Annotated in this window: 53 protein-coding genes, 1 pseudogene and 1 other annotated feature (1 of these 55 running past the window's edge); of the genes and pseudogenes, 45 read left to right on the forward strand and 9 right to left on the reverse strand. The window is 62.9% G+C overall.

Features of this window, described 5'->3' with window-relative positions; all coding sequences use genetic code 11:
* The first annotated feature begins 59 nt into the window (after positions 1-59).
* The 4 genes from ACXYMS_RS16305 to ACXYMS_RS16320 all read left to right on the forward strand — a co-directional run bounded on the left by ACXYMS_RS16305 (position 60) and on the right by ACXYMS_RS16320 (position 2,213).
* On the forward strand, positions 60-215 hold the full coding sequence (locus ACXYMS_RS16305; RefSeq protein WP_458907878.1) for a hypothetical protein: 156 nt from the start codon (positions 60-62) through the stop codon (positions 213-215).
* A 14-nt stretch (positions 216-229) separates the two neighbouring features.
* Positions 230-841, forward strand: coding sequence for an NAD(P)H:quinone oxidoreductase (gene wrbA, locus ACXYMS_RS16310; protein ID WP_458907879.1), 612 nt, complete (start codon positions 230-232; stop codon positions 839-841).
* A gap of 125 nt (positions 842-966) precedes the next feature.
* Complete coding sequence (locus ACXYMS_RS16315; RefSeq protein WP_458907880.1) at positions 967-1,239, forward strand: glutaredoxin family protein; 273 nt, start codon at positions 967-969, stop codon at positions 1,237-1,239.
* Positions 1,236-2,213, forward strand: coding sequence for a 2Fe-2S iron-sulfur cluster-binding protein (locus ACXYMS_RS16320; protein WP_458907881.1), 978 nt, complete (start codon positions 1,236-1,238; stop codon positions 2,211-2,213). Before ACXYMS_RS16315 ends, ACXYMS_RS16320 begins: the two co-directional genes overlap by 4 nt.
* Before the next feature lie 40 nt (positions 2,214-2,253).
* Here ACXYMS_RS16320 and ACXYMS_RS16325 read toward each other — a convergent pair whose 3' ends face one another.
* Positions 2,254-3,120, reverse strand: coding sequence for a DUF305 domain-containing protein (locus ACXYMS_RS16325; RefSeq protein ID WP_458907882.1), 867 nt, complete (start codon positions 3,118-3,120; stop codon positions 2,254-2,256).
* Positions 3,121-3,348: 228 nt separating this feature from the next.
* Here ACXYMS_RS16325 and ACXYMS_RS16330 point away from each other — a divergent pair.
* From ACXYMS_RS16330 to ACXYMS_RS16355, 6 genes and pseudogenes are all read left to right on the forward strand, one after another.
* Positions 3,349-4,072: pseudogene (locus ACXYMS_RS16330) on the forward strand (MauE/DoxX family redox-associated membrane protein).
* Between the two features lie 330 nt (positions 4,073-4,402).
* Positions 4,403-4,454, forward strand: a sequence feature (sul1 is cis-regulatory element that is thought to sense ions involved in sulfur or methionine metabolism; They are found in Alphaproteobacteria).
* A gap of 218 nt (positions 4,455-4,672) precedes the next feature.
* Positions 4,673-6,160: a SulP family inorganic anion transporter gene (locus ACXYMS_RS16335; protein WP_458907883.1), complete on the forward strand. Its 1,488-nt coding sequence runs from the start codon at positions 4,673-4,675 to the stop codon at positions 6,158-6,160.
* 14 nt (positions 6,161-6,174) lie between these two features.
* Positions 6,175-7,029 (forward strand): universal stress protein, encoded by an 855-nt coding sequence (locus ACXYMS_RS16340; protein ID WP_458907884.1) that lies wholly within the window; start codon positions 6,175-6,177, stop codon positions 7,027-7,029.
* A gap of 135 nt (positions 7,030-7,164) precedes the next feature.
* Positions 7,165-7,299 carry a TraR/DksA family transcriptional regulator gene (locus ACXYMS_RS16345; protein ID WP_458908018.1) on the forward strand — a complete coding sequence of 45 codons (135 nt, stop codon included), beginning with the start codon at positions 7,165-7,167 and terminating at the stop codon, positions 7,297-7,299.
* Positions 7,300-7,404: 105 nt separating this feature from the next.
* The gene (locus tag ACXYMS_RS16350; RefSeq protein ID WP_458907885.1) at positions 7,405-8,676 is read left to right on the forward strand and encodes an MFS transporter; all 1,272 of its coding nucleotides are present in this window, start codon (positions 7,405-7,407) and stop codon (positions 8,674-8,676) included.
* Between the two features lie 208 nt (positions 8,677-8,884).
* Complete coding sequence (locus tag ACXYMS_RS16355; RefSeq protein WP_458907886.1) at positions 8,885-10,108, forward strand: cytochrome P450; 1,224 nt, start codon at positions 8,885-8,887, stop codon at positions 10,106-10,108.
* A gap of 1 nt (position 10,109) precedes the next feature.
* On the opposite strand, the gene ACXYMS_RS16360 is transcribed toward ACXYMS_RS16355, so the two are convergent.
* Positions 10,110-10,778 carry a GntR family transcriptional regulator gene (locus ACXYMS_RS16360; RefSeq protein WP_458907887.1) on the reverse strand — a complete coding sequence of 223 codons (669 nt, stop codon included), beginning with the start codon at positions 10,776-10,778 and terminating at the stop codon, positions 10,110-10,112.
* A gap of 164 nt (positions 10,779-10,942) precedes the next feature.
* Between ACXYMS_RS16360 and ACXYMS_RS16365 the strand changes: the two genes are divergently transcribed.
* From ACXYMS_RS16365 to ACXYMS_RS16395, 7 genes are all read left to right on the forward strand, one after another.
* Positions 10,943-12,514 (forward strand): ABC transporter substrate-binding protein, encoded by a 1,572-nt coding sequence (locus ACXYMS_RS16365; RefSeq protein ID WP_458907888.1) that lies wholly within the window; start codon positions 10,943-10,945, stop codon positions 12,512-12,514.
* A 66-nt stretch (positions 12,515-12,580) separates the two neighbouring features.
* The gene (locus ACXYMS_RS16370; RefSeq protein WP_458907889.1) at positions 12,581-13,507 is read left to right on the forward strand and encodes an ABC transporter permease; all 927 of its coding nucleotides are present in this window, start codon (positions 12,581-12,583) and stop codon (positions 13,505-13,507) included.
* On the forward strand, positions 13,504-14,406 hold the full coding sequence (locus ACXYMS_RS16375) for an ABC transporter permease (RefSeq protein WP_458907890.1): 903 nt from the start codon (positions 13,504-13,506) through the stop codon (positions 14,404-14,406). The genes ACXYMS_RS16370 and ACXYMS_RS16375 overlap by 4 nt, the downstream gene beginning before the upstream one ends.
* A gap of 8 nt (positions 14,407-14,414) precedes the next feature.
* Positions 14,415-15,404 (forward strand): ABC transporter ATP-binding protein, encoded by a 990-nt coding sequence (locus ACXYMS_RS16380; RefSeq protein WP_458907891.1) that lies wholly within the window; start codon positions 14,415-14,417, stop codon positions 15,402-15,404.
* Positions 15,401-16,372 carry an oligopeptide/dipeptide ABC transporter ATP-binding protein gene (locus ACXYMS_RS16385; protein ID WP_458907892.1) on the forward strand — a complete coding sequence of 324 codons (972 nt, stop codon included), beginning with the start codon at positions 15,401-15,403 and terminating at the stop codon, positions 16,370-16,372. The genes ACXYMS_RS16380 and ACXYMS_RS16385 overlap by 4 nt, the downstream gene beginning before the upstream one ends.
* On the forward strand, positions 16,369-17,487 hold the full coding sequence (locus ACXYMS_RS16390) for a CapA family protein (protein WP_458907893.1): 1,119 nt from the start codon (positions 16,369-16,371) through the stop codon (positions 17,485-17,487). Before ACXYMS_RS16385 ends, ACXYMS_RS16390 begins: the two co-directional genes overlap by 4 nt.
* The gene (locus ACXYMS_RS16395) at positions 17,484-18,821 is read left to right on the forward strand and encodes an MmgE/PrpD family protein (RefSeq protein WP_458907894.1); all 1,338 of its coding nucleotides are present in this window, start codon (positions 17,484-17,486) and stop codon (positions 18,819-18,821) included. The genes ACXYMS_RS16390 and ACXYMS_RS16395 overlap by 4 nt, the downstream gene beginning before the upstream one ends.
* On the opposite strand, the gene ACXYMS_RS16400 is transcribed toward ACXYMS_RS16395, so the two are convergent.
* Both ACXYMS_RS16400 and ACXYMS_RS16405 read right to left on the reverse strand, forming a co-directional pair.
* The gene (locus tag ACXYMS_RS16400; protein WP_458907895.1) at positions 18,816-19,991 is read right to left on the reverse strand and encodes a CaiB/BaiF CoA transferase family protein; all 1,176 of its coding nucleotides are present in this window, start codon (positions 19,989-19,991) and stop codon (positions 18,816-18,818) included. The genes ACXYMS_RS16395 and ACXYMS_RS16400 overlap by 6 nt on opposite strands.
* Positions 19,992-20,056: 65 nt before the next feature.
* Complete coding sequence (locus ACXYMS_RS16405; RefSeq protein ID WP_458907896.1) at positions 20,057-20,581, reverse strand: MarR family winged helix-turn-helix transcriptional regulator; 525 nt, start codon at positions 20,579-20,581, stop codon at positions 20,057-20,059.
* 134 nt (positions 20,582-20,715) lie between these two features.
* Here ACXYMS_RS16405 and ACXYMS_RS16410 point away from each other — a divergent pair, with 134 nt between their 5' ends.
* The 9 genes from ACXYMS_RS16410 to ACXYMS_RS16450 all read left to right on the forward strand — a co-directional run bounded on the left by ACXYMS_RS16410 (position 20,716) and on the right by ACXYMS_RS16450 (position 30,717).
* Complete coding sequence (locus tag ACXYMS_RS16410; RefSeq protein WP_458908019.1) at positions 20,716-21,837, forward strand: 2-hydroxyacyl-CoA dehydratase family protein; 1,122 nt, start codon at positions 20,716-20,718, stop codon at positions 21,835-21,837.
* On the forward strand, positions 21,834-23,105 hold the full coding sequence (locus tag ACXYMS_RS16415; protein ID WP_458907897.1) for a 2-hydroxyacyl-CoA dehydratase: 1,272 nt from the start codon (positions 21,834-21,836) through the stop codon (positions 23,103-23,105). The genes ACXYMS_RS16410 and ACXYMS_RS16415 overlap by 4 nt, the downstream gene beginning before the upstream one ends.
* Before the next feature lie 74 nt (positions 23,106-23,179).
* Positions 23,180-24,325, forward strand: a complete 1,146-nt coding sequence (locus ACXYMS_RS16420) for a CaiB/BaiF CoA transferase family protein (RefSeq protein WP_458907898.1) — start codon at positions 23,180-23,182, stop codon at positions 24,323-24,325.
* Positions 24,322-25,410, forward strand: a complete 1,089-nt coding sequence (locus ACXYMS_RS16425) for a CoA transferase (RefSeq protein WP_458907899.1) — start codon at positions 24,322-24,324, stop codon at positions 25,408-25,410. The genes ACXYMS_RS16420 and ACXYMS_RS16425 overlap by 4 nt, the downstream gene beginning before the upstream one ends.
* A complete protein-coding gene (locus ACXYMS_RS16430; RefSeq protein ID WP_458907900.1) occupies positions 25,407-26,600 on the forward strand; it encodes a CaiB/BaiF CoA transferase family protein in 1,194 nt (397 codons plus the stop codon). Before ACXYMS_RS16425 ends, ACXYMS_RS16430 begins: the two co-directional genes overlap by 4 nt.
* 11 nt (positions 26,601-26,611) lie before the next feature.
* Complete coding sequence (locus ACXYMS_RS16435) at positions 26,612-27,625, forward strand: TRAP transporter substrate-binding protein (protein ID WP_458907901.1); 1,014 nt, start codon at positions 26,612-26,614, stop codon at positions 27,623-27,625.
* A gap of 61 nt (positions 27,626-27,686) precedes the next feature.
* Positions 27,687-28,205 carry a TRAP transporter small permease gene (locus tag ACXYMS_RS16440; RefSeq protein ID WP_458907902.1) on the forward strand — a complete coding sequence of 173 codons (519 nt, stop codon included), beginning with the start codon at positions 27,687-27,689 and terminating at the stop codon, positions 28,203-28,205.
* Positions 28,202-29,494, forward strand: coding sequence for a TRAP transporter large permease (locus ACXYMS_RS16445; RefSeq protein WP_458907903.1), 1,293 nt, complete (start codon positions 28,202-28,204; stop codon positions 29,492-29,494). Before ACXYMS_RS16440 ends, ACXYMS_RS16445 begins: the two co-directional genes overlap by 4 nt.
* Positions 29,491-30,717, forward strand: a complete 1,227-nt coding sequence (locus tag ACXYMS_RS16450) for an MFS transporter (RefSeq protein ID WP_458907904.1) — start codon at positions 29,491-29,493, stop codon at positions 30,715-30,717. Before ACXYMS_RS16445 ends, ACXYMS_RS16450 begins: the two co-directional genes overlap by 4 nt.
* 14 nt (positions 30,718-30,731) lie before the next feature.
* Here ACXYMS_RS16450 and ACXYMS_RS16455 read toward each other — a convergent pair whose 3' ends face one another.
* Positions 30,732-31,751 carry a LacI family DNA-binding transcriptional regulator gene (locus ACXYMS_RS16455; protein WP_458907905.1) on the reverse strand — a complete coding sequence of 340 codons (1,020 nt, stop codon included), beginning with the start codon at positions 31,749-31,751 and terminating at the stop codon, positions 30,732-30,734.
* A gap of 161 nt (positions 31,752-31,912) precedes the next feature.
* On the opposite strand from ACXYMS_RS16455, the gene ACXYMS_RS16460 reads away from it, so the two are divergent.
* The 6 genes from ACXYMS_RS16460 (at position 31,913) to ACXYMS_RS16485 (ending at position 38,319) form a co-directional block, all read left to right on the forward strand.
* Positions 31,913-32,866, forward strand: coding sequence for a hypothetical protein (locus ACXYMS_RS16460; RefSeq protein WP_458907906.1), 954 nt, complete (start codon positions 31,913-31,915; stop codon positions 32,864-32,866).
* 2 nt (positions 32,867-32,868) lie between these two features.
* Positions 32,869-34,026 (forward strand): serine hydrolase domain-containing protein, encoded by a 1,158-nt coding sequence (locus ACXYMS_RS16465; RefSeq protein ID WP_458907907.1) that lies wholly within the window; start codon positions 32,869-32,871, stop codon positions 34,024-34,026.
* 109 nt (positions 34,027-34,135) lie between these two features.
* Complete coding sequence (locus ACXYMS_RS16470; RefSeq protein WP_458907908.1) at positions 34,136-35,440, forward strand: ABC transporter substrate-binding protein; 1,305 nt, start codon at positions 34,136-34,138, stop codon at positions 35,438-35,440.
* Positions 35,441-35,567: 127 nt separating this feature from the next.
* A complete protein-coding gene (locus tag ACXYMS_RS16475) occupies positions 35,568-36,419 on the forward strand; it encodes a carbohydrate ABC transporter permease (protein WP_458907909.1) in 852 nt (283 codons plus the stop codon).
* A complete protein-coding gene (locus ACXYMS_RS16480) occupies positions 36,416-37,240 on the forward strand; it encodes a carbohydrate ABC transporter permease (RefSeq protein WP_458907910.1) in 825 nt (274 codons plus the stop codon). The genes ACXYMS_RS16475 and ACXYMS_RS16480 overlap by 4 nt, the downstream gene beginning before the upstream one ends.
* Positions 37,241-37,254: 14 nt before the next feature.
* Complete coding sequence (locus ACXYMS_RS16485; protein WP_458907911.1) at positions 37,255-38,319, forward strand: ABC transporter ATP-binding protein; 1,065 nt, start codon at positions 37,255-37,257, stop codon at positions 38,317-38,319.
* A 182-nt stretch (positions 38,320-38,501) separates the two neighbouring features.
* Here ACXYMS_RS16485 and ACXYMS_RS16490 read toward each other — a convergent pair whose 3' ends face one another.
* The 3 genes from ACXYMS_RS16490 to ACXYMS_RS16500 form a co-directional block, all read right to left on the reverse strand.
* Positions 38,502-39,344 carry a carbohydrate ABC transporter permease gene (locus ACXYMS_RS16490; RefSeq protein WP_458907912.1) on the reverse strand — a complete coding sequence of 281 codons (843 nt, stop codon included), beginning with the start codon at positions 39,342-39,344 and terminating at the stop codon, positions 38,502-38,504.
* Positions 39,344-40,276: a carbohydrate ABC transporter permease gene (locus tag ACXYMS_RS16495; protein ID WP_458907913.1), complete on the reverse strand. Its 933-nt coding sequence runs from the start codon at positions 40,274-40,276 to the stop codon at positions 39,344-39,346. Before ACXYMS_RS16495 ends, ACXYMS_RS16490 begins: the two co-directional genes overlap by 1 nt.
* Positions 40,277-40,392: 116 nt before the next feature.
* Entirely contained in the window at positions 40,393-41,649 is a 1,257-nt protein-coding gene (locus ACXYMS_RS16500) for an extracellular solute-binding protein (protein ID WP_458907914.1), read from the reverse strand.
* A 298-nt stretch (positions 41,650-41,947) separates the two neighbouring features.
* On the opposite strand from ACXYMS_RS16500, the gene ACXYMS_RS16505 reads away from it, so the two are divergent.
* From ACXYMS_RS16505 to ACXYMS_RS16565, 13 genes are all read left to right on the forward strand, one after another.
* Positions 41,948-43,207 (forward strand): ROK family transcriptional regulator, encoded by a 1,260-nt coding sequence (locus tag ACXYMS_RS16505; RefSeq protein ID WP_458907915.1) that lies wholly within the window; start codon positions 41,948-41,950, stop codon positions 43,205-43,207.
* The gene (locus ACXYMS_RS16510) at positions 43,204-43,848 is read left to right on the forward strand and encodes a ThuA domain-containing protein (protein ID WP_458907916.1); all 645 of its coding nucleotides are present in this window, start codon (positions 43,204-43,206) and stop codon (positions 43,846-43,848) included. The genes ACXYMS_RS16505 and ACXYMS_RS16510 overlap by 4 nt, the downstream gene beginning before the upstream one ends.
* 31 nt (positions 43,849-43,879) lie before the next feature.
* Positions 43,880-44,968 (forward strand): ABC transporter ATP-binding protein, encoded by a 1,089-nt coding sequence (locus ACXYMS_RS16515; protein ID WP_458907917.1) that lies wholly within the window; start codon positions 43,880-43,882, stop codon positions 44,966-44,968.
* Between the two features lie 348 nt (positions 44,969-45,316).
* The gene (locus ACXYMS_RS16520; protein WP_458907918.1) at positions 45,317-46,555 is read left to right on the forward strand and encodes an ABC transporter substrate-binding protein; all 1,239 of its coding nucleotides are present in this window, start codon (positions 45,317-45,319) and stop codon (positions 46,553-46,555) included.
* Positions 46,556-46,717: 162 nt separating this feature from the next.
* Positions 46,718-47,749 (forward strand): carbohydrate ABC transporter permease, encoded by a 1,032-nt coding sequence (locus ACXYMS_RS16525; RefSeq protein WP_458907919.1) that lies wholly within the window; start codon positions 46,718-46,720, stop codon positions 47,747-47,749.
* Between the two features lie 2 nt (positions 47,750-47,751).
* Positions 47,752-48,636 (forward strand): carbohydrate ABC transporter permease, encoded by an 885-nt coding sequence (locus ACXYMS_RS16530; protein ID WP_458907920.1) that lies wholly within the window; start codon positions 47,752-47,754, stop codon positions 48,634-48,636.
* Positions 48,637-48,641: 5 nt separating this feature from the next.
* Positions 48,642-49,694 carry an ABC transporter ATP-binding protein gene (locus ACXYMS_RS16535; RefSeq protein ID WP_458907921.1) on the forward strand — a complete coding sequence of 351 codons (1,053 nt, stop codon included), beginning with the start codon at positions 48,642-48,644 and terminating at the stop codon, positions 49,692-49,694.
* Positions 49,695-49,697: 3 nt separating this feature from the next.
* Positions 49,698-51,218, forward strand: coding sequence for an amidase (locus tag ACXYMS_RS16540; protein ID WP_458907922.1), 1,521 nt, complete (start codon positions 49,698-49,700; stop codon positions 51,216-51,218).
* A gap of 90 nt (positions 51,219-51,308) precedes the next feature.
* Complete coding sequence (gene hisD / locus ACXYMS_RS16545) at positions 51,309-52,637, forward strand: histidinol dehydrogenase (RefSeq protein ID WP_458907923.1); 1,329 nt, start codon at positions 51,309-51,311, stop codon at positions 52,635-52,637.
* Position 52,638: 1 nt separating this feature from the next.
* Positions 52,639-53,403 carry an SDR family NAD(P)-dependent oxidoreductase gene (locus ACXYMS_RS16550; protein WP_458907924.1) on the forward strand — a complete coding sequence of 255 codons (765 nt, stop codon included), beginning with the start codon at positions 52,639-52,641 and terminating at the stop codon, positions 53,401-53,403.
* Positions 53,388-54,458 (forward strand): LacI family DNA-binding transcriptional regulator, encoded by a 1,071-nt coding sequence (locus tag ACXYMS_RS16555; protein WP_458907925.1) that lies wholly within the window; start codon positions 53,388-53,390, stop codon positions 54,456-54,458. The genes ACXYMS_RS16550 and ACXYMS_RS16555 overlap by 16 nt, the downstream gene beginning before the upstream one ends.
* Positions 54,459-54,553: 95 nt before the next feature.
* A complete protein-coding gene (locus ACXYMS_RS16560; RefSeq protein WP_458907926.1) occupies positions 54,554-55,600 on the forward strand; it encodes a cupin domain-containing protein in 1,047 nt (348 codons plus the stop codon).
* Positions 55,601-55,763: 163 nt separating this feature from the next.
* Positions 55,764-56,465: an RraA family protein gene (locus ACXYMS_RS16565; protein WP_458907927.1), complete on the forward strand. Its 702-nt coding sequence runs from the start codon at positions 55,764-55,766 to the stop codon at positions 56,463-56,465.
* Between the two features lie 53 nt (positions 56,466-56,518).
* On the opposite strand, the gene hisD (ACXYMS_RS16570) is transcribed toward ACXYMS_RS16565, so the two are convergent.
* Positions 56,519-56,628, reverse strand: the 3' end of a protein-coding gene (gene hisD, locus ACXYMS_RS16570; RefSeq protein ID WP_458907928.1) for a histidinol dehydrogenase. Its footprint extends 1,186 nt past the window's final position; only the last 110 of its 1,296 coding nucleotides appear in the window; its start codon lies off the right edge, out of view; its stop codon occupies positions 56,519-56,521.

The raw sequence follows: 56,628 nt of genomic DNA on the forward strand, positions 1-56,628 counted from the left end.
CAACTCCCCCCCCCCCCCCCCCCCCCCCCCCCCCCCCCCCCCCGCTTCGGCAGATCAGCATGTTCGAAGATTTTTCCCTCTACCTCGACCCACCACAGGCCACCGGGCGTCGGATCGGCATCCTCGCGTGGTTTCGACGCAAGGCAAAACGGCCGCCTCTCAATCCGCACCTGCTCAAGGACATCGGGCATGGCGACTTCGGTCAATCCATCTGAAAGGAATACACAAAATGACTCGCGTACTCGTTCTCTACTACTCAGCCTGGGGCCACATAGAATCCATGGCGCATGCCGTCGCTGAAGGCGCCAGCCAAGCTGGAGCATCCGTCTCCATCCGCCGAGTGCCGGACCTTGTGCCTTTGTCGGTGGCCGAAAGGGACGGCCACCTGATCGACCAGTCGGCACCGCTCGCTCACATCGATGAACTCGCAGATTTCGACGCCATTATCATCGGCACGCCGACCCGTTTCGGCTCCATGGCCGCCCCAATGCCTGCATTCCTGGAACGGGCCGGAGGTCTCTGGTCTCGCAATGCCCTGGTCGGTAAAGTGGGCGCGATCTTCACCACGTCGGGGACCCAGCATGGCGGTCAGGAGACGACAATCCTTTCTGCCATGCCAACTCTGTTCCACCTCGGCATGATCGTCGTCGGTCTACCCTATACCTTCGCGGGGCAGTCCGGCCTGGATGAGATCAAGGGCGGCAGTCCCTATGGTGCTAGAGCGATCGTCGGCAGTGACGGCGAGCGGATGCCAACTGCGACCGAACTCGAGGGCGCACGCTTTCAGGGCCATCACGTGGCCACGGTCGCCTCCCGCCTCGCTCACAAGCTCGCCGCTTGAACCTCGCCGCTTGAACCTCGTGGCGGAGATCAGCATCTCCGCCACTCTCAATTAATGCCCGCTGGTGTTGACTCGGCCAGCGTTGGAAGGCCGATGACAGACAGCACCAACCCGATAGGTGCAACATGCAGACGTCATCTTTTCCAACCATTGAACTTTATACGACTCCCACGTGCCCGGACTGTCGCCAGCTCAAGCTCTGGTTCGATCAGCTTGGCATCACCTATCAAGAGCGCGATCTCTCCCTCCCGGAAGTCGCGGATGAGGCCAAGGCACGATCCGGCGTCCGGGTCGCACCCATCACGGTCATCGGGACCAAGATCTACTACGGCACCCACGATGCCCAGTGCCACAAGTTGCGCGAGGACTGGCCGGAGCTGTTTGGAGCCGGACGATGACCACCCTTCGTCTCCCCCAGACCCAATCGCGCATCGCCGTAGCCGAGGGGCAGACTGTGCTCGACGCCGCGCTCCACGCTGGTGTCCCGTTTCCCCATAGTTGCCGGTCCGGCCGATGCGGGGCTTGCAAATCTCGCCTCCTTTCGGGCGAAGTCACGATGCTGCAGCACTCTCCCTTCGCGCTCGATGCTTCGGACAGGGCAGCCGGAAATATCCTGGCATGTCGTGCCGTTCCACTAACGGACGTTGCCGTCGCCTGGGCTAATGATCAAGTCGTGGCGGGTGCTCGGGCCCGGATCGTTGCCTTGTACTCTATGGCGCCCGAAATCTATCGGCTGGTGCTCCGGCCCGATGAGCCGATTGCCTTTTCACCCGGACAGTTCTTCGAAATCGAACTGGCGCCCGGCATCACCCGCAGCTACTCGGTAGCCAGCGAACAGGGCGCGCTTGAGCTTGAGTTTCATATCCGCGCAATCGCCGGTGGCCGCGCCTCGGGCCTCCTTGCCGAAGAACGCGAACTGGGCGACGCTGTTCGGGTGTCCGGACCGTTCGGCAGTGCCATCGGCGCCGACCAGGCGACAGGACCAATCCTTGCGATTGCCGCGTCCACCGGCCACGCTCCAGTCCAGTCGATTCTGAACTCAAACGACGGCCGACGGGTGCACCTGGTCTCCTTCGCGCGCCAGCGCGAAGGCTTCTATCTCAATGGCCTCTTTACGCGAGCGGCCGAGGCAGACACCCGTTTCACCTATCAGGCGATCATGACCGGCGCTGTTGCGCGGAACTCATCGGCATCGCCTTTGGCTGAGGCCATCAGACAGCTTGATTGCGACCTGCTGTCAGGGCAGGTCTACATCGCCGGGCCGCCGGGCTTTGTTGACGCGGCAGCGGAACTGGTGTCGGCTCGGCATTGCCTCACCGGCGTCATTCTGACCGACAGGTTCGAGTTGAGCGCCGCCGCGGCCGCCAGATAATCGGACCGATCGGCGGTGACCCACCGCTGATCCATTCCGTCTATTGGCAGCGCAGATAACCCAGATAGCCAGCCTGCAATTGGTCCCCTATTGCCAGCTCCATAATCACTTGGGGCACCTCCTGGTCCATTAACTCCGCTATCTCCTGGCCGTCCCGGCCTGCAAGGGTCAGGCTGAGGTCGCCTGCGGCAAACGCGCCCATGCTGTTCCCCTCGATCCGCACCACATCACCGGACAGCTTGACCACTGCGATGGTGCCGGTGCTGCCCGGGCCGATCGCCAGGGCAGGCTGACTGTCCTCGGTATAGAAGAATGTGCATATGGCCCCTTCAGGCAAGGCAGTGGAAACATCCTCCGAAGCGAGGAATTGCGGATCGAGGGCAGGCACATCGGCGCTGGCTAGGGCGGCTTCGACGCTGTCGACCAGCGGCGCAGGATCTTTCGGATCGGCCGGCTGTTTGCCGTCTTCGGCAATAGAGGCCAGCAGATACTTCATTTCCGAAATTTCCTTGTCTTGGGCATAGATGATCTCGTCGGCAAGCTTGCGCACCCTGCCGTCTTCGATACCCGCCCGCGACGAAGTCATGATGGCGATGGAATGGTGAGGAATCATCGCACTCATGTAGTCGCTGTCGTCGACGGTCACTTGGCTACGCACCAGCCATAACGACAGTCCAAAAACCACAGCGGCACCCGCGAAGATGGCGATGTTGAGCACCTTGTTCTTGTACATGGAGAGCATGAAGGCCAGCATGATCACGGCCATGGCTCCGCCCATCACCAGTGCCATCCAGGCCCGCGTCTCCGACCAGAAGACATGGCTGAAGAGATAGGTATTGAGATACATCAGACCGAACATCACCACGGTCGACGTGGCGATCATCAGGAAAAAGCGGCCATATTTCATCGGGTCCTCCACCGTTGTCTGATGGGGAAATGACCTTTCCACGTGGGAAGGTTGCACCATTGGCTGATTAGAACGACGTGACCGCCGTGAAATTCAAGAAAGGTGGAAGTTCTACTGCTGCTCCGCACTCTATCCATGACAGGGGACCAGTGTTCGTCGGGCGCCAACGGGGAGACACATCATGCCTCAAGAGCATACGACCCGCTCAGCGAAAACTCCCGATATCGTATGATCATGCCCTACCGCATTTTCCCCTATGGCTTGAAGTCAAAAGGTCTCTTTGAACGGGCGGGCCACACGGTGGAGGACCATCACCTCAAATCCAGGGAAGAAATTGACGCGTTCAAGCGCGAGCTCAGGTCGAAACCACACCGCAGACATTCATCAATGGTTCCAGAATTGGCGGCCATGATGAACTTCGGCGCTTTTCGGAAAGCCGGTCGCTGGCCCCGAAGCCACCAGCTACCGTCCGATCATCGTGTTGTTCGCACTCATGGCCCTCACCGCCATTGCAGCCAGCTATGCAGCGTATGGAACGCCTTGCGTGACGCGCACAGTGGAATGGTTCATCAGCTTCTCGATGGTGGCCCTTGCGCTGCTGAAGCTGCAGGATGTCGAACAATTCAGCACGATGTTTCTCAACTACGACCTTCTTGCGCGGCGATGGGTGCCCTACAGCTACATTTACCCGTATGCCGAGGCCATCGCGGGGCTCCTGATGATATCTGGGGCGTTCATGTGGCTCTCGGTTCCGATTGCGCTCTTTATCGGTACCGTGGGAGCGATGTCTGTATTCAAGGCAGTCTATATTGATCGGCGTGAGCTCAAATGCGCGTGCGTTGGGGGCTCAAGCAATGTGCCCCTAGGCTTTGCGTCGCTCACTGAAAACCTGATGATGTTTGCGATGGCCCTCTGGATGCTCGTTTCAAGAGTCATGCTTTCGGCGGCCTAACCAATGGTCCGCTATCTGGCCTCGGCTCTCCGGAACCCGACTGACCGCAAACGGCCCCAATTCGGTCATTGGCCAAGCGAGTTGGAATGTTAGGGTGGCGGCCCAAAGCTGCCGCTCATCGGTCCATAGGAAGAGAAATTTCCCAGCAATTGCAGTGCCCATCTATGTCGCAGCGGGTGCGCCAATTCTTCACATCATCTGAACGACTGCCGCCGCCCGCACGATGTAAGGCCGGCATGCGCCGGTGTGGTCGTTGGAGGCTGGCCTCGCTCCTTTGCTTGGATTTAAGTCTTGAATGCGCCGGCCATCTGGGGCATTCACGGGGCTGTCGTCGGACCCGCCTTGCGGGTGGCTTCTCCGGGCGCCTATCCCCCGGTCACCTACCAGATCGTTTGAACATCGATGCAACGGAACGCCTGAAGCGTTCGGCTGCCGGTCAGTTGTCCCGGATGCAGCCCCGATATGAGGGTGTTCCCAGGCAGGTGATCGCGTTTTGTAGGGCCCCCGAGGGGCGTTGCCGCCGCCGACCTGCTTCAGAACCGTCCTGTTCGACACCAGCCCTCAGACCCTTCTGACGGCGGCCCCCAAGATGGACCCCAGATGCAAGATTTCCTTCCCAGAATGCGCGCCGAATGGTTCGGCAATATCCGTGCGGACATCCTCGCCGGGCTCGTCGTGGCCCTGGCGCTGATCCCCGAGGCCATCGCCTTTTCCATCATTGCCGGCGTGGATCCCAAGGTGGGTCTTTACGCCTCCTTCTCGATTGCCGTGCTGATCGCTTTTGTCGGCGGTCGACCCGGCATGATCTCGGCCGCGACGGCTGCGACGGCCGTGCTCATGGTCACCCTGGTCAAGGATCATGGCCTGCAATATCTGCTCGCCGCGACGGTTCTCGCCGGGCTGTTGCAAATCGGGGCGGGGTTCCTGAGGCTCGGCTATGTCATGCGCTTCGTCTCGAAATCGGTGATGACCGGCTTCGTCAATGCGCTGGCGGTTCTCATCTTCATGGCGCAGCTCCCCGAACTCATCAATGTCACCTGGCTGACCTATGTGATGGTCGCGGGCGGGCTCGCCATCATCTATCTCTTCCCGCGCATCACCAAGGCCGTGCCCTCGCCGCTGGTCTGCATCGTGGTGCTGACGGCGCTCTCCCTGGCGCTCGGCCTTGATGTCCGCACCGTGGGCGACATGGGCGCACTGCCCGATACGCTACCGGTGTTCCTAATCCCGCAAATCCCACTGACCTTCGAGACGCTGATGATCATCCTGCCCTATTCGGCTGCGGTGGCCGTGGTCGGCCTGCTCGAATCGCTGATGACGGCGCAGATCGTGGACGAGCTGACCGACACTAAGAGCGACCGCAACCAGGAATGTATCGGCCAGGGCATTGCCAATACCGCCACCGGCTTTATCGGCGGCATGGCCGGCTGCGCCATGATCGGTCAGTCGGTCATCAATGTGAAATCGGGCGGGCGTGGCCGGCTCTCGACCTTCTGCGCCGGCACGTTCCTGTTGTTCATGATCCTGGTGCTGGGGGACCTGGTCAGCCAGATTCCCATGCCGGCCCTGGTCGCCATCATGATCATGGTTTCGATCGGCACCTTCTCCTGGAGCTCGATCAGGAACCTGGCCACCCATCCGCGCAGCTCCTCCATCGTCATGGTCGCGACAGTGGTGACGGTGATCTACACCCATAACCTGGCCATCGGAGTGCTGATCGGCGTGCTGTTGTCGGGCATCTTCTTTGCCTGGAAAATCTCGCAGATCTTCCGCGTCACCTCCGTGCTCTCCCAGGATGGCCGGGAGCGGACCTATAGGGTGGAGGGCCAGGTGTTCTTTGCCTCGGTTGAGGATTTCACCGCCGCCTTCGATTTCAAGGAGAGCCTCGAAAGAGTGACCATAGACGTCACCCACGCCCATATCTGGGACATATCGAGCGTCCAGGCGCTCGATATGATCGTGCTCAAATTCCGCCGCGAGGGCGCCGAAGTGAACCTGGTCGGGCTGAACGAAGCCAGCGAGACCATCGTCGACCAATTGGCCATTCATGATAAGCCCGGGGCGCTCGAACGCCTCATGGGACATTAGGAGGAGAACGACCAATGGCAAAGCTCATCGCCTTCATCGACGGCTCGACCTATGCCCAGAGCGTGCTCGATCACGCCGCCTGGGTGGCCACCACCATCGCTGCCAGTGTCGACGTCGTCCATGTCATCGGGCGGCGTGACCTCTCGAGCATGCCGGCGGACCTCTCTGGCAGCATCGAGCTGGGCGCCCGTACCAGCCTTCTCAACGAACTCGCCGAGCACGATGCCCAGCGCGCCAAGCTCGCCCAGCAACGTGGTCGCCTGATCGTCGATGCCGGCGTCACGCGGCTGCTCGATGCGGGTGTGACGAGCGCCATTGGTAGGCTGCGCAATGGCGACGTGGTCGAGGCGGTGCAGGAATTGGAGAACGAGGCCGACCTGATCCTGATCGGCAAGCGCGGCGAGGCGGCCGATTTTGCCAGGCTCCATCTCGGGTCCAATCTGGAACGTGTGGTGCGCACCAGCACCAGGCCGGTTCTGGTCGCCTCGCGGGCCTTCCAGCCGGTCAAGCGGTTCCTGGTCGCCTTCGATGGCGGCCCAAGTGTGATGAAGGCGATCAACCACATCGCCACCGGCAAGCTGTTCCCCGGCCTTGAGGGACATCTGGTGATGGCCGGCAAGGACAATGCGGACAATCGCGGCAAGCTCGAAGCCGCCACCAATGTGCTGCGCAGCGCCGGTTACACCATCCACACCCATATCGAGGACGGCGAGCCCGAAAAGGTCATCGCCAGCCATGCCGAGGCCGACCATATCGACCTCCTGGTGATGGGCGCCTATGGGCATTCGCGCATTCGCAGCTTCATCATCGGCAGCACCACCGCCGAAATGGTGCGCTCGGTCAAACGCCCGGTCATGCTGTTCCGCTAGAAACACCGGCCGGTCGCGCTCCGTGCAGCTCGACCAGCGAAGCGTCGGGCGTCCTTCCGCATGGATGCCATGCAGGGGCAGGCGCCGGCGCGGCCCTCGGGCCAGCGGCGCCAGGCTCGCAAGGTGGCCTTGGAAATGGCTCTTCGACGACTGGAAAGCGGCGAATTCGGTGACTGCCGGGACTGCGGTGAACCCACTGCGCTCCGGCGCCTCGAGATCGATCCGGCGGCAAGCCTTTGCATTGCCTGCGCGCAAAGGAACGCTGGGTAGGGGCAAGGCTTGGTGCTAGGCTGAACCGACCCGCCTTCGGTCCCATCTGGGGCCCGCTTTTCATCTCATCCATTGCCGCCGGCGCTCCGCCGGGAAAGTCATATCGTGTCTGTTCCTGCCCCGCAGAAGTCTCCGCCGCTGTCCGAACTGACGGGCCGCCAGCTCCAGTGGATCGCCGGTGGCGCCATGATGACGCTGGCGACCATGCCGGGGCAGACCAACTTCATTGCCCAGTTCAATACTGCCCTGCGCCGCGAGTTCGGTTTGAGCCATGGGGAATTCGGCGGCTTCTACACGCTGGCCACACTTGCCAGCGCCAGCGTGCTGGTGTTCGCCGGGGTCGTGGCCGACAAATTTCCGGCACGGCGCCTGGCCATCATCTGCATGCTCGGCCTGGCCGCCACGGCCCTGGTCATGGCCGGCGCGGGCCATGTCGCCGTGTTGGTCGCGGCGCTGGCGCTGTTGCGCTTCTTCGGCCAGGGCATGCTGAGCCATGTCGCCATGACCACCATGTCGCGCTGGTTCAACCGGTTCCGCGGCCGGGCGCTCTCCTTTGCCGGGTTGGGATTTACCATCGGCGACGCCATCCTGCCCTTTGTGCTGACAATGTCGATCCTGGCCTTTGGATGGCGCAATGTATGGGCTGGCGCGGCCACCATTCTGGTAGGGCTGGTGGTGCCGGCGATCTGGTTCCTGCTGCGCGACCCGCCCGAGGGGCGCAAGGGCCGCCCGGTCATCGCCAATCCCGATGGCATGACCTCGCTCGAGCCCACCGGCGCGCAATGGACGAGAGCGCGTGTGCTGCGCGACCCGCTCTTCTATGCCTTGCTGCCGGGAATCATGGCGCCGCCCGCCATCGGCACGCTCTATATCTTCCACCAGGCTCATCTGATCCAGGTCAAGGGTTGGGACCTGACCACTTTCACCGCCCTGTTCCCGTTCCTCTCGCTCTCGGTGGCAATCTCTTCCATCGTCGCCGGTTTTCTGGTCGACCGCTTCGGGGCCTGGCGGCTTATGCCCGTCGTGCTGCTGCCGCTAGCGCTGGCAAGCCTGATCCTGGGGAGCGTGGAGCCGATCTGGTCCATGCCGATCGTCTTTGCCTGCATCGGCCTGACCCAGGGCATGATGAACCCGGTCGTGGGCGCCCTCTGGGTGGAAATCTACGGAACGGCCCATATCGGCGCCATCCGCTCGCTGGCAACTGCCGCGTTGGTCGCCGCCTCGGCCCTGGGACCGGGGATCGCCGGATTCCTGATCGATGCCGGTGCGCCCATAACGGCACAGACCTTCGGCTATGCCGCCTATTGTGTCGCCGGCTCGCTGACCTATTTCGCGCTTTGGCGGGAAATGTCGCGGCGGGCGGCGCTCGTGGCCTGACGCCTCCGTGCGGATAACCGGGCCTCCGGCAATGGCGGCCTATGGACTGGCCTGATGGTCGCCGCATCGAACCGACCTTTTTTCCACTACCACCGGGACTGCCTTCGACGTCGCGCGGCGACTTGACCTGGCATTTAGTCGACTTTATTGTCGACAATCTTCAGATTTCCTCGCTCCGGGGGAGATTGCCAACCCGCAGCAGGTGACGATGACTTCTCCAGCCGGTCCCGCCCCTAAGGCCTTCGTGCCGCCCCGCAATGATCTGCATGAATTCGATGCCGACGTGACCGAGGGGTTCGACGACGCACATGCCATGTTCAAGCAGCTGCGCGGCAAGTGCCCCGTCGCCCATAGCGCCGATTTCGAGGGGTTCTGGGTGGTCACCAAGTATGAGGATGTGGTCAGGGTGCTGGCCGACACCGAGACTTTTTCGACCGCCAACCAGAATGTGGTGCCGCGCGTGGCGACGTCGGGCCGGCGGCCGCCGCTGCATCTCGATCCGCCCGAGCACACGCCCTATCGACGCGCCATCTCGCCGCTGTTCCGGCCGCACAAGATCAAGGCCTGGGAGCCGGTAGTGCGCCAGATCGTGGTCGATCTGCTCACGCCGGTCGTGGCGCAGGACGAGGCCGATATCTGTGTGGACTTTTCCTATCGGCTGCCGATCTTCGTACTGGCCGAGTTCTTCCACATTCCGGCCGAGCAGGCCGAGAAGATCCGCAATATCGGGGCCGATTTCAACCATGCCTTGCAGGTGAAGGACACCGCAAAGCTCGAGCAGACCAGCCTCTTCCTCTATGAGGTGGCGCGCGACATCATCGCCGAGCGCAAGCGCAATCCCCTGAGCCCCGACAGCGATCCGACCAGCGCGCTCCTTGCAGCGCGCGACGATAAGGGCGAGCCGCTGCCCGATGCAATGATCCTGGGCACGATCCGGCAATTGCTGGTGGTAGGCATCATTGCGCCCACGACATTTACCGGGTCAATGGCGGTGCACCTGGCGCGCCATCCCGAGCATTTTGCCATGCTCAAGGCCCAGCCGGAGCTGATCCCGGCGGCGCTGGAGGAATTGCTGCGGCTCTATACGCCCTATCGTGGCTTTGCGCGGACGGCCAAGACCGATGTCGAGATCGGCGGCCGGAGCATCCGCAAGGACGAGCCCATCGCCCTGGCCTTCACCTCGGCCAATCGCGACCCCGAAATCTTCGAGGACCCCGATACGTTCCGGCTCGACCGGCCTGAGGGCCGGCAGCATGTCGCCTTCGGGCTAGGGCCGCATCAATGCGCAGGCGCGCCGCTGGCCCGGCTGATGCTGCGCATATCTCTGGAGGAATTGATCGGCCGCACCAATGGGTGGGAACTGGCAGGCCCGACGCCGATGACGACCTGGCCCGAATATGGGCCCCTCTCGGTGCCGGTGCGGTTCCTCTAGCCTATTTGAAATGGTCCTCGGAGAGGCGCAGCACATGGGCATTGCCTTCGCGCACATGGCTGCGCATGGCGGCCTCGGCGGCGTCGGGATTGCCCGCAAGAATGGCGGCGGTGATCACCTGGTGGCCGCGATTGGAGGCCACCATGGAATCGGATGAAAAATTGCGCGGCAGCTGCAGCCTGTAGAGCGGCAGCCGTACCCGATGCAGGAACTCGTCCACATGCCGGTTGCCGGCTAGGGCGCAGATCGTGGCGTGATAGGCGAAATTCTCATTGTTGTAGCTGTCGATGTCATGCGCCTGTTCGGCGGCATCAAGACGCTGTTGATGGCTCACCAGCGCTGTCCGCTGCTCGGCGCTCAACTGAGTCTCGGCGGCCAGCCGGGCCGAGAGGCCTTCGAGCACCTCGCGCACCCGCCCCATTTCAAGGATTTCCGCCCGGGTGAAGCGCCGGACATAGACGCCGCGATTGGCAACGAATTCCAGATAGCCCTGACCGACAAGGGTCTTGAGCACCTCCCTTATGCGGCCGCGCCCGGCGTCGTATTCGTCGGCAAGGTCGATCTCGATCAGCCGCTGGCCCGGTGCATAGGCCCCCGAATGAATCCGTGACTTGATCCGTTCGGCGATGACGCCGGTCGTGAGCGGCACGGCCGCTGGCCGGTCATCCATTCCTTTGGCTCCGCGAGGGGTTTGAGGGTGGCGAAAGCTACCCCGGTGCACCCCTTCCGTCAAACCAGATCACGGATAGTCGACAATTTTGTTGACTTAATAGTTCTATTGCATAACCATTCACTCATCGGGCCATAGCTGATGGGAGGAAAGATATGGAACGGATGACACGCAGAACTGCCGGATTGTCGCTTGCGGTACTGATGGGCGCCACGGCGCTGCTGCCGCTGACCACGATGCCGGCGCTTGCCCAGGCGGACGATCTGATCGTGGCGCTCTCGACCTTTTCGGAAGAAACCATGACGCCCTGGGGCGGCAGCGGCCAGCGCAAGACCTATCTCGACCTGGCCTATGAATATCTGACCTATATCGACTCCGAGACCGGCGAGACTATTCCCGGCTTGGCCGAAAGCTGGGAGATGAACGCGGACGGTACGGTCTGGACGTTCAAGCTGCGCGAGGGCGTGATGTTCTCGGGCGGCCATGGCGAAATGACTTCTGCCGACGTCGCCTATTCGATCCAGCGTCTGATCGGCGAGGATTCCCGCGCCGGCCCGGCTTCGGTCATGCGCCGCGCCATCGCCTCGGTGGAAACCCCGGACGAACGGACGGTGGTCGTCACCCTCAACTATCCCGATTTCGAACTGGCCCAGGGCTATTTCGGCGCCGCCCAGCAATTGGGCATCGTCTCCAAGGCCTATTTCGAAAGCCTGGGCGGCGAAGAGGGTGCGGCCATGCCGGTGGGAACGGGCCCCTATGTGGTCGAAAGCGCCTCGGCAGGCTCGGTCATCACCATGACCCTGCGCGACGATATCGAAGGTCATTGGCGCGTACAGCCCGAATTCACCTCGGTGGTGTTCCGCGTCGTGCCCGAGGAATCGACCCGCGTTGCCATGCTGCAGACCGGCGAGGCCGATATCGCGCCGATCAGCTTTGACTCCATCCCCACCATCGAGCAGGCGGGCCTGCGGATCGTGTCGGCGGAAGCGACCTGGTCGCCGGTGGTACGCTTTGGCGGCCTGGTCCAGACCTCGGACGAGCGCTACAATCCCGACGCCCCCTGGGCCAAGCGGGAAGTGCGCCAGGCGCTGAACTATGCCGTCGACAAGCAGACCATCATCGACGAGCTCTTCCAGGGCGAAGCCACGGTTGCCGCCAGCGATACGCCGGTGCCGGCCTGGTCCGATGTCGAACCCTATCCCTATGATCCAGAGATGGCGCGGCAATTGCTGGCCGAAGCCGGTTATCCCGATGGGTTCGACATCACCCTGCGCACCTTTACCACCGCACCGGGGGCCGAACTGCCGCTGATGGCGGAAGCGGTGGCGCTCTACTGGCAGGATGTGGGCGTCAACGCCACGATCGAGCCGGTCGACTGGCCGTCGCTGCGCACCGAATGGACCGAGGGAAGGTCGCTTGATTATGTCTGGACCCATCGCGGCTTCCCCTTTGCCAGCGCCGCCAATGGGCTCGAAGCCGGGTTCATGGAATCCAGTCTCTTCGCCAGCTTCACCTCGGACGAGCTGGAAGCGATGATCGGGCAGTTCAGCCAGGAGCAGGATGCTGACACCCGCCGACAGCTCTTCACCGGTATCGGGCAATATCTGCGCGACGAGGCCGGTGCCGTGTTCATCGCCCTGGCCAACGAGCCCTATGGGGTGAGTGACAAGGTGGGCGAGTGGGACATCACCACGGCCTATGTGTGGAACTTCGACCGGGTCACCAAGGCCCAATAATATCCCCCCGGAGCCCGGCGCCACAATTTCAGAGTGGCGCCGGGATCAGCTTTTCGAAATGGCCCCATGTTCAAGACCATCGCCATACGCGTCGGGGAATCAGCAATTGCCTTGCTGCTGATGAGTCTCGTGATCTTTCTGCTCTCGCGGATCACCGGCGACCCGGTGGCGCTGATGCTGGGCGATGGGGCGACCGAAGCCGACCGGCAGGCAATGATCGTCAATCTGGGTCTCGACCGGTCCTGGCCCGAACAATATCTCTCCTTCATCGGCAATGCGCTGAGCGGCGATTTCGGTCACTCGCTGACGGCAAGCGCCGAGCCGGCCCTGCATCTGGTCTGGTCGCGGCTCCCGGCCTCGCTGAGCCTGGCTGGAGTGGCGCTGGCCTTTACTCTCATGGTCGGCGTGGCGCTGGGCGTGTTGGCCGCCGTTGCGCGCAATTCCCCCATCGACATCGCCGCCCGCCTGCTGGCTCTGATCGGCCAGTCGGTCCCGAGCTTCTGGCTGGGCATTGTGCTCATCTACATTTTCGCCGTGCAATTGCGCTGGCTGCCCACCTCGGGTCATGGGCAATGGCAGCATTTTGTGCTGCCGGCCGCGACATTGGGCTTGTTCACCCTGGCCGCAGTCACGCGGCTGGTGCGCTCCAGCATGCTGGAGGCGCTGGGCAGCGAATATATCAAGCTGGCGCGGGTCAAGGGCCTGTCCGAATTCGTGGTGGTGTGGAAGCATGCGCTGGCCAATAGCCTCATCCCGGTCATCACCTTCATGGGCACTTTCTTTGCCGTGATGATCACCGGCGCCGTGGTGGTCGAGACGGTGTTCGCCTGGCCCGGCATCGGCCGGCTGGCCTATGAATCCATCCTGGCGCGCGACTTCCCGGTGGTGCAGACCGTGGTGCTGGTGATCACGGCCCTCTTCATCATGGCCAATCTGCTGGTCGACCTCCTCTATATTCTGGTCGATCCGCGCATGCGCAGGAGCGGGCGATGAGCGTGCAGGGCCAAACAGCGGGTCGGGCGCAAAGCGTCTTGGCGCCCATTGCCGCCTTCTGGAACGAAATCGGCTGGACCGTGCGGCTGGCGCTGGTCCTGCTGGTGCTGTTCGTTCTGGTGGCCTTGTTCGGGCCGTTCATCACCCCTTATGACCCGCTGTCCGGCTCCCTGCGGGCGCGTCTCGACCCGCCGGCATGGCGGGAGGGCGGCAGTTGGGTGCATGTTTTCGGCACCGACCGGCTGGGCCGCGACATCCTCTCGCGCATCATTGCCGGGGCGCGGATTTCGCTCACGGTCTGCGTGCTGGTCATCGCCATTGGCGGCTCCATCGGCACGGCAGTAGGCACAATGTCGGGTTATTTCGGCGGCTGGACCGACCGCATCCTGATGCGTCTGGTCGATCTGGCACTGTCCTTTCCGGTGATCCTCCTGGCGCTGCTGCTGGGGGCAATCTCGGGGCCGAGCTTTACCAATATCATCATCGTCATTTCGCTGGTGCTGTGGAGCCAGTATGCCCGCATGGCGCGTGGCGAGACCATGAAGGTGCGCAGCGAGGATTTCGTCGATCTGGCGCGCACCTCGGGCCTCTCGCATTTCCAGATCATCTGGCGTCATATCCTGCCCAATATCGCCCCGTCGCTGATCGTCGTCGCCACCTTGCAGGTGGGCGTGGTGATCGTGCTCGAAGCCTCGCTGAGCTTTCTTGGCGTCGGCGTTCCACCACCCGCCCCATCCTGGGGCTCTATGATTGCCGACGGGCGCTCCTACATCACCTCGGCCTGGTGGCTCTGCATGATCCCGGGGCTCGCGATCCTTCTTACCGTCATGTCGGTTAACCTGGTGGGCGACGCCTTGGCCGACCGCATCAATCCTGCGCTGCGAGGGCGAAGCCTGTGAGCATGAAAATGTCGCCTCTATCCGACCAGCCGCTGCTCGACATGCGCAATGTCAGCGTGCGCGTGGGCCGCGATGGCCCGGCGCTGATCGACAAAGCCAGCCTCTCCATCCGCGCCGGCGAAACCCTTGGCCTCGTGGGCGAAAGCGGCTCCGGCAAGACCACGTTGGGCATGGCGCTGATGCGCCTCTTGCCGCCATTGCTGGACAAGGGGCTCACCGGAGAAATTCGCTATCAGGGGCAGGACATTGCCCGGCTCGACAAGCACGCTTTGGCGGCTTTGCGCGGCGGGGAAATCTCCATGATCCTCCAGGACCCGATGGCTTCGCTCAATCCGGTATTTTCCGTGGGCAACCAGCTCAAGGAAGGGTTGCGTCGGCACGCGACCGCAGAGGGATCGTTGCAGGAGCGGGCCATCCGCGCCCTTGAAGATGTGCGCATACCCTCGGCCGAGGCGCGCTTGGGCAGTTATCCGCACCAGATGAGCGGCGGAATGCGACAGCGTGTCGTGGGCGCCATGGCGCTGGCGCGAGCGCCAAAACTGCTGATTGCTGATGAGCCGACCACCTCGCTCGATGTCACCATCCAGTATCAGTTCCTCGACCTGCTCAAGGACCTGCAACAGCGTCTCGGCATGGCCATGCTGTTCGTCACCCATGATTTCGGTGTGGTGGCGCGCATGTGCGACCGGGTGGCGGTCATGTATGCCGGCCAGATCGTCGAAGAGGGGCAGGTGCGCGAAATCTTCGCCCGTCCAGCGCATTGGTACACCAGGGCCCTGCTCGACAGCGTGCCGACGGTGGACAAGCGGCCCGAACGGCTGCCGACCATTCCCGGTTCACCGCCCCCGGTCGGGGCGCGGCCTCAGGGCTGCCGATTTCATCCGCGTTGCGCCAATGCCCAGGCCAAATGCCTTGAACCGCCGGAAAATGTATCCGTCGGGGCGGAGCATTCGGCGCTCTGCTGGTTTCCGATTGCGGCGCAAAGGGGGGCAGCATGAGTGCCATCCTGTCTGCGCGTGGGCTGGGGCGCGTTTTCAAGGTGCGCCATCGCGGCGCCAATCGCGACCTGCATGCGGTCACCGAACTGGATCTGACGCTGGAGCCGGGGCGGACACTCGGTGTGGTTGGCGAATCGGGCTGCGGCAAGACCACGCTCAATCGCATGCTGTTGCTGCTCGATGCGCCGAGCGAGGGCGAAGTGCTGTTCAAGGGCAGGCCCGCCTCCCAGCTTAGCGCCGCAGAGCGGCGGGCATTTCGCCGTGCCGTGCAGCCGGTGTTCCAGAACCCCTTCTCCTCGCTCGATCCGCGCATGCGGGTGGGCAGGATCATCGCCGAGCCGCTCGCGACCATCGAGGGCCTCTCCCGGACTGACAGGGCCAATCGCGTCACCGAGGTGCTCGAAGCCGTGGGGCTGACGGCGGCGGATGCGCGGCGCTTTCCCAACGAGTTTTCCGGTGGCCAGCGCCAGCGCATCGCCATTGCCCGGGCCATCGCCTCGCGGCCGGAAGTGCTGATGCTGGATGAGCCGGTCTCCTCGCAGGACATTTCCATCCGAGCCCAGATCCTCAACATTTTGAAGGATTTGCAGGACGAGTATGGGCTGGGCTGCGTTTTCATCTCGCATGACCTGGCCACCGTCCGGTTCATGGCCCACGATGTGATCGTCATGTATCTGGGCCGGGTGATCGAGCGCGGGAGCGCCGAGTCCATCTGCACCATGCCCGCCCATCCCTATACCAGGGCTTTACTGGCGGCGGCCCTGCCGCCCGACCCCCATGCGCCCCGGCCCGAATTGCCGCCGAGCGGCGAAATTCCGAGCCCGCTCGATCCACCCGAGGGCTGTCCCTATCACACCCGCTGCCCGCTGAGCTTTGATGCCTGCCGCACGGTGCGTCCAGCAATGCTGCCAGCGACCCATGGCGGCGCGGCAGCTTGTCATCTCCTTGACCCGGAGATCGCGCGATGAGCCTGAAATTCGTTGCCGTGGGGGATATCGGTCCGGACCGGGATGATACGGCCAGCATTTTCGACGGCGTTCGGGCGCGCCTTCAATCTGCCGATCTGGGCTTCGGCCAGCTTGAGGTGAACCTGACGACGCGTGGCACAAGACTGCCCCAGGCTCGCCACACCATCCGCGGCAAGCCCGATGTGGCCGATGCCTTGGTGGGCACCGGGCTGGAACTGGTGTCCTTTGCTGGCAATCATTGCATGGACTGGGGTCCGGACGGGCTGACCGACACGATCGACAATCTGGAGCAAGCAGGGGCCATCCAGCTCGGCAGCGGGCGCACGATCGAAGAGGCACGTAGGCCCGCCATTGTTGAGCGCAAAGGCGTCAAGGTCGGCGTTATCGCCGTCAATTCCATCCTCCCCATGACCTATTGGGCGGAGGAGCGGCGGCCAGGCTGCGCGCCGATGCGGGCACATACCGTCTATGAGCAGATTGAGCACGACCAGCCGGGCACCCCGGCGCGCGTCCATACTTTTAGCCATCGCGACGATCTGGATGCTTTGCTGGAGGGTATTCGTGACCTGCGAAAGCAGGTCGACGTTGTGATCCTCTCCCACCATGCCGGCATTCATTTCGTGCCGGCGGTGATCCCCGACTATCAGCGCGAAGTGGCCCATGCCGCCATCGACGCAGGGGCCGACCTGGTGCTGGGGCACCATGCCCATATCCTCAAGGGCGTGGAAATCTACAAGGGCAAGACCATCGCCTATAGCCTTGCCAATTTCGCCATCGACCTGCTGATGGACGAGGCCCATGCCAAGTCGAAGGGTTTTCGGGAAATCCAGAAGCTCAATCCCGATTGGGTGCCGGACTTCACCAGCCGCTATAATTTCCCGCCGGATTCGGCCATGAGCATGATGCTGGAAGCCCGGCTCGGCAACGAGGGGGTGGAGGACGTCCGCTTCGTGCCCATCATGATAGGCAAGGACGCCCTGCCGCGCATCTTAGGGCCGGAGCACGCCGACTTCAGGCGCATCCACGCCTATCTCCAATCCATTTCCGACGCTGCCGAACTGGGATCACAGATCGTTCGGGACGGCGCCCGGCTGGCTGTCACGGCCAGGACATGACGCTGAGCCGGCAGATCGTCGATGCGTACTGGTCCGTCGACAGGCTGGACCGGCCGATCATAGAAGCCGCCCGGATCGCGCTCGCCGATGGCCTCGGCGTGATGGCGGCAGCGGTTTCTCTGGAGCCCGCCACCGCGCCGTTTCTCGATCATGCAATGGCCATGGGCGGCTCGGGGCCGGCGCGGATCATCGGGCGGGGATGCTCTGTCACCGCGCCGATGGCGGCACTGGCCAATGGGGCGCTGGCCCATGCCCTGGACTTCGAGGATACGTTCGAAGCGGGCATGATCCATCCCAATGCCTCGCTCATTCCGGCAGTGCTGTCCCTGGCACAAATGGAGGCTTCGGATGGCCCGCGTGTCCTGAAATCGCTGGCCCTCGGCTGCGACTTTGCCTGCCGCCTGTCACTGGCATTGGATGGCGATCCCGCGCAGCGCGGCTGGTATCATCCGCCCATCCTGTCGGGGTTGGGCGCCACCCTTGGCGCGGCATATCTGTTGGGGTTAACCGGGCAGCAGGCCGTCGATGCGCTGGGCCTGTTCATCGCCCAGTTCATGCTGGGGGATGAATTGAAGCGCTCGCCGCGATCACATTTGCGCGCCGTGCGCGAAAGTCTGGCGGCCCGCGCGGCGGTCGAGTCTGTGCTGTTGGCCCGAGCCGGGGTGCGGGCGGTGGAGCAGCCGCTGGAAGGGCGGAGCGGGGTCTTTGCTCAATTGACGCGCAATGGGCCGCTGGAGCAGGCGCTACTGGATAGTTTAGGCGTTCACTTTGCCGGGCCATCTGTCGCGGTCAAGCGCTGGCCCAGTTGCCGGGGTACTCATAGCGCCATTGTCGCGGCCCAGACTTTTCGGCGGAAGGGTGTGCTGGCGGGGTCAATCGCGCGGGTTGATGTCACGGCGACGCCGCCCAACGACATGCTCTTCCTGCCGCGCCAGAGCCGAATTGCCCCGGCTACTTCCATCGACGCTAAATTCTCCATTCCCTATGTGTTCGCAGCGGCGATGACCCGCGACACTGTCGATCTCGGCGCCTTTGCCGAAGCGGTACGCGGCGACGCTGCGATCCTGGATCTGGCGCGAAAGGTCGAGATGCGCGAGCTGGTGACCTCTGCAGGTTTCGAAGCGCGCTACGAGATCGCACTGCTCGATGGCACGCGGCTGGTCGAGACCGTCATCGCTGTGCCGGAGTGGCGCACCGCGGACATGCAGCTTACCGATCTCGCTCCCAAGCTCGGCAATTGCCTTGGCATTGTCGGGGTCGATGTCGGCGCATTTCTCGACGCGGTCCGCAGCATAGAGACGAATGGCGTTGCGCCGCTGATAGAGTTTTTATAGCGCCGGTTCGACGAGGCCCAGTTCGGCCAGCACTTCGGCGGTGTGTTCACCCAGGAGCGGCGGCGGCGCATCAAGGCCCGGACCATCATGGGCGAATTTGAAACCGGCATTGAGGATCGTGGTGTCGCCCACGGCGGCGTTGGGCACATGGATGGGCAATTGCAGGTCGCGGCCCTGCAATTGCGGGAGATGGAGTACATCGCGCACCGGGCGGACAGCGCCGGCAGGGACGCCGGCATCGGAGAGCACGCGTTCCCATTCCAGCGCCGTGCGCGTGCGGAAGGACTTGGCCAGTTCCCCCTGCAATTCCTTGTCGTGATCCATCCGGCTGTCGCCATCGGCAAAGCGCGGATCGGCCAGCAGGTCCGGCCGCTCCAGCGCCAGGCACAGGCGCTCATACTGGTTCTGCTGCACGGCGCCGATGGTGATCGGCTCATCCAGCGTTTCGAACGTATCGGCAGTGGGCGCGAGAGAAAAACCGCGATTTCCGGTACGCCTGGGCTCGGTGCCCGAGATGACCAGCGGATTGACCACGGAGGCCATCATCACCAGCGAAGCATCGAGCATGGACATGTCGATGAACTGACCCTGCCTTTGCGGGTCGCGCTCGCGCTGGATATAGGCGGACTGGATGGCAAAGGCGGCCAGCAGCGCCGAATATGTATCGACGATGGGGAACCCGACGCGCATGGGGCCGCTATCGGCTTCGCCCGAAAGGCTCATCAGTCCAGAGACGGACTGAATGATCTGGTCGATGGCCGGATAATCGCGCATCGGGCCCTCCTGGCCATAGCCCGAGATCGAGCAGAAGATCAGCTCCTTCTGGTCCTGGCGCAAGGTTTCATAGCCGAGGCCCAGCCGGTCGATGACCCCGGGCCGGAAGTTCTCGACCAGGATATCGCAGGTGGCGATGAGCTTGCGGGCAGCGTCCCGACCAAAATCGGATTTGAGATCGAGCACAATCGACTTCTTGCCGGCATTGGCGCCGATGAAGGGCTCGGCCATGCCGCGCAATTCGCGGCGCTGGGTGTAGTTGCGAAGGACATCGCCGCCCGGCGGCTCCACTTTGATGACTTCGGCGCCCAGCAGCCGCAGGAAATGGGTCGCGAGCGGGCCGGCAATGACATGGCTGAAATCGGCAATCCTGACGCCGGCCAGTGGTTGGGCCAATGCTCTTCTCCCCAGTTTTATAGTTCATTTAATGAACTATTGTGGGAGATGTTGTCAAGCTTGGCTCAATCGTCGGGGTCACCGGCCAGCATGCCGCGCTCGTCCTGCCTGGCGGTGCCGCGCTCGGCCATGTGGTCGAGGAGTCGATTGAGCAGGCCGAACAATTGCTGCTTCTCGTCGGCCGAGAAGGGCGCCAGGAGTGCCTCGTGCTGATCGCGCATGCGCTGGTTGATCCGCTCATATTTGGCGCGCCCGGCCTCGGTCAGGGTCAGCGCATTGTAGCGCTTGTCGGCTGCCACCTTTTCGCGCTGTACCAGGCCACGATCCTCAAGCGTCTTGATCAGCTTGGTCACCGCGGATTTCTTGAACACCAGTGTCGAGGCGACGTCGTTCTGCGAGGTGCCGGGATTGAGCCCGATCAGGCAGATGACCACGAGTTCGCCCTGCTGGGCGTCGAAATCGGAAAAGAAGCCGGCATTCTCGGCGCGGATATGGGCACGCAGCGCGCGCGTCAGGAAGGGCAGGTTCTCACGCAGATTTCCGAGTTGCACGCCCTGTCGGTCGGGGCTGGCGTCGTCGCTTTGTGTCATCCGCGGTCCCTCGTCTCGGCTGAGGTGACTATCCGGCAAAGCCGGGCAAGTCAAACCGGCCCATATCCCCGCTTGACCCGCTCAAAAACAGTTCATAAAATGAACTAATAATTGAGGAGGGATCATTGGCACCTGTGGACATTGCGCCCGGACTGGACGCCGAGCAGGCGCGAGAGGCACTCGATGCGGCCTTCGCAGCCGAAGATCGTTCGGCGCGCGACATGGCTGGTCCCTGCATCGGTATCTTCGGCAATGGCGTGCCGGAAACCCTGATTGCGGCCGCTGGCGCCACCCCGATCCACGTCAACTTCTGCCGCATGGCCAGCGCCGGCCCGATGGATGCGGTCATCGAGCCCTTCGTGGATGCCGAGGTGCGGATCTTCCTCAATCGTTTCGCTACGGGTCACTTCGATGCACTTGCCGGCATTGTCTTTGCCCGCGACGATGCGGCAGCGCTGACGGCCTATCAATACGCAACCGAATGGGTGCGCCAGGGCCGGGCGGCCAAGACGGTACCGGCGCTGTTCCTTTTCAACCTGGTGCACAAGTCAGGGACCGCTGCCGCCCGCTTCAACCAGATCCAGTGCGATAAATTGCAGGACTTTCTGGTGCGCGTGGGTTTGTCCGTGCCCGGGGCCGAAGCGCTGGCTGCAAAAGCCGAACACGCCGCGCGCCGCCAATCCGCACTGGTCGCGCTCGATGCGGTAGCGCCCGGAGCGCTGGCCTCGCGCTGGCGCAATGCTGGCCGCTTCCTGCCGGTCGCGCGCCATGCCGACCTGCTCGAAACCGCGCTCCAGTCCTCCACGCCCAAGCCCACAGGACACCCCCGGCTTGGCCTCGTCGGCTCCCCCATCGTCGCGCCGGGCTTTTTCGACATGCTCGATACAATGGGCGATCTGGCCTGCAACGCACAGGCCCTTGGCCAGGTGTGGCCCGGCCCCTGGGAGATCGAGCATCAGCGCAATGCGATGCTGGCAGCGCTGGCCGATGACCCGTTCTGCCTCCGCATCTCGCCCCCCGGGCGGCATCGTCAGGCCCTGCTGGACGCCATCACGGCTGCGAACTGTTCGCTCGTCATTTGCCAGCTGGCCCAGACCGACGACACCTTCGGCTGGGAAATACCCGGCCTCATGGCGGCGCTGGCCGAGCGTGGCATCGGCTTCGTCAATCTGGGGTTCCGCGACCCGGAACCCGATGCGGGCTGGCTCTCCCACGCGGCCGGCAGGATTGCAGCAGCATTGGAGCCGACGTCATGACCTACCAGCCGCTTGCTGCCACCGCCGCCGCTGCCGAATACCAGCGCAACTGGGTCAAGGGGCTGCGCGCCCAGATCACCTCGGGCACGCAATATGCGTTCGTCAACGCCGATACACCCCATGAGCTGTTCCACGCCATGGGCATGCCTATCGTCACCAACCAGTGGTGGTCGGCGGTCATCGCGGCCAAGCAATTGTCCGAATTCTATTTCGACTACATGCAATCCATCGGCTTTCACGAACGGCTGGCGCGCTATTCCAGCCTGCCGCTGGTTGCCGAGCTGGAAGGCAGTCCGGAGCGCCAGCCCTGGGGCGGCTTGCCTCGGCCGGCCATGCTCTGCGCCCGGCTCAGTGCCGATGACCACGCGCGCATCTTTGCGCTCTGGGCCGAAAAGACCGGCGCACACCTGACGCTGCTGTCGGCGCCCGCCGTGCCCGACCCGCAGCCGGACTGGTGGCGCGTGGCCCGCAAGGATTGGGAAACGCTTTACCACACCGATCGGCTGGACCTGATGGTCGCCGAGTTCGAGGAGCTGATCGGAGAGCTCGAAGCCCTGACCGGCCGCCCGTTCGACCGGGAAGCGTTCGCGCGCTATATGGACGCCATTGACCTCCAGGAGCAGATTTTCGAGGAGGCGAGCGACCTTGTTGCCGCGGCGCCCCGTTGTCCGATCCGCATTTCCGAGCAGATCCCCAACGTGATGATCCCCCAATGGCACCGCGGCTCGGACTGGGCATTGGCCCATGCGCGGCGCTTCCGCGACGAAGTCGCAGAACGCATCGAGGCAGGCACCGGTATCGTCGAGAATGAGCGGGTGCGCATGATGTGGATCGGCGCCGGCCTCTGGTTCGACACGAGCTTTTATGCCGCTTTCGAGGAAAGCCATGGCGCCGCCTTTGTCTGGTCCATGTACCTGCCCTTTGCCGGCGATGGTTATCGGCGTGCCAGCAATGGCGATCCGCTGCGGGCACTGGCGGCGCGAGTCTCGGCCATGAACGAGCAATTGCATCAGCCGCCCTGGGTCAATGCCTGGATGGTCGAGCAAGCGAAAAAATACCGCATCGACGTGGCACTGATGCTCATTCCCCAACATGACCGTTTCTCCGGCCATGGCTCGCTTTTCGCCAAGGCGGCGCTGGAAGAGGCGGGCATCAGGGTGGTCAAAGTCTGGTCCGACATGGTCGACCAGCGCGACTGGGATCGCGACGCGGTAATCGGCCGCATCACCCCGATCCTTGATGAGGTGGTACGCGCAAAGGGTATTTGACGTAGTTCACTTAATGAACTATTATGCATCATAACGAGATCGGCAAAGCCGACGACTGGGTAGGGAGGTGCGCTATGGGTGCGCTGGACGGCCTCAAGATCGCTGATTTCTCCTGGGTAGGTGCCGGTCCGCGCGCCACCAAGGACCTGGCGGATAATGGCGCCACGGTCATCAAGATCGAGTCGCGCAAACGCCTGGACCTGGGTCGTCTCTCTCCGCCCTTTGCCGGTGGCATCAAGGACCCCGACGGTTCGGCCTTCTTTGCCCAGACCAACACCTCCAAGCAGAGCGTCACCATCAATCTCTCGACCCCGCAGGGCGTCGAGATCGCCAAAAAGCTCGTGGCCTGGGCCGATGTCGTGGTCGAAAATTTCGGCCCCGGGTTCATGGATCGCATCGGGCTCAGCTATGAGACGCTGAAATCCATCAGGCCCGACGTGATCCTCGCCAGTGTGTCCGTTGCCGGGCGCAGCGGGCCCATGGCCGGCTTTCGCGGCTATGGCAATTCGGCGGCTGCTCACTCGGGTCATGCCGCGCTTACCGGCTGGCCTGGCCGCGATCCGCATATGCCGCCGCTGGCCTATGGCGATGTCATCGCGCCGATGTTTGCCACCGTTGCCATTCTCGCAGCGCTCGAACACAGGGCGCGGACTGGAGAGGGCCAGCATCTCGACATTTCCCAGATCGAGCCGATGATCCATGTCATCGCCGATCTCTATGCGGCCGACACCATCCCCGACAAGGCCGGCAATGACGACCGCGAATATGTCATCCACGGCGTCTATCCCTGCGCGGGAGACGACGCCTGGATCGCCATTGCCGCCCGGGACGAAGCCGAAGCGGCAAGGCTCGCTGCCGCCCTTGAACTCGCCCCCGAACATCTTGATGACCAGTCAATTGCCGAGGCCACCGCAAGGCTGAAAAAAGTCGAACTGGCCGAGACATTGCTGCAACTGGGCCTCGCCGCTGCGCCGGTGCTGGACGGAAAAGACGTGTTCGAAAGCGAGGACCTTGCAGAGGGCCGCCATTTCGTGGCGCTCGATCATCCCGTTCTCAAATCCTCGAAAATGCCGGCGCCGCCCTATGCCTTTGGCGAAACGCCCTGGACCATGACGCGGGCGCCCCTGCTCGGTGAGCACAACGCACAGGTCTTCGGCGAGATTGCGGGGCTGAGCGCCGACGAGATCGCGGCACTGCAAGCCGAAGGGGTCCTGGCATGAGCCTCTTAGCCGGCATCAGGGTTGTCGAACTTTCCGACGGGCTGGTCGATTTCGGCGGCCGCATGCTGGTCGAGCTTGGTGCGGATGTTGTCTCCGTGCAAGCGGGTGAAAAGCGCCTGCCAGAGCGCGAACTGGCCTTGCACCACGGCAAGACAAGGCTCAAGGCCGACGACCGTGACGCCATCATCGCCCTGGCCCGGAATGCCGACATCGTGCTCGATGGCCAGCGCCATGGCGACCGCTTTGACTTGACCGCCGCTCTAGACGGTTCGCCTGGTGTCATCCATGTACGGGTTAATACGTTTATGGGCGCGGCGCGCCCTGCAAATGACCTGACGCTGATGGCGCAATCGAGCCTGATGCATGTGACCGGCGATCCCGAAAGCCCGCCGTTGCGCTTTCCCGGTGAGCAGGCCTATATCCTGACCGGCATCCAGGCGGCGACCGCGGCCTTGATGGGGCTCTTCGCGCGCCGCCGTATCGGGCGCGGGCAGAGTGTCGATGTCTCGGCGCTCCAGAGCGTCACCCTCGCCAGTTACCGCGAAGCCGTGATGTATGAGTGGACCGGGCGCATTGGCCGGCGTCGCGGCAATCTCCTCGTGCGCGGCAAGTCCGGCGTGCGGCAGATCTGGCCAGCCCGCGATGGTCACGTCACCTGGTCGATGATCGACAATCCGCCCATGATGCGGGCGCTGGTTGCCGTGATGGTGGACCAGGGCGTGGCCGGTGAACTGGCCGAAATCGACTGGGACAATACCCTGGTCGCCGATACGCCGCAGGAGGTCATTGACCGCTGGCAGGAGATCGTGGGCCGCTTCTTCCTTTCGCAGGGCAAGGCGCAATTGGGGCGCTGGTCGCTCGAAAAGGGCTGGGGCCTTTCGGTCATCAATACGCCCGCCGAAGTGCGCAATAGCGAGCATCTGGCCGCCCGTGGCCTCTTTGTGCAGGTCACGGATGAAACGACAGGCAAGAAGGCGAGCCTGCCTGGCCCGCTCTTTGCCTCTTCGCTCAAGCAGACGCCGCCCGCCCGGACCCTCGCCACCCCCCGACCGGCCAGCTCATTCAAGTCATGGGGGGCCAGATGAGCGGCGCTCTTTCTGGCCTTAGGGTCCTCGACTTCTCCCGGCTGCTGCCAGGGCCCTATTGCACGTGGCTTCTGGCCGATATGGGGGTCGAGGTGCTCCGGGTGGAAAATCCCCGTGAGATCGCCAAGCAGGCCGAGGTTTTCGGCTGGGATCGCCTGTCGCCCGAAAAGCGCGCGCAATTGCGGGAGAATGATATCCTGGCCCGCAACAAGCGCTCCCTGATGATCGATATCGGTCATGCGGACGCGCTGCCTGTGTTGCAGGATCTGGCGCGATGGGCCGATATCGTGGTCGAGGATTACCGCCCCGGCGTGCTTGATGGCCTGGGGCTGGGATTCGAGGCGCTCAGCGCCATAAATGCGCGCCTTGTTTATGCCAGTCTCACCCTTTGCGGCCAGACCGGTCCCTATCGGGACAAGCCGGGCCATGATCCGGTGGCGCTATCCATCGCCGGGGTGCAGTCCCGCATCGGCGAAGATACTAATGCGCCCAGCTTCGCCGGCATTCCGGCCGCCGACGTCATCACCGGCAGCCATGCCGCCTTTGCCATACTGGCAGCAATCGAGGAGCGCCGTCGCACCGGTCAGGGGCGCCATGTCGACGTCGCCATGAGCGACTGTTCCATGAGCCTCCTGGTCAATGTACTCTCGCGCCACCCCGATCCGACGACGATCCCGCCCCGCGGCACGCGGCGGGCCGATATGGGGCTCTGGCGCACGAGAGATGACAAGTTCATCTGCACCACCGACATGGAGCCGCGCTATTGGCGTGTGTTCTGCGACACCGTCGGGCGCCCCGATTTCGCGCCCTTGCAGAACCAGGTCGAACGGCGCCCCGAAATCCGCGCCGCGCTTGAGGCCATCTTTGCCGAGCGTGACCGGGACGAGTGGCTGTCGATTCTCGAGAGCGCCGGAACCCAGTTTGCGCCGGTCCACGATGTCGGCGAGGCGCTGGCTGACCCCCATAACCGCGCACGCGGCATGGTGGTGGAAACAATTGGAGAAAGTGGCGTGACGGTCCGGCAGGTCGGTCCACCCGTGCGCTTTGACGCCCGAAATCCGGTCCGCTGGCTCGGTCATGCCCCCGGAACCGATACTGAATCCGCACTCGCCGAGATTGGAATTGGCGGAGCGGATCTTGACCAACTCAGGAGAAGCGGCGCCCTCGGCGCCGAAAACAAGGTCTCATAAGGGAGGAAATTATGAACCTGAAACTGAAGACGTGGACATTGCTTGCTGCAACTGCGCTGGTCGCCCTGTCGGGGTCTGCCCTGGCACAGGAATTCCAGCTCACCTATTCGACCACCTATTCGCCCACCCACCCCTATGGGGCGGCCGACCAGGCCTGGATGGACCGGATCAAGGAACAGACGGGCGGTCGCGTCGAAATCACCCCGTTCTGGGGTGGATCGCTGATCACCAGCCGTGAAGGCATCGATGAACTGGCCGCCGGCGTTGCCGACATCGCCTATATCGCCCCCATCTATGCCCGCTCCGGCTATGACCTGAGCCGCCTGACGCCACAGCTGTTCTACGGCTATGGGGACGCCCAGGATGTGCTGCGGGTCTATCTCGACCTGTGGGAGGAATATCCGCAGTTCGCCGAAGAACTCGACGGCGTCAAGGTGCTGGGCTTCAATGTCGGCACACCGATGCATCTGATGCTGCGCGAAGCCCCGTTCGAAAATATCGAGGACCTCCAGGGCAAGCGTATCCGTTCGGCGGTCGACTATGTCGGCGCGCTGGCCGAGTTTGGGGCAGAGGGTGTCACCATGCCCATGACCGATACCTATCCCTCGCTCCAACGCGGCGTTCTCGACGGGGTGATTGCGCCTTATGAGGCGCTGAAGTCCCTCAGCTTCGCCGAAGTGATCAAGTATTACTCCGAGCTGCCCCACAGCCGTGGCGCCTATCCGTCGCGCGCCATGAACGGCGATGTCTGGGCCACCTTGCCCGATGACATCAAGCAGGTGTTCGAGGACAATATCGAGTGGTGGACCCAGACCAATTATGAGCTGGCCCAGGGTGCGGAAGAGGAAGGCAAGGCCTATGGCGAGGAACTGGGCGTGACCTTCAATGCCGTTGATCCCGAAGTGATTGCCGAATATTCCACGGCCTTTGCCACATCCGCCAAGGCGACCGCCGAACAGCTCGACGCCAGCGGCCTGCCGGGCACGGAAATCCTTGGCAAGATCCGCGCCGCCAACGGCGAATAGGCATCCCAAAAGTGCCGCGCGCCCCGATTGGCGCGCGGCGCTCCCCACAGCCGGAGTTGCCATGACCCTTCTTGGAACCATCCTGCGGCGTCTCTGCGCGCTGGCGGCCTTTATCGGCGTCGCCGCCATTCTCGCCCTCATGCTGCTCACCGTGGTGACCGTGGTGTTCCGCGCCATCGGCATCGCCTTTCCCGGCACCTATTCGCTGTCCGAACTGCTGCTGATCCCGGCGGTGTCCTTCGCGCTGGCCTACGCGGCCATGCAGGGGGAACACACCCGCGTGACCCTCTTTGTCGATCGCATCAAGTCGGACCGGCTGCGCCTTGGCCTGCATGGAGTCATGACCTTCCTCGGTTCGTTGTTCTGGGTCGCCATTGGCTGGGCAACGATCAGGGAGGCCATCCGCCGCGGCGCGCAGAACGAGCTGTCCCCAATCATCAACGTCCCTGTCGCTCCCTTCCGCTGGGCCATGGCCACCGCGATCATCCTGCTCTGCGTGGTGTTGATCTACCAGGCCATCCAATTGTTGCGGGGCGTGCCCGTGGATGACGAGAGTCAGTCCGGAGACTATTCGAAATGACCGTCGCCATCGGCTTTGCCGGTCTCGCCATTCTCTTTGCCTTCATCACCTTCGGCATGCCCATCGGCTTTGCCATGGGGCTGGTGGGCTTTTTCGGCTTCGCTCTGATCATCAGTCTCGACGCAGCCGTGGTACGGATCGGGGTGACCGCCTATGACCTGGCCACCAACCATGCTATCGGCACCATCCCGCTGTTCCTGTTCATGGCGCATCTGCTGTTCGCCTCCGGCATCGGGCGGGACCTTTACGATTTCGCCTCCAAATGGCTGGGTCGGCGGCGCGGTGGACTGGCTATGGCCACGGTCGGTGCTTCGGCCGGCTTTGCGGCGGTCAGCGCCTCATCGCTGGCGACAACGGCCACGATGGGCCTCGTCGCCATGCCCGAAATGCGCAAGCACAATTACAATCTCTCGCTGGCCTCGGGCAGCGTCGTGGCCGGTGGCACCATCGGCTCGCTCATTCCGCCCTCGGGCATGTTCATCATCTATGGCATCTTGACCGAAACCTCGATCGGCAAAATGTTCGCCGCCGGCATCGTGCCGGGCATATTGCTGGCGCTGTTCTACATCATCACCATTGGAATCTGGTGCCGGATCAAGCCCGATGCCGGGCCGCGCGGGCCGAAATTCACCTGGCGCGAGAAGCTCACGAGCTTCACCAAGACTGGCGAAGTGATCTTTCTCTTCGCCCTGGTCATGGGCGGCATCGTCTTGGGCTGGTTCACTCCCACCGAGGCCGGCGCCATCGGTGCCTTCGGGGCCATCATCGTCTCGGTGGCGCGGCGGCGGCTCAACTGGGAATCGGCAAAAAGCGCCATCTACGCCACGCTCAAGACCACCGGCATGATTTTCGGCATCCTGTTCGGGGCCCTGGTGTTCAATTCCTTCGTCACCGCCAGCACCATCCCCCTGCATATTGTCGATTTCGTCACCCAGAGCGGCCTGCCGCCCATGGCGGTGCTGATGCTGGTGCTCCTGGTCTATTTCGTGCTCGGCATGGTGCTGGACGCCTCGGCCATGATGACGCTGACCATTCCGCTGTTCTTTCCCCTGATGATGGATCTGGGCTTTGACGCAGTGCTGTTCGGCGTCCTGGTGGTGCGCATGACCGAGATTGCGCTGATAACCCCACCCGTAGGGATGAACGTCTATATCCTCTCAGGGGTCGCCAAGGACGTGCCGCTCGACAAGATCTTCAAGGGGGCCTTCCCATTCGTGGCGGCGGACGTTCTGCATGTGGCCATGTTGATCGCCTTTCCCGTCCTTGTGCTCTGGTTGCCCAACCTGTGACTTCTAGACCCAAGGGCGGCTGGGGGCTGATCACCACAACCGGCATCCTGACCGGCTTCGGGCATGGCTTCGTCGCCTTCGCCGTATCGGCCCTGCTCAAGCCCATTGCGCTCGACCTCGACACCGGGCGCGGCGCGGTGTCCACCGCCATTGGTCTGGGGCGCCTGGCTTCGGGCGCCGTCTCGCCCCTGGTCGGGCAGGTGGTTGATCGTACCGGGGAACGCACGGTGGTGGTGGCCGGCATGGTGCTGCTGGCCTTCGGGCTGGTGGTGCTGGGCTTTGTGCAGAGCGAAGCCGCCCTTTACTTTGCCTGGTCGGTGCTGGTTTCTGTGGGCGTGGCTGCCGGCTTTACCGTGGCACTCGACAAGCTGGTGGTGACGGCCAATCGCGAGCGGCGCGGCATGGCGCTGGCCGTACGTTTTTCCGTGGCGGCAGTGGTGTCGACCCTTTTGGTGCCGCTGGTCACCGTGCTGGTCGAACTGGTGGGCTGGCGTAACACCTGCTTCATCTGGGCCGCCATCGTCCTGGCGCTGCTGCCCATACCGCTGCTGACGTTCGGCCGGACAGAGGCGCCCCGCCCCGCCGGCGATAAAGTCAAGCCTGTGGTCAGGCCGAAACTCTTCGCGTCCATCGCCGCAAGGCCAGAATTCTGGCTCATCGCCTTCGCCTTTATGGCACAGGCCGCCGTGGTCACCGGCCTCTCGGTGCATCTGCTGCCGCTAATGACCGATTCAGGTCTCGATGCGCCCCTGGCGGGCAGCATTTTCGGCGGCATGATCCTCTTGTCGATTCCCGTGCGCCTGATCGCCGGCCGCGTTGCCGACAAGGCGCCGGCAAAGGTGTTACCGCTTTTCCTGGCGGGTCTGTTCCTCTTCGAAGCCGTGGCCATTGGCAGCTACGCAATCTGGCCCGGCTTTTCCACCATGCTCGTCGTCATCGTGGCGCAGGGGATTGGTGCCGGGGCGCCGACGCTGGTCGTGCTGCTGCTCTGCGCGCATCTCTTCGGGGAGAACCAGTTCGGCGCCGTGCAGGGGTTGCTGATGTTCTTCCAGGTGCCGGGCACGGCGGTGGCGCCAATCCTGGCCGGCGTCTTCCACGACTGGTATGGCGATTATCGTGCGCCTATTGCCATCTTTGCCCTGTTGCTGCTGGCCGGTGCGCTAGCCATGGCCCTGGTGCGGGTGCCGGCAAGAGCCCATTCCCATATCGAGGTCGACGCCTGATCCGGCTGCCGCAGCTAGGGGCCGGGCGGTAGCGATCCGCGCTCGATCACCGGCATATCCATCAGCGCGCCCTCACTCCCCTTGCCCTCGAGCAGCAATTCCACGGCCCGGCGCCCCATCTGTTCGTGGGGCAGCCCGATCGTGGTGAGGCCCGGGCGCAGATAGGAGGCGATTTCGTCATTGTCGAAAGCGACAAGACACACGTCCTCGGGGATTTTGAGACCAGCCTCCGCCAACGCCTGATAGGCGCCGAAGGCCAGACGGTCGTTGAGGCAGAGCAGGGCCCGGGGGCGCTGCGATTTGAGCAGCTTGCGGGTGAGGTCATAGCCAAAGCCCGGTTCCCAGTTCCAGCAGCTCAACTCGTCCGCGAAGCCGAGCCCGGCTTCGGCCATGGCATCGCGAATACCCTGGAAGCGGCGGGCAATGGCTTCGGAGCGGAAGAGACCTTCTTCCTGCCTTGCATTGTGGCCCAGCAGCACGATGCCATCCCGGACGCCGGCGCGGGCCAGAAGCTCCACCGCCGCCCGTCCGCCGCGATATTCGTCGGGCAGGACCGAGACGGGGAAGCGGGCGCTGGTGCCGTTGAGCATCACCACCGGGATGTTGATGGCCATGTCGGGCACGAATACTTCACGGGCACGCATGGCCGCAAAGATCAGCCCATCCACCTGGCGATCCAGCGCTGCCTCGACCGCCTGGATTTCCCGCGCGGGCTCGCCGCCGGTTTCGAGCACCAGCATCACATGCTTGGCCTCCTCGGCGGCGGCCAGGGCTCCGCGGATCAGGCCGCTGGCAAAGCGGGTGGTGGCGACATAGTCGGAGATGAAGGCGATGGAGCGCGACTTGTCAGTGCGCAGGGCCCGTGCCGCCACATTGGGGCGGTAGCCAAGGCTCGCAGCGGCGTCATGCACCTTCTTGTGCGCCTCGGGCGACAGGCGCGTGTCGGGGCGCCCCGTAAGGATCATCGAGGCCGCCGTGGTCGAGAGGCCCGCCAGACGCGCTACATCTGCCAGAGTTATACGCTTCTTCGCCAAGTGCCCCGATTCCTCCCCTGCGACCGGGAGGTCGACACTGGACTGGATATCCATGCGACCCCCGCTTGACAAGCAGGCTGGAGCATAGCATGTGCTAAATGGATTTAGCAAAGCCGGTCTGAGAAGACCGGTTTGGCAAGACCTCGGAAAGGGGCTCGGGAGTGGCATTCAGTCTGCCGGATCATTTTGTGTGGGACTTCTGGCTGGCCGACGATGGCCGGCAGCATCACCTTTTCTACCTGCATGCCCCCAGATCCTTGGGCCATCCCGACCTGCGACATCGCAATGCGCGCATCGGTCATGCGACCTCGAGCGATTTGCGTAACTGGACCAATCATGGCCAGGTCTTTGACGCCGGGGTGCCGGGCAGTTTCGATGCCAGCGCCACGTGGACGGGCTGCGTATTGCGCGGCCCCGACGGCCTCTGGCGCATGTTCTATACCGGCTCGCGCTTCCTCTCCGAGGACAGCAATGCCAATATCGAAACCATCGGGCTTGCCACCTCGCCGGACCTGCATACCTGGACCAGGTCGCCGGGGCCGATCTGCTCGGCCGACAAGCAATATTATGAGACGCTGGGCACCTCGTCCTGGCCGGAAGAGGCCTGGCGCGACCCCTGGGTGTTCTGGCGCCAGTCGGACCAGCGCTGGCATATGCTGATCACCGCGCGCGGCAAGGATGGCCTGGAGCCCGACCGTGGCATCATGGGCCATGCGATTTCCAACGATCTCAAGACCTGGACCGTTGAGCCGCCTCTGGGAGCCTCGGGCTCGGGTTTCGCTCATCTGGAAGTCTTCCAACTCGTCAACATCGGTGGACGCGAGCACCTGGTCTTCTGTTGCGACAGCGCCAAGCTCTGCGGCAAGCGGGCAGGGGAGGTCGGTGGCATCTGGAGCCTGCCGGTCGGGGACCTGCCCGGACCGGTGGATTTGGGTACGGCCCGGCTCCTGGTCGACGAACGCCTCTATGCCGGCAGGATCGCCATGGACCGGCAGGGCACGCCCTGGCTGCTCGCCTTTAACAATGTGTCCGCCGAGGGCAGCTTTGTCGGTGGCATCTGCGATCCGCTGCGTGTCACCACGGGCGCGGACGGATATCTGACGGTGGAGGCGTGAGCATGGCAATCGCACTGGCCGGAACTGTCGAGCCGGGTTTCGAGCCGTTGGCCGAGGCTTTTGCCGCAGGCTTTGAAGGGCGCCCCGATATGGGCGCGGCCCTCAATATCAGGATTGGCGGCCAGAGCGTTGTCGATCTCTGGGCGGGCATTGCGGATGCGCGCAGTGAACGCACCTGGACGGCGAATACGCCTTCAGTGGTCTTTTCCTGCACCAAGGGCCTGATGTCGATCCTTGTCGCGCGCCTCGTCGAGGATGGCGTTCTGGATTATGCGGCGCCGATTGCCCGCTATTGGCCAGAATTTGCCGCTGCCGGCAAGGAGCGGGTCACTGTCGGGCAGGCCCTGGCGCACCAGGCCGGGCTCTCCGCGCCGCGCGAGACCCTCACTGAAGAAGACATTGTCGATTGGGACCGCATGGTCGCTGTGCTTGCCGCGCAAGAGCCGCTGTGGCCGCCCGGCACCGGCTATGCCTACCACGCCCTCACCCATGGCTGGCTCGCGGGGGAACTGGTCCGCCGTGTTACCGGAAAATCGCCGGGCCTCTATTTCCGCCAACTGATAGCCGAGCCGCTGGGGGCCGATGCCTGGATCGGGCTGCCGGACGCCCTGGCCGATCTCCCGGCGCATCTGCAGGTAAGCCCGCCCCTCATCGCGCTCTGGGCCGGGGAGGGCGCAAAGCCCGCGCCTAACTGGCCCTACCGCGCTATGACGCTGGGCGACGCCCTGCCGGCCGACCTGGTCAGCGAGGATGGCGGCTTCAACAAGCAGCGCATTCGCGCCGCCGAGATCCCCGGCGCCGGTGGTATTGCCACGGCGAGAGCCCTTGCCAGTATCTGGTCGACGACGGTCGTGCCCACCGATGGCCTCCGCCTCATCGGCGATGCTGTCATTGCTGAGGCCACCCGGACGCAGAGCCAGGGCGTGTCGGTCTTTGGCGGCGACCCACCTTTTTCACGCTGGGGCTATGGCTTCCAACTCGATTCCGAAGCACGGCGCTATCTTGGCGAGAACAGTTTCGGACATGACGGCGCGGGCGGGCAGGTCGGCTTTGCCGATCCCCAGCGCCAGATCGGTTTCGGCTACGTCACCAATTGGATGATGGGGCCGGAGGACCAGCGTGCAACGCAGATCATCGAGGCTTTGCGCAAACTGGTCTAGTCGCCGTGCATGGGCGCCGGAGCCATATTGACATGGCTTTGTCTCCATGCGCTAAATCCATTTAGCAGACGGAAACATCCGTTGCACATCTGACCTGGAGGAGGTTGTCGTGAGAGCCCATTCTCGCCATGCACTTCGTATTGCCCTGACATTGTCCACCACTGCCGCCATTGCCGGTACGTCGCTGGCCGCGCCCAGCTGCGGCACCGATCCGGTGGTGCTCAATTCCTATTTTGAAACCGGCTTCCCGCTGCCCACGCGGCTGGCCGAAGAGTTTTCGGAGCAATTCCCCAATGTCACCTTCGACATCAAGGAAGACCAGTTCGCCAATATGATGGAGAACTCCCCGCGCATCCTCTCCGAGGACAATGCGCCGGACCTGATCCGTCTGCCCTCCCTGACCGACCTGGTGGCCAACAATCTCCTGATGAATCTGGATGGTTACTTCACCGAATTCGGCTGGGATGCCTTCCCGGCCGGACAACTGGTGCAACTGCGCGTCGAAGAGGGCGGCCGTCCGCGGGGCACCGGTTCGCTCTACGCCATGGGCCTCAACTATTCCATGACCGGCGTCTTCTATAACAAGGAGCTGGCCGACCAGCTCGGTATGACCGAGCCGCCTCAGACCCTGGCCGAACTGGACGCCCTGATGGCCGCCGCCAAGGAAGCCGGCATTCAGCCGATCATGCAGTGGAACAAGGGCACCGCAGGCCTGGCCTTCCCCCTGCAGAACCTGATGGGGGCCTACGGCGCGCCCGAGCCGATCAATGACTGGATTTTCCAGAAGGAAGGCGCGACCATCAACACGCCCGACAATCTCGAAGCGGCGCAGCACCTCGATGCCTGGATCAAGGCAGGCTATTTCCCCTCCGACGCCAACGCCATCGAATATTTCCAGATGATGAGCCGCTATATCGGCGGCGAGGGTCTGTTCATGTTCAACGGCGACTGGGAATCGGGCAATCTCGACGCCAATGCCGCTGGCAAGTTCGGCTTCTTCATCATGCCCAGCGTTGAAGAAGGTGGCCGTCACGCCACCATGTCCGCCCCGCTGACCTTCGGCATCTCCGCCAAGGCAGCCAACCCCGATTGCGCAGCCTTCTTCCTTGATTGGGTTGCCACCAATGAGGAAGCCCGCGAGATCAACGTCGCCGTGGGCGGTTCCAATCCCGGCGGTCCGGCCGACCTGGCCATGCCCGCCGTGACCCCCGGCTCGGTGACCGAGGCCTCGCTGGCCGCCGGTGCGACCCTGGCCCAGGACAATGGCGCCATGGACTTTATCGCCAATGCGACCGGTGCCATCTTTGCCGCCGGCTGGACGCCGGAACTGCAGAAGATGGTGGGTGGCCAGCAGACGGCCGCTGGTCTTCTCGAAGCCGTCCAGGAAGAATACGAGACCCAGCTGTCCCGTTGAACCACGGGTCTCGGTAATGCCCCTGCGGGGGCCGGAATGAACCATGACTGAAACCGTTCCGTCCGTTCCGGACGCCCAGAGGCAAAGCAAGCGGCTCCCCCCTGCCCGGGGGAGCCGCAAGACCAGAATGGCAGCCTGGCTCTTCGTCGCGCCCGCCTTTCTCGCCTATGCCGCCTTCGTGCTCGTGCCGCTGTGCATGAGCATCTATTATTCGTTCCTGCGCTGGGACGGCATCGGGGAAGCGCGCTTCCATGGCCTGACCAATTACCTCACCGTGCTGACCGACAGGGATCTCCTCCAGATCATCGGCAATGCCTTCCAGCTCGTGCTCTATTTCACCCTCATTCCCGTGGGCCTAGGCCTGGCCGTGGCCTCGGCCATTCGCAGCCAGATGGCCGGACGTTTCGGCACCGTAACCCGCACCGTGCTGTTCCTGCCCCAGGTCATTCCCCTGGTCGCCGCCGGCATCGCCTGGAGCTGGATGTTCGCCTCTACGGGCCTGGTCAATCAGACGCTCAAGGCCATCGGCCTTTCGAGCTGGGCGCGGGGCTGGCTCGGCGATTTCGTCTGGGCGCTGCCGGCTGTCGGCATTATCGGCGCCTGGGTACTGCTGGGTCTTTGCACCATGCTGCTGGTCACCGGCATCACCAGGATCGACCCCAGCCTCTATGAAGCGGCCCGCCTCGACGGCGCGCGACCCTGGCATGAATTCCGCTATATTACCCTGCCGGGCCTGCGCCAGGAAATCGGCGTCTGCATCACCGTCACCGTGATCGCTGCTCTGGCCAGCTTCGACATTGTCTATATCTCCACCCAGGGCGGCCCCGGCATCACCACCACGGTCCCCGGTCTTGAAATCTATCGCCTCGCCTTTGCGCATCGCCAGGTGGGCCTCGCCTCGGCGCTGGCCATCGTGCTCATGGTGCTGGTGCTGATCTCCATTGCGCCCGTCCAGTGGCTGACGCGGGACAAGAAATGAAACCGCTGTCCGCCAATTCCCTTGTCGCCCGTGGGCTGATCATCCTGTTGATGATCATTACCATCCTGCCATTCCTCTCCATGCTGTCGGCGGCGCTGGCGCCGCAGGGCACCTATCCCAATGGCCTGCAATGGCCCGCCGATCCGCAATGGGGCAATTTCGCCCGCGCCTTCGAAGTCGCCAGGATGGACCAGCTGCTGTTTTCCAGCACGCTGATCGTGCTGGGCGTGGTCCCCATCTCGGTGCTGGTCGCGACCATGGCCGGCTATGGCCTCGCCAAGCTGACCTCGAACCGCTTCAAGTGGCTTTATCTGGTCTTCGTCTTCGGGCTGACCCTGCCTTTCGAGGCGGTCATCACCCCGCTCTATTACGAGGTACGGGCGCTGGGTCTGCTCAACACGCGCTTCGCCATCATCCTGCCGCTGATCGGCCTCTACATGCCCTTCGGCGTCTATTGGATGCGTGCCCATTTCCTCAACGTGCCGCATGACTTGAGCGAAGCCGCCCAGCTCGATGGCGCCACCCGCTGGAAGGAATTCTGGCTGGTGCAGGTGCCGCTGGCGCGGCCGGCCATCATGTCGCTGACTATCCTGCTGTTCCTCTGGACCTGGAACCAGTTCCTGCTGCCCGTGGTGCTGGTGCAGGACCCGATGCAGCGCACCATGGCCGGCGCGCTCGGCGCCTTCCAGGGCCAGTGGGGCACCGATATTCCGCTGCTCTGCGCCGGCTCGCTGCTCATCCTCACGCCAACAATCGTGCTCTTCCTCATCTTCCAGCGCCAGTTCGTCGCTGCCCTCATGCAGGGCGCGGTCAAAGGCTAATCCGGAGACTTTCCATGGCAGGGCTTACCCTCCGCTCGGTTCACAAGAATTACGGCGAAGTGCCGGTCATCAAGGGCGTCGATCTCGACATTGCCCATGGCGAGTTCGTAGTCTTTGTTGGGCCCTCGGGCTGCGGAAAATCCACGCTTCTGCGCATGATCGCCGGGCTGGAAGACATTACCGACGGCCAGATCAGCATTGGCAGCCGGGTCGTCAACGACGTGGAGCCGCGTGACCGTGGCGTCGCCATGGTGTTCCAGTCCTATGCGCTCTATCCGCATATGAGCGTGTACGACAATGTCGGCTTTGGTCTCAAACTGGCGGGCACGCCCCGGCAGGTCCGTGACGACAAGATCCGGGCCGCGGCGCGGGTCCTGCAGATGGAACACCTGCTCGATCGCAAGCCCGCCCAGCTCTCGGGCGGCCAGCGACAGCGTGTCGCCATCGGCCGCGCCATCGTGCGTGAGCCCGACGTTTTCCTCTTCGACGAGCCGCTCAGCAATCTCGACGCGGCGCTGCGCGGCGACATGCGCATGGAACTGGCGCGGCTGCACCATGACCTGGGCGCCACCATGATTTATGTCACCCATGACCAGGTCGAGGCCATGACCCTGGCCGACAAGATCGTTGTGCTCGACGCAGGGGTGGTGCAGCAGGTCGGCTCGCCCCTCGACCTCTATAATGATCCCGCCAATCTCTTCGTGGCCGGCTTTATCGGCTCACCCAAGATGAACCTGATCGCGGCAAGTGCCCAGGGCACCGCAGGCATTGTCTCGCCGGCGCTTGCCGCCCCTCTGAGGCTGCCGGCGTTGAAATCGGCTCTCGTGGATGGAGCCCCCGCCACCATCGGCATGCGCCCACATGATCTGGTTCTCGAGAGCCACGGTCCGCTGCGTGGGCAGGTTCGCCTGGTCGAGCGCTTGGGCAACGAGACCATTGTGCGCATTGCCCTGCCCGACGGCACGGAAATGACCGCTGCCCTGCCTGGGCAGGGGAGTTTCGAAATGGGCGCCACCATTGCCCTGGCGGTGAAGCCCGAAAGCATCCTCGCCTTCGACCAGCACGGCGCCCGCCTCTAGATCGGTCACTGTTAACTGCAGTCGCGGCCCCTTCGCCTCCCTCCCCCTTGAGGGGAGCGACCGAGGGAGGGGTCCGCAAGTGGGCCACAAAACCACCCCCACCAACGCTCCCCTCAAGGGGGGAGTGGGCGACAAAACGCATCAGCTTGAAGGTGAACGGCCCTATAGCGGGTCAGGAGCTCTCAGCCCTTTACCGCACCGCCGGTCAGGCCCGAGATCACGTAGCGCTGCGCAAGCAGGAAGAACGCGATCGCGGGCATGATCGACAGCGTCAGGAAGGCGAGGATTCGCGGCCAGTCCGAACCATATTGTCCCTGGAACTGCATGATGCCGAGAGGCCAGGTATACTTGGCCTCGGAATTGAGCACGATAAGGGGCAGCAGGAAACTGTTCCAGCTGCCCACGAAGTTGAACACGCCCACCGTGGCGATGATCGGCAGGCAGAGCGGCAGGGTGATGTACCAATAGATGCGGATATAGCCGCAATTATCCATGCGCGCCGCGTCGATCAGCTCCTTGGGCAGCTCCTTGAAGAAATTGTGGAACAGCAGCACCGAGAAGGACACGCTGAAGGCCACCTGCACGACGATAATGCCCCAATGGCTGTCCAGCATGCCCAGGTCGCGCATCTTGATGAACAGCGGCAGGATGCCGGTGGCCGCCGGAAACAGCAGGCCCAGCATCAGATAGCCCAGGATGAACTTGGAGCCGAAGAACTTGATATGGGCTAGGGCAAAGGCCGCCATCGATGCCACCAGCGTCGAGAGCACCACGGTGCCCCCGGCAATCAGCAGGGAATTGCCCAGCGACGAGAAATAGCGCGGTCCGCCCAGGATTTCGACAAACCGCACCGGGTCCCAGCTGGCGGGCAGGCCGAACGGATTGACGCGCAACTCGCCGATCTCTTTGAAGCCGCCCAGGGCCGTCGTGTAGAACGGCACGATGACGAAGGTGGCCACCACCAGCAGCGTGATCCACTGCACCGGCGAAATGATCGGACGGCGTTTCTTGGATGCAATTGCCATCAGTGCTGCTCCACTCTGAACAGGATGCGACGATAGGCCAGCGCGACGATCACGCAGGCAATGAACAGCAGCACGCTCACCGCGCCGCCAAAGCCGAGCTTCATGCGCAGAATGCCGAACTGGTAGAGGAAGGTGACGATGGTGTGGCTCGAATGCGAGGGGCCGCCATTGCTCAGCGGAATGATCAGGTCGAACAATTGCAATGCGCCGGTAATGGCGAAGAACACCGAGATGACGATGGCCGAGCGGATCATCGGGATCTTGATATGGCGCACAATCTGCCACTTCTTGACGCCATCGAGCCGCGCGGCCTCGATGACTTCGGCGGGGATTGATTGCAGCCCCGCGATGAAGATCATCATGTGGAAACCGAAATATTTCCAGGTAATGACCAGCATGATGGCCGGAATAACCCAGAGCTTGTCGCCCAGCACGAACGGCATATCGACCCCGATTGCCCCGCCAATGGCGGGCAGGAGGCCGTAATTGCCGTCATAGACGAACTTCCAGATCAGGCCGGCGGCCACTTCGGCCAGCATGAAGGGCAGGAAAAACAGGGTGCGCAGCACATTGATGTGCACGGAGCGCTCGGCCAGCGCGATGGCGCACCACATGGCCAGCGGCAGCTGGATGACCAGCGATACTGCAACCACAATCAGGCTGTTGCGCACGGCGGTGCCGAAGTTGCGATGGGTAATGACGTCGGCATAGTTTTCGAAGCCGACAAAATCTGTGATGGGGCCGTAACCGTTCCAGTCGAAGAACGAAAAGGTCGTCGCATCGATCATCGGCATCACGACGAAGAGCGTGAACAGGATCAGCGCGGGCGGCAGGAACAGCAGCAGCGGCAACACGCTCTTGCTTTCCACATAGCGGCGGCGGCGCGGTATCGCGACGGCCCCCGATTGCACCCCGGTAGCAACACTGCTCATTGATTATTCCCCTCGCCGTCCAACGCACTGGCGGGTCCGGCACGGCCACGTCCAGGCATTGCAATAGATTGGTCCGGCGGGCGGGGGTGTCCCGCCCGCCGGAGGTGGTTGAGTGACTACATCTCGTCGTCCACGGCTTCCTTGATGAGCTCGGCGGCTTCTTCCGCGCTCATGGCATTGGCAGCAAGCTCGGCCGAGATGTCGTTGACCACCCCACCGACATTGGGGCCCAGGGCCTGATCGAAGAACAGGGCATGCCAATGGGCATTGCCGATATTCCTGGCAATCTGCACCTTGAAGGGGTTGGTCATGACGTCGGCCGCGCCCTTGGCGATCGGGATGTAATAGGCATCCTTGGCGTATTTGGCCTGGTTCTCCATATTGTTGAAGAACTCGACCCACTTCACCGCAGCGTCGGAAGCGTTCTTGGAGAACAGCACGCCGCCCAGACCGCCGAGTGTGTCGGTCGGGTCGCCCTTGCCGCCTTCGATGGTCGGGAAGGGCAGGATGCCGAGCTGGTCATCCGGAATGCCTTCCTTACTGGCCGAATTATCCTTCATCGCGCCGTAATCCCAGTCACCCATGAGGTGCATGGCGGCCTTGCCGTCACCGAAATAGCCCGATGCGTCGCCATAACCGGCGGCGAGGAAGCCTTCCTGCCAGGGCTCTAGCGCTGCCAGCTCGAGGAAATATTCGCCGGCCTTGACGAAATCTTCGCCGGCAAAGCCGTCGCCTTCACCGGCAGCGGCAGCCTGGAAGCCCTCCTGGCCTGCCAGCCGGACGACCAGCTTGGACCACCAGAAGTGCGCCGGCCACTTGTCCTTGGCGCCAATGGCGATCGGGGTAATGCCGGCATCCTTGAAGGTTTGGACGCCTGCAAGGAAGCCATCCCAGGTTTCCATGCTGGCGGGATCAACACCGGCTTCTTCGAAGAGGGTCTTGTTGTACCACAGGACGACTTCGCCAACGTCGCGCGCTACGCCATAGAGATGGCCATCAGGCGCGGTGAAGGCGGAAACACCGGCAGTGCCCATATTTTCCTTGGCTTCGTCGCTCAGCACGTCTTCGACGGGACGCAGCACGCCGGCGGCGGCCTGCTCGTAGAACACGCCACCACCCCAGGAGTGGAACACGTCAGGCGCGTCTGCCGATTGCAGCAATGTCGTGAGCTTGGCCTTGAACGCTTCGTTCTCGAGGAACGGCAGTTCGACGATGATGTCCGGGTTCTGCGCCATGAAATCGGCGGCGATGGAATTCATCAGTTCCACCTCGGCTGGGATGGACGTGATGTGCATATGTTTGACGACAGTCTGGGCCTGTACTGGCGCAATGGCAGCCAGACCCAGCATCGCGGCAAGCGCGAAACGTTTCATGGTTTCCTCCAATCCTTGTGGCGGCCAGAAACCGGTTTTTCGGAATCCTCCCTTGGCCGCAATGACGAGACAGCGCCTGCTGAACTCCCCACTTGCTACTTTTTACGCATCCCTTATTAAAGACGCAAGAGGAACGTACCTCGAGATTGCTATGTGGAGTAGACATGGGTGGGGAAAGCACATTAAACGACTGAAATATATAGTGAACTTGAAGTCACATAAGAATTCTGATGCGTTTTTGACTTCACTGACGCGGTTGATTTTGATAGAGATTGCAAACTAAATCAACGATGCTGAAATGAACACGCGGAGCGTCCCTGTGGTCGTGAAGATCGCCGATCCGCTGCTGATGCGGGAAATCAACAAATACCATGTGCTGGAGACCATCCGGTGCCATGGCCAGATTTCTCGCGTCGAAATTTCGGAGCGCACCCTGCTCAGCGGCACGACGGTTTCAGCCATCACTGGCGCGCTGATCGACGAAGGGCTGATCCATGCAAGCCATGCCCAGCCCCAGGCCAATGGCGAGGCCCATCGCGGTCGCCCGCGCGTGCTGCTGGGGCTGGTCGCCGACGCGGCCTATGTGCTTGGGATCAAGATTTCCGAAGCCATGACCACGGTGACCTTGATCGATTTCCGGGGCGAGTTGGTGACCTCAGCGCAATTGCCGATCCGGCTGGCTCGCCAGCCGGCTGATGTCATTGCCGACCTCATCGAGGACGCCATGGATGATTGCGTCAACAAGTCCGGCGTTGATCGCAAGCGCATCCGGGGCATCGGCATTGGCGTGCCGGGCCTGGTCGATCCGCGCTCGGGCCGCAGCTATGCCAGTTCCGTCTTCGGGGAGCGCGAAGTGCCCTTGGGAGCCCTTCTGGGGGAGCGCACCGGCCTGCCGGTGAAGCTGGAAAAACCGGCCAATCTGCTCGCCCTGGCCGAAAGCTGGTTCGGCTATGCCCAGCGCGACAAGAGTTTTGCGGTGGTGGTGCTCGACCAGACGGCAAGCCTCGGGCTATGGCTTGACGCCGATGTGCACCGCGGAGCCAGCACGCTTGGCCCCACTTTTGGCCACCTCAAGGTTGGCGGCGAGGGTCTGGCCTGCGAATGCGGGCAACTCGATTGCCTCAACGCCCATGTGAGCGAGTCGGCCCTGCGTCAGCAGGCAGCCGCGGCGCTGGGCCCGGCGTTCATGGAAGCACCCCTGGCCCGGTCCAATATCATGGCGGCGCTGGCCGAAGCCTGCGATGCGGGGCGCAGCGAGGCCCGCGCCGTGATCGATCGGCATGGCGAAAAACTCGGCATCGGCGTGTCCCATATCATCAACCTGATTAACCCTGAAAAGATCATTATCGCCTTGGAATCACAGCGCTATTGCGAATTGGTCGAGCCGGTCGTCAAGGCGACGGCGGCGGTCAATAGTTTCCGAGCTCACTACGCGGCCACCCAGCTGATCCTGCATACACTGGACGATCAACTCTGGGCCCGCGGCGCCGCCGCGCTCATGCTGCGCGACATTTACAGCGCCCCATGGACATCGGCCTACCAGGAGGAAATTCAATGACTAAATCTGCCCTGATCGTATGGGGAGGATGGGACGGCCACACGCCCGAGCAAAGCGCGCGCCTGGTTGGCACGATGCTGGAAAAGCATGATTTTGCAGTCGACATCGAACCAACGACCGAGGCCTTCGCCGATGCCGGGTTGGCGCGCTATGACCTGATCGTGCCGGCCATCACCATGTCGCGCATCGAAAAGGAAGAGCTGACCAATCTTCTTGCCGCGGTTCGTGGCGGCACGGGCCTGGCCGGTTTTCACGGCCTGATGAGCGACAGTTTCCGCAACGAGCCCGACTACCAGTTCATGGTGGGTGGGCAGTGGGTGGCCCATCCTGGCAATATCATCGACTTCACCGTCAACGTGGCCCGGCCCGACGATCCGATCATGCAGGGGCTGGAGGATTTCCCCTTTCACTCTGAGCAGTACTACATGCATTTCGATCCCAGCATCGAGGTGCTGGCGACCACGACATTCTCGGGCGCGCATTTCGACGAGATCGAGGGTGTGGTCATGCCGGTCGTGTGGAAGCGACGCTTCGGCAAGGGGCGGGTGTTCCACTCCACCCTTGGCCATGTGGTGGATGAATTCCAGGTGCCGCAGATGCGTACCATTTTCGAACGCGGCGCGCTCTGGGCAGCGCGCTGACCTGACGTCAACCATCGGCAAGGAGGAGACGATGGCAGATCTACAACTTCGAGGCATCAACAAGAGCTTCGGCGCAGTCAAGGTGATCCACGATATCGATCTCGATATCGGCAATGGGGAATTCGTGGTGTTTGTCGGGCCCTCGGGCTGCGGCAAGTCCACTCTCCTGCGCACCATTTCAGGCCTGGAGGAACCGACATCGGGACAGGTGCTGATCGGCGGGGAGGATGTGACCGACTTCGATCCATCCGAGCGCGGCGTCGCCATGGTGTTCCAGTCCTATGCGCTCTATCCGCATATGAGCGTGGAACAGAACCTGGGGTTCGGCCTGCGCATGGGCGGCACGCCCAGGGACCAGGTCGCCGAGCGGGTGATGGAGGCTGCGCGCATTCTTGAACTCACCGAACTGCTGGAGCGCAAGCCGCGCCAGCTTTCCGGTGGGCAGCGCCAGCGCGTCGCCATCGGCCGCGCCATTGTGCGCCAGCCCAAGGCCTTCCTGTTCGATGAACCGCTCTCCAATCTCGATGCCGAACTGCGCGTGCAGATGCGCATCGAGATCGCCAAGCTGCATCAGCAACTGGGTGCCACCATGGTCTATGTGACCCATGACCAGGTGGAGGCCATGACGCTGGCCGACCGCATCGTCGTGCTGCGCGCCGGGCGCATCGAGCAGCAGGGCAGTCCCATCGAGCTCTACGACAACCCGGACAACCAGTTCGTCGCTGGCTTCATCGGCTCGCCGCGCATGAATTTCCTCGAGGGCAGGATCACCGCGATCGAGGGTAATGCAATGAGCGTGGCCCTCGACGCCTTCGATGCGCCGGGTCTGGTGGTCGAGCGGCGGGGGCCGGGTGGATCGGTTGGGCAGCAGATCAGCGTTGGCATTCGCCCCGAGCACTTTGCCGACGCCGCCCTGGGCGGGCCTACGCTCACCGCAAAGGCGCAGGTGGTCGAGCAGCTTGGCGGCGTATCCTTCGTCTACGCCGTCGGCAATGATGACGAGGCCAAGGTGACCATCCAGCAGAAGGGACATTCGCGCATTCCAGATGGCGCCTCGATTACAGTTGGTATCGAGCCGGGCGCTATATTGGCCTTTGACGAGCGCGGCCAGCGGATCTGACTGGACGCGAGCTACCGGCTCGCCCATTGTTAGATACCCAGCCTCCCTTGCCTTGATCGGCGAGGGAGGCTTCTACGTCTCGAGTTAGCAAAGCATGGAACTGCCGAGCGGGGTCACATGTCTTGCATCGTGCGATTGATCCGCCAGTTCTCGCCGTCATTGCACGCGCTATCCGCGCCCAGGAGCGTTGCGGGCGCCGGGGCAATATGCTTAGCTAGGTATTGCATACGAATGCAAAACATGTATGCATACGTATGCAGTCGTGGGGAACGCCGGCAGGGGATGCGTAGCCGACAAGGCCGTCGCCAAAGGAATGGGCACATAATTGCCCCAAGTCAGGAGAACGAAATGAAGCCCTATCTAACGTTAGCAGTATCAGCCCTCGCCTTGGCACTGGGAACGGGCGCCGCTTTCGCAGAGTGCGGAATCGAGTCTGGTTCCGTGCGCATTCTGAGCAATGACTTCGAGGCTCTGCGCACCATCAATGCCACTGCCGAAGAGTGCGCGACCGATGGCGTGACGGTCACCGCCAATGCCACGGCCGAGCACAAGGAAATCCAGGTGCCGGCGCTGACCATCAATCCTGCCGAATATTCGGTAGCGGTAGTCGCCAACAATTCTATCGTACCGCTGCTCAATGACGACCTGATCCGCCCACTTGACGACCTTGTTGCCGAGTTCGGCCAGGATCTGCAGCCCAGCCAGTTGGTCAAGATCGACGGCAAGATCATGGCCGTCGCCTTCATGGGCAACGGTCAGCACATGTTCTATCGCAAGGATATTCTGGAAGAGGCCGGTGTCGAGCCGCCCACCAGCTATGACGAAGTGCTCGCCGCCGCCGCCGCCATCAAGGACGCCGGGCTGATGGACTATCCGCTGGCCGCGTCGGTCAAGCCGGGTTGGGATCTGGCCGCCGAATTCGTCAACAATTATCTGGGCACGGGTGCCGACTTCTTTGCGCCGGGCAGTGCCGAACTGGCCATCGACAACGAGAATGGCCGCGAAGTGCTGCGCGTCATGCGCGAAATGATCGCCTTCATGGACCCCGATTATCTTACCTTCGACGCCAACGAAATCCAGAAGGAATACGAGGCCGGCAATATCGCCATCATGAATGAATGGGGCTCGCTCGGCGGCGCCATCCTTGATGACGAGGGTGCAGTCGATGGCGTGGTTGAAAACACCGTTCTGGCCGCTTCGCCCACCATTGGTGGTGGTTCGATCCCGGCGGCGGCACTCTGGTGGGATGGATTCACCATCGCCAAGAACATCTCCGATGAAGATGCCGAAGCCTCGTTCCGTGCCATGGTCCATGGCATCAGCCCCGAGATGATGGCCGCCAACAAGGATGTCGCCACCTGGCTGATTGCCGGCTACGAGCCCGGTCCGGCAGCCGTCGGCGTGATCGCCAATGCCAATGCCGGCGCGCGGGCCTATCCGATGCAGCCCTATATGGGCCTGCTACACACCGCGCTTTCGACCGAACTGGCCGAATTCGTCGCCGGATCGGAAGATGCAGACCAGGCGCTGGCCGACGTCAAGGCTGCCTATGAGACCGCCGCCCGCGGCGCCGGCTTCCTCCAGTAGTCGTCCCTCGGACGCTGTGCCTCCTCCCGTATGCGGGGGGAGGCAAATGCACCGGCGCCGGCAAAGGGTCGGTGAACCGACCCGTCGTGCATGAGCTTTGCGCGGGGCGCGAGGCCGCCGCATGGTAAAAACCAGAAGCGACGTGCTTTGAGGAGGCAGGCAATGCCAAACAAGACCTTCTTTGCTTTCATCCTGCCATCGCTGATCGCCATGGTGCTGTTCATCGCCCTGCCCATCGTCTCGGTGGTGGTGCAGTCGCTTTATGTGAGCCATGAGCAGGTCATGGTCGAAGTCGAGAACTGCCAGCCCTTTGGCGGCTGTTCCACCGAGTTGCGCGTCGATTCGGCTGCGACCGCGGTCCTCCGCGACGAGCAGCCACTGGGGCGCTTCAACGGCTTCGGCACCTATCTAAACCGTGCTCATCTGGCGACCAGCGAACTGGGTGCCATCCTCTCCAGCGATCTCGACCTTGGCATCAAGTGGACGCAGGTTCTCAACCTGCCCTTCTACAAGGCGTTGATCTTCACCCTCGTCTATTGTTTCGTAGTGACGCCGCTGGCCATGATCCTCGGCTTCACCATCGCGCTCGCCGTCAATGCCCTGCCCAAGATCACCAAGGGGCCGATTATCTTCTTTTCGCTCCTGCCGATGATCATCACGCCACTGATAGGTTCGTTGATCCTCTATTGGATGCTCAGTCCCAACGGCATATTGGGCGCCACCATCCAGCACATCTTCAATGATCCGACCTTGTCGCTGCGCTCGACGCCCGCGCTGACCTGGGCTGCCTTGCTGGTCTATGGCGTCTGGACCAATGCCCCGTTTTCCTTCGTGGTCTTTTATGCGGGCCTGCAGACCGTGCCGGGCGATACGCTGGAATCGGCGATGATCGATGGCGCCTCACGCTGGGAGCGCATCCGCTATGTCATCATTCCGCATCTGGCGCCGCTCGCCACTTTTGTGGCGCTGGTGCAGCTGATGGACAATTTCCGCGTCTTCGAGCCGATTGTCGGCTTCTCGGCCGAAGCTAACGCCACCTCGCTGAGCTGGCTGATCTACAACGACCTGAGCGGCGACAGCCAGCAATTCGGCTCGGCCGGTGCAACCTCGGTCCTGACCATTCTAGGCGTGATCATCCTGCTTTCCCCGGTTCTGGTGCGCACCTGGCGCGAATTCAAACACAAGGCGGTGTGACCATGTCGGACGCAATGACCCACAAGCGCCCCCCGCTCCTCAATTTCCTGATCTACGGCTTCATAGTCCTCTGGGTTATCCTGGCGGCAGTGCCGTTTCTGTGGACCGTCTGGGGGTCGTTCAAGGTCGAGGTCGACTTCTTCTCCCGCGAAAGCTGGTGGAACGCCATTCTCGGCACCAATACCGTCGCACAGACCGGAGGGCCCTTTACCGGTGCCGGCTATTATGGCGCATGGGTGCTGCGTGATTTCTGGCGCGCCGCAGGCAATACCATCATCGTGACGCTGAGCGTCACCATCATCTCGCTGACCCTGGGCACACTGGGCGGCTATGCCCTGGCCCGGTCCGGCAAGAACTATGCGTTCTGGATCCTGATTGCGGCGCTCGTATTCCGCGCCATGCCGCACATCACCCTGGTCTCGGGCTATCTGCTGCCTTTCTTCGAGCTCAATATCTGGGGCGTGCTGCCCACCTCCATTATCGTGCTCGTGGCCATCAACCAGCCCTTCACACTGTGGATGCTGCACTCTTTTTTTCTCTCAATCCCCAAGGATCTCGACGAGAGCGCCATGGTCGACGGCTGTACGCGCTTCCAGGCCTTCCGCATGGTCATCATGCCGGTGATGTGGCCGGGCCTGGTCACGACTGGCCTGTTCAGCTTTCTGCTCGGCTACAATGACTTCGCAGTCACCGCGATGCTCCTCAGCGCCGACAACCAGACTATGGTGCCCAAGATCTCAAGCTTCCTCGGCTCCATCCAGGAAACCGGCAATGTCATGTTCGCCGTAGCCGCCGTGGTCTCGGCCACCGTGCCGCTCTTCATCCTCGTGCTCTTCTTCCAACGCCAGATCGTCAGCGGCCTCACCGCCGGCGCCGTAAAGGGGTAACCAAGATGGCCCAGATCCGTCTCAAGAACGTCTCCAAGCGCTGGAACAATTTCGTCGGCGTGGACAATTTCAATCTCGATATTGCCGACCAGGAATTCCTAGTGTTGCTCGGACCATCGGGCTGCGGCAAGACCACGACCATGCGCATGATTGCGGGCCTTGAGGACATCACCGAGGGCGAAATCTGGATCGGCGACCGCATGGTCAACAAGCTCGAGCCCAAGGACCGAGACATCTCCATGGTATTCCAGAGCTATGGCCTCTATCCCAATATGACGGTGTACGAGAACATCCGCTTCCCTTTGAAGGTGCGCAAGGTGCCCAAGGAGCAGCACCATGATCGCGTCATGGCGGCGAGCAAAATGGTGGAACTCGACGATTTCCTCGAGCGCCGCCCGGCAGCCCTCTCGGGTGGACAGCGGCAGCGCGTCGCGCTGGCCCGCGCCATCGTGCGCGAGCCCAATGCTTTCCTGATGGATGAGCCACTTTCCAACCTCGACGCCAAGCTGCGCGTCTCGACGCGTGCCCAGATTAAGAATCTGCATCACACGCTCAAGCGCACCACGGTCTATGTGACCCATGATCAGGTCGAAGCCATGACCCTGGCCGACCGGGTGGTGGTCATGAACAAGGGCGTGGTGCAGCAGGTAGGCACCCCGATGGAGATTTACGATCGTCCCGCTAACACCTTTGTGGCCAGCTTTATCGGCTCCCCGGCCATGAACCTGGTCGCGGGCGAAATCGAGAAGGGCGTCTTTACCGCCGCCGGCATCCGCATCGAGGGGCTTGCTCCCGAGGGAAAAGGGCCGGTCACCCTGGGCTTCCGGGCCGAGGATGCAGGCCTGGCCGATAGTGGCGGGCAAATCGCGGCGCCCATCTACACGGTGGAACTGCTGGGTGATGCAACTATGCTCTCCATGCGCGTGGCCGGGGAACTGGTCTCGATCAAGGTCGGCAAGGACTATCGCGCCGAAATCGGCGAGGTCGCCCATATTGCCATTCCGCCTTCGGCCTGCCACCTGTTCGACCATGCCACGGGTGGACGGATCGAGGCCTGAACGATGACGCCGGACCCCGCATTCGATGCCCGCTTCCAGGCGACGCTCGAAGCCAGTGGACTGACATTGACACCCGACGAAGCCGCGAGGCTCGGGAAACTGGCCGCTTGGATGCATGATGGGCTCGCCGGGGGGCCGGCTACGCCATTGCTTCCGGTAGAGACCAGCATTCTTGAACTCTCGATCCAGGAACAGGGCGACCGCCTGCGCGATGGACGCCTGACCTCATTGGCGCTGGTCGAGGCGACCTTGGCGCGCATCGCCGAGCGCGACCCGGATTACTTGAGCTTCTATTGCGTACTGGCCGATACGGCACGGGCCGATGCCGCCCGCGCCGACCAGGAACTGGCGTCCGGTGAGGATCGTGGCGCGCTGCATGGCATTCCCGTCGGCATCAAGGACCTGATCGACGTGGCGGGCGTGCCGACCACCGCCAATGCGCCGGGTCGCGCCGAGGCCATTGCCGATCAGGACGCCGAATTGGTCACCCGCCTCCGACGGGGCGGCGCGATCATCATCGGCAAGCTCGCGACTTATGAATGGGCCACGGTCGGGCCGGACAGGCAGGGCTTGTTCCCGCCAGCCCGCAATCCCTGGAAGCTCGACCACATCACCGGCGGATCCTCCTCGGGCCCCGCCGCTGCGGTGGCGGGCGGATTGATTCGTACGACTATCGGCACCGATAGCGGCGGTTCAGTGCGGGGACCGTCCTTTTATTGCGGCACTGTTGGCCTCAAACCGACCTATGGCAGTGTAGCCGGAGAGGGCGTGCTGGAGCTTTCCTCCAGCCTCGATCATGTCGGTCCGATCAGTGCCAGCGTCGCCGAAGCCGCCCTGACTCTCGACGTACTGACCGGGCAATCCGGCCTGCGCAGTGCCACGGGCCGCCTGGGCGAACCCGTCAGCGATCTCCGCATCGGCTATGCGCGCAACTGGTTCGCGCATGATCCCCAGACCATGCCCGCCGTACTGGCGGCCGTGGACGATGCTGTGTCGAGGCTGTCCTGGCTCGGGGCCGTGGTCAAAGAGATCGACCTGCCCGATTATGCTTCCATTGAAGTCGCCGTAGCCACGATCCTGCATGCCGAAAGTTTTCGCCTGCATGCCGAAGATCTGCGCGATCACCCTGAGGGTTATGGCCGCCGGGCCTTTCTCAGCCTTGCGGCAGGGCTCGCCATATCTGAGTCAGAACTGGCCAGGGCCCGAGATATGGGCGCGCAGTTCCGGGACGCGGTCGATGCCCTTCTCGACCAGCATGACGTGCTGATCACTGCCGGAGCCCTGACTACGGCGCTGCCTGCCGCCCCCTTCGAGAAAGAGGCGGTGTGGACGCCCATGCGCACCATCGGCTTCAACGTCTCCGGCCACCCGGTGCTGGCGCTGCCGGTCGGGTTCCATGATGGCTTGCCCATCGGCATGCAGATCATCGGGCGGCACCACGCCGAAGCGCGGATCGTGCAGTTCGGCGATGCCCTCGAGAAAGCCACCGAAATCGGCCGCTCGAAGCCGCCCCGTCGGCGCTGATCGCCGAAAGTCGCGTTTTTGAATATCCCGGTCTTGCAGTGTTGCATACGTATGCAGTATCTTTGAATGAACTTTTGAGGGGAGCCTCCAATGCCAGTCTGGCTGAAGCGCGGTAAGGATGTCGAGGAACGGGCCGAAGCGGATCGCCAGGTTCGCGCCACCGTGGAGTCCGTCCTGTCCGATATCGAGAAGCGCGGCGACGCCGCCGTGCGCGAACTTTCGATCAAATTCGACAAGTGGGATCGCCACGATTTCCGCCTCGACCAAAAGGAAATCGACGCCTGCAAGGCGCAACTGACTGACCAGGACCTCATCGACATTGAGTTCGCCCAGACCCAGGTGCGCAACTTCGCCCAGAGGCAGAAGGACACCATGCTCGACCTCGAGGTCGAGACCCTGCCGGGCGTCACCCTCGGTCACCGCCATGTACCGATCAATGCCGTCGGTTGCTACGTGCCGGGCGGCAAGTATCCGTTGCTGGCCTCCGCCCATATGTCGGTGCTGACCGCCAAGGTCGCCGGTTGCCCCCGTGTCATCACCTGCGCGCCGCCTTTCAACGGGAGGCCGGCCCCGGCCATCGTCGCCGCCCAGGCTATGGCCGGCGCTGACGAAATCTATGTACTGGGCGGCATCCAGGCTATCGGCGCAATGGCCATCGGCACTCAAAGCATCGACCCTGTCGACATGCTGGTTGGCCCCGGCAATGCCTTCGTCGCCGAAGCCAAGCGTCAGCTGTATGGCCGAGTCGGCATTGACCTGTTTGCCGGCCCCACCGAAACCCTCATCATTGCCGACGACACCGTCGATGGCGAAATCTGCGCCACCGACCTGCTTGGCCAGGCTGAGCATGGCCCGACCAGTCCCGCAATTCTGCTGACCAATTCGGAAAAGCTGGCGCGAGACACCATGGCCGAGATCGAGCGCCTTCTCGCTATTCTCCCCACCGCCGACATGGCCCGCAAATCCTGGGTCGATTATGGCGAAGTGATCGTGTGTGAGGACTATGACGAAATGCTGGTCGAAGCCGACCGGATTGCCTCCGAGCATGTGCAGGTGATGACCGACAGGGACGTGTGGTTCCGGGACAATCTGACCAATTTTGGCGCCCTATTCCTAGGGCCGCGCACCAATGTGGCCTACGGCGACAAGGTGATCGGCACCAACCATACCCTGCCTACCATGAAGGCGGCGCGCTATACTGGCGGGCTCTGGGTCGGCAAGTTTCTCAAGACCTGCACCTGGCAGACCGTTACCAGTGATGCGGCCTCGGCCATGATTGGGGAATATGGGTCGCGCCTCTCCATGCTGGAGGGTTTTGTCGGCCACGCCGAACAGGCCAATATCCGGGTACGCCGCTATGGCGGACGCAACGTGCCCTATGGTACGGCTGCACCCCCGAGACCTGACGCCGGAATGTAAGATGCAACTGCCCAGGACCCCCAGTTTCCGCCTCGTTGGCAAGCGCGCCCTGGTCACGGGTGGCACACGCGGTATCGGCCTGGGCATATCGGTGGCGCTGGCCGAGGCCGGCGCTGCGGTGACGGTCGCGGCCCGCACCGCCAGCGACGTTAAGGCGGTGGTCAATGCCATGGCGGCGGACGGGCTGACCGCTGAAGGCGTTGCCATCGACATTACCGATTTCGCTGCGATGCGCAGCTTCGTGGCCGACAGCGATCCGTTCCAGGTGCTGGTCAATTCGGCCGGCACCGGTCGGCACAGCGCCTTTGGTGACATTACCGAGCCCGACTACCAGACCGTGATGCAGCTCAATCTGGGCGCGACGCTTTTTACGTCCCAGGCCGTGGCGGCAAAACTGCAGGCGGCAGGGCAGGGCGGCGCCATCATCAACATCTCCTCGCAGATGGGACATGTCGGCGGACCGAAACGCGCGGTCTATGCCGCCAGCAAACATGCTGTTGAAGGTCTGACAAAGGCCATGGCTATCGAGTTGGGGGCCAGCAATATTCGGGTCAATACGGTCTGCCCGACTTTCATCGAAACCGAATTGACGGAAAAGAACCTCAGCGATCCTGATTTCCGCGCCTGGGTTCTGTCCAAGATCAAGCTGGGACGGTTGGGCCGGGTGGAGGACATCATGGGGCCTGTAGTTTTCCTGGCCTCCGATGCCGCGGCGCTGATCACCGGCACCGCGCTACTGGTGGATGGTGGATGGACGGCGGAGTAAAAAAGACCGGAGTAACCTCATCCGAAGTGGCGCGCCGCGCAGGCGTCTCGCAGTCGGCGGTCTCCCGCACCTTTACCCCCGGCGCTTCCATCTCCCCCAAGACCCGCGCCAAGGTCGTGGCCGCCGCCCAGGAATTGGGCTACCGGCCCAATGCCATTGCCCGCTCGCTGATTACCAATCGTTCCCGCATCATCGCCGTGGTGATGGCCTATCTCGAAAACCTCTTCTATCCCGACGTGCTCGAAGAACTGGGCCGGCTGCTGGCCAAGGAAAACTACCGCCTGCTGCTATTCACCGGCCATATGGACCGCGACAGCGATCCGGTCTTCGACCAGCTCATGCAATATCGCGTCGATGGGATCATCCTGGCATCGACGACGCTGTCTTCGCACCTCTCCGAGGAATGCGCCACGGCCGGTATTCCCGTGGTCCTGTTCAACCGCACCACCGAGCGCGATGCGGTCTCCAGCGTCACTACCCGCAACCGCGAAGGTGGGCGCCGTATCGCCGAATTTCTGCTGGCAGGCGGCCACAAGCGCTTCGGCTATATTTCCGGTATCGAGTCTTCCTCAACCAATCGCGACCGCTTCGCCGGCTATCAGGAGGCATTGGCGGCCGCTGGGCACGCGGACATCGTTCTCGGTGTCGGCAATTACAACCGTGCCGAAGCCGAGGCAGCGGCGCGGAACATCTTTGCCCGGCCGGACCGCCCCGATGCGCTCTTCGTAGCCAATGACCATATGGCCGTCGCCGTCATGGATGTGGCCCGCTACGAGTTCGGCCTGTCCATCCCCGAGGACCTGTCCATTATCGGCTATGACGATGTTGGCCCGGCGCGCTGGACCTCTTATGGCATCACCTCGATGAGCCAGCCGATGAAGCGCATGGTCGAGGCTACGGTCAATATCCTGATGGACCAGATTGCCTCGGGCGAAATCGAGGCCGAGCACCGCATCCTCAATGGTGAACTGGTGGTCCGGACCTCGGCCCGACTGCCCAAGGCCGGCATCGTCGAAGTCGATGGCCGGCACATCTACAAACCCGCCAAGACCTAGAGAAATCACGCGGCAAGCACGGCTTCGCCGCAATTGCGTTCCATATTGCATACGAATGCAAAACTGCTATCCTGATGCGGAAAGAGGAGGTCACCATGACCCAGAACAAGATTTGGACCCAGGGCGAGATGGAAAAGCGCCTGGTGCGCTATGCGGACCTCAAGGGCCTGCGCAACGCCTTCATCGACGCCCGCACGCCGGGTTCGGACCGCAAGGAGAATTTCACCATTATCGGGCCGGGCGTGTCGGAAAATCCGGCGCAGGTGGTGCATATCCCAGAGGCGCATGGGTTCAATATCGGCGCCGCCCGCCAGCCCTTCGGCTGCACCAATTCTCAGCATAGCCACCTCACCGCCGAGACCTTCGTGGTCCATACCGGCAAGTGGCGTTTCGTTTTCGGCCCGGACAAGGACGAGGGCTATATCGATGTCGAGCCCGGTGACGTTGCCACCGTGCCAACCCACATGTTCCGCGGCTTCGAAAAGCTGGACGAGGGCACGGGATTCCTCTTCGTGGTCCTTGGCCATGACGATCCGGGCAAAGTGGTCTGGGCGCCCAGCGTCTTCAAGATGGCCGAGGATTTCGGTCTGAAGCTTTTGAAGGGCGGCAAATTGGTCGACACCACGCAGGGCGAGAAAGTGCCCGAAGGTGCCGAACTGGAACAGCCCCCGACCGCCGAAAAGCTCCGCGAACTGGCCACTCCGCCGCTAGCCGAACTGGCGAAATACGCCATCAAGGCCGAAGACATAAAAGGCGATCCCAATTCTCCGCTGAGTGGCGATGGCGTCGAGGAGGCCGGTGTCATCGGCGATGTCGATGGCCAGGATGGCATCAAGGCCGGCCCGATCAGCGGTCACTGGAAACATGACTTTACCCTGCGCCGCTTCAAGCTCGAAACTGGCGCAATCATCCCCACCCATGCGCGTGCCGAGCAGGAAGTGATCTTCGTGCAATCCGGCACCCTGGAATTTACCTGGGATGGTGGTTCTTTGGTCATGGGTGCCGGCGATACGCTGACTGTGCCGATCGGGCTGATGCATGGCTACCGCAATCCGGCGTCCGCCAATGCGATTGCCTTTGTTATCCGTGGTGCCGCAGCCCCTGCAGCACCGGTCTTCGCAACGGCGCGGGCGGCGGAGTAACGCCAAAGCGCATGGTTGGTGCCCCCTCTTCCCTGAGGGGAGAAGGCTGGGGTGAGGGGTTCACCCTCCCGGCAGGACCGATACTCTCAACCCCTCATCCGGCGCTGCGCGCCGACCTCTCCCCTCAGGGGAGAGGTGAAGCAATGTGCACGAGGAGAAGCGCATGCCTACCATCACCCCCGAAACCCTCGCTGCCCTGCGCAAGGCCGATACGCCCACCGTCTGCAATGCGCTTGAGCATGTCATGGGCGGGCGCACGGCCGAGGGCTTCACCAAGTTCCCGGTGGTCTGCGCCGACCCTGGCCTGCCGCCCGTGGTGGGCTTCGCGCGCACGGCCAAGATCCGCGCCTCCTCCCCGGCCCAGAAGCCGGCGGCCGAGGTGCGGGCGCTGCGCATGCTGTATTATGACTATGTCTCGGCCGGAGATGGCCCCAATGTCGTGGTCATCGAGGATAGTGACTGGCCCCATGTCGTTGGTGGCTTCTGGGGCGAAATGCAGGTGGCCCAGCACAAGGGCCTTGGCGTCGCCGGTACGCTTACCAATGGCGTGCTGCGCGACCTGGGCATGCTCGACGAGGGCTATCAGGTTATTGCGGGAGCCGTGGGCCCAAGCCATGCTTTTGTGCATGTGACCGAGCTCGATTGCCCAGTGACGGTCTTCGGCATGCATGTCAGGCCCGGCGACTTGATCCATGCCGATCGCCATGGTGGCGTGGTCATTCCCGCCGAGCATATCGAGCGCATGGCCTGGGCCATCGACGTGGTGATGCGCAGGGAAGTGCCGATACTGAGCGCGGCCCGGGCGCCGGGGTTTACCGTGGAAAAACTGCGTGCAGCCTGGGCCGAGGCCGACCAGATCAAGTGATGCAGTTCGCCCTCAACGGGAGAAGGAGAAGGCCCGCTTTCGCGGGCCTTTGCTTATGCGCTTTTCGTTGCCTGCATGCGGTCCAGCCGCAATTGTGCGGCGCGGCGATGGCCTTCGAGGCCTTCGCTGGCGGACTGGCGGGCGGCTGGCGGTGCCACCTGCT

Source organism: Devosia sp. CAU 1758 (assembly GCF_054482695.1).

Bases quoted from the DNA above. Each gene is read 5' to 3' on its own strand.
- ACXYMS_RS16305 (WP_458907878.1), top strand. From the start codon at position 60: ATGTTCGAAGATTTTTCCCTCTACCTCGACCCACCACAGGCCACCGGG.
- wrbA (WP_458907879.1), top strand. From the start codon at position 230: ATGACTCGCGTACTCGTTCTCTACTACTCAGCCTGGGGCCACATAGAA.
- ACXYMS_RS16315 (WP_458907880.1), top strand. From the start codon at position 967: ATGCAGACGTCATCTTTTCCAACCATTGAACTTTATACGACTCCCACG.
- ACXYMS_RS16320 (WP_458907881.1), top strand. From the start codon at position 1,236: ATGACCACCCTTCGTCTCCCCCAGACCCAATCGCGCATCGCCGTAGCC.
- ACXYMS_RS16325 (WP_458907882.1), bottom strand. From the start codon at position 3,120: ATGAAATATGGCCGCTTTTTCCTGATGATCGCCACGTCGACCGTGGTG.
- ACXYMS_RS16335 (WP_458907883.1), top strand. From the start codon at position 4,673: ATGCAAGATTTCCTTCCCAGAATGCGCGCCGAATGGTTCGGCAATATC.
- ACXYMS_RS16340 (WP_458907884.1), top strand. From the start codon at position 6,175: ATGGCAAAGCTCATCGCCTTCATCGACGGCTCGACCTATGCCCAGAGC.
- ACXYMS_RS16345 (WP_458908018.1), top strand. From the start codon at position 7,165: ATGGCTCTTCGACGACTGGAAAGCGGCGAATTCGGTGACTGCCGGGAC.
- ACXYMS_RS16355 (WP_458907886.1), top strand. From the start codon at position 8,885: ATGACTTCTCCAGCCGGTCCCGCCCCTAAGGCCTTCGTGCCGCCCCGC.
- ACXYMS_RS16360 (WP_458907887.1), bottom strand. From the start codon at position 10,778: ATGGATGACCGGCCAGCGGCCGTGCCGCTCACGACCGGCGTCATCGCC.
- ACXYMS_RS16365 (WP_458907888.1), top strand. From the start codon at position 10,943: ATGACACGCAGAACTGCCGGATTGTCGCTTGCGGTACTGATGGGCGCC.
- ACXYMS_RS16370 (WP_458907889.1), top strand. From the start codon at position 12,581: ATGTTCAAGACCATCGCCATACGCGTCGGGGAATCAGCAATTGCCTTG.
- ACXYMS_RS16375 (WP_458907890.1), top strand. From the start codon at position 13,504: ATGAGCGTGCAGGGCCAAACAGCGGGTCGGGCGCAAAGCGTCTTGGCG.
- ACXYMS_RS16380 (WP_458907891.1), top strand. From the start codon at position 14,415: ATGTCGCCTCTATCCGACCAGCCGCTGCTCGACATGCGCAATGTCAGC.
- ACXYMS_RS16385 (WP_458907892.1), top strand. From the start codon at position 15,401: ATGAGTGCCATCCTGTCTGCGCGTGGGCTGGGGCGCGTTTTCAAGGTG.
- ACXYMS_RS16390 (WP_458907893.1), top strand. From the start codon at position 16,369: ATGAGCCTGAAATTCGTTGCCGTGGGGGATATCGGTCCGGACCGGGAT.
- ACXYMS_RS16395 (WP_458907894.1), top strand. From the start codon at position 17,484: ATGACGCTGAGCCGGCAGATCGTCGATGCGTACTGGTCCGTCGACAGG.
- ACXYMS_RS16405 (WP_458907896.1), bottom strand. From the start codon at position 20,581: ATGACACAAAGCGACGACGCCAGCCCCGACCGACAGGGCGTGCAACTC.
- ACXYMS_RS16415 (WP_458907897.1), top strand. From the start codon at position 21,834: ATGACCTACCAGCCGCTTGCTGCCACCGCCGCCGCTGCCGAATACCAG.
- ACXYMS_RS16420 (WP_458907898.1), top strand. From the start codon at position 23,180: ATGGGTGCGCTGGACGGCCTCAAGATCGCTGATTTCTCCTGGGTAGGT.
- ACXYMS_RS16425 (WP_458907899.1), top strand. From the start codon at position 24,322: ATGAGCCTCTTAGCCGGCATCAGGGTTGTCGAACTTTCCGACGGGCTG.
- ACXYMS_RS16430 (WP_458907900.1), top strand. From the start codon at position 25,407: ATGAGCGGCGCTCTTTCTGGCCTTAGGGTCCTCGACTTCTCCCGGCTG.
- ACXYMS_RS16435 (WP_458907901.1), top strand. From the start codon at position 26,612: ATGAACCTGAAACTGAAGACGTGGACATTGCTTGCTGCAACTGCGCTG.
- ACXYMS_RS16440 (WP_458907902.1), top strand. From the start codon at position 27,687: ATGACCCTTCTTGGAACCATCCTGCGGCGTCTCTGCGCGCTGGCGGCC.
- ACXYMS_RS16445 (WP_458907903.1), top strand. From the start codon at position 28,202: ATGACCGTCGCCATCGGCTTTGCCGGTCTCGCCATTCTCTTTGCCTTC.
- ACXYMS_RS16465 (WP_458907907.1), top strand. From the start codon at position 32,869: ATGGCAATCGCACTGGCCGGAACTGTCGAGCCGGGTTTCGAGCCGTTG.
- ACXYMS_RS16475 (WP_458907909.1), top strand. From the start codon at position 35,568: ATGGCAGCCTGGCTCTTCGTCGCGCCCGCCTTTCTCGCCTATGCCGCC.
- ACXYMS_RS16480 (WP_458907910.1), top strand. From the start codon at position 36,416: ATGAAACCGCTGTCCGCCAATTCCCTTGTCGCCCGTGGGCTGATCATC.
- ACXYMS_RS16485 (WP_458907911.1), top strand. From the start codon at position 37,255: ATGGCAGGGCTTACCCTCCGCTCGGTTCACAAGAATTACGGCGAAGTG.
- ACXYMS_RS16490 (WP_458907912.1), bottom strand. From the start codon at position 39,344: ATGGCAATTGCATCCAAGAAACGCCGTCCGATCATTTCGCCGGTGCAG.
- ACXYMS_RS16495 (WP_458907913.1), bottom strand. From the start codon at position 40,276: ATGAGCAGTGTTGCTACCGGGGTGCAATCGGGGGCCGTCGCGATACCG.
- ACXYMS_RS16500 (WP_458907914.1), bottom strand. From the start codon at position 41,649: ATGAAACGTTTCGCGCTTGCCGCGATGCTGGGTCTGGCTGCCATTGCG.
- ACXYMS_RS16505 (WP_458907915.1), top strand. From the start codon at position 41,948: ATGAACACGCGGAGCGTCCCTGTGGTCGTGAAGATCGCCGATCCGCTG.
- ACXYMS_RS16510 (WP_458907916.1), top strand. From the start codon at position 43,204: ATGACTAAATCTGCCCTGATCGTATGGGGAGGATGGGACGGCCACACG.
- ACXYMS_RS16515 (WP_458907917.1), top strand. From the start codon at position 43,880: ATGGCAGATCTACAACTTCGAGGCATCAACAAGAGCTTCGGCGCAGTC.
- ACXYMS_RS16520 (WP_458907918.1), top strand. From the start codon at position 45,317: ATGAAGCCCTATCTAACGTTAGCAGTATCAGCCCTCGCCTTGGCACTG.
- ACXYMS_RS16525 (WP_458907919.1), top strand. From the start codon at position 46,718: ATGCCAAACAAGACCTTCTTTGCTTTCATCCTGCCATCGCTGATCGCC.
- ACXYMS_RS16530 (WP_458907920.1), top strand. From the start codon at position 47,752: ATGTCGGACGCAATGACCCACAAGCGCCCCCCGCTCCTCAATTTCCTG.
- ACXYMS_RS16535 (WP_458907921.1), top strand. From the start codon at position 48,642: ATGGCCCAGATCCGTCTCAAGAACGTCTCCAAGCGCTGGAACAATTTC.
- ACXYMS_RS16540 (WP_458907922.1), top strand. From the start codon at position 49,698: ATGACGCCGGACCCCGCATTCGATGCCCGCTTCCAGGCGACGCTCGAA.
- hisD (WP_458907923.1), top strand. From the start codon at position 51,309: ATGCCAGTCTGGCTGAAGCGCGGTAAGGATGTCGAGGAACGGGCCGAA.
- ACXYMS_RS16550 (WP_458907924.1), top strand. From the start codon at position 52,639: ATGCAACTGCCCAGGACCCCCAGTTTCCGCCTCGTTGGCAAGCGCGCC.
- ACXYMS_RS16555 (WP_458907925.1), top strand. From the start codon at position 53,388: ATGGACGGCGGAGTAAAAAAGACCGGAGTAACCTCATCCGAAGTGGCG.
- ACXYMS_RS16560 (WP_458907926.1), top strand. From the start codon at position 54,554: ATGACCCAGAACAAGATTTGGACCCAGGGCGAGATGGAAAAGCGCCTG.
- ACXYMS_RS16565 (WP_458907927.1), top strand. From the start codon at position 55,764: ATGCCTACCATCACCCCCGAAACCCTCGCTGCCCTGCGCAAGGCCGAT.